This window comes from Mycoplasma sp. 4079 (genome assembly GCF_047785185.1).
In the GTDB taxonomy this organism is placed as follows: Bacteria; Bacillota_I; Bacilli_A; order Mycoplasmatales; family Metamycoplasmataceae; genus Mycoplasmopsis.
In genome coordinates, this window is sequence record NZ_JBLNNG010000001.1 from 1 (window position 1) to 57,671 (window position 57,671).

The 57,671-nt window shown below is 28.8% G+C and carries 46 protein-coding genes and 1 pseudogene (1 of these 47 running past the window's edge); 17 read left to right on the forward strand and 30 right to left on the reverse strand.

Features of this window, described 5'->3' with window-relative positions; translation table 4 throughout:
• Positions 1-237: pseudogene (locus ACMZI9_RS00005) on the forward strand (IS1634 family transposase); the annotation flags it as partial.
• A 156-nt stretch (positions 238-393) separates the two neighbouring features.
• Here ACMZI9_RS00005 and ACMZI9_RS00010 read toward each other — a convergent pair.
• The 8 genes from ACMZI9_RS00010 to ACMZI9_RS00045 all read right to left on the reverse strand — a co-directional run bounded on the left by ACMZI9_RS00010 (position 394) and on the right by ACMZI9_RS00045 (position 7,119).
• Positions 394-1,581 carry a phosphoglycerate kinase gene (locus tag ACMZI9_RS00010; RefSeq protein WP_323176392.1) on the reverse strand — a complete coding sequence of 396 codons (1,188 nt, stop codon included), beginning with the start codon at positions 1,579-1,581 and terminating at the stop codon, positions 394-396.
• A 98-nt stretch (positions 1,582-1,679) separates the two neighbouring features.
• A complete protein-coding gene (locus ACMZI9_RS00015; protein WP_323680215.1) occupies positions 1,680-2,789 on the reverse strand; it encodes a DUF3137 domain-containing protein in 1,110 nt (369 codons plus the stop codon).
• 5 nt (positions 2,790-2,794) lie between these two features.
• Positions 2,795-3,457 (reverse strand): LemA family protein, encoded by a 663-nt coding sequence (locus ACMZI9_RS00020; protein ID WP_257089742.1) that lies wholly within the window; start codon positions 3,455-3,457, stop codon positions 2,795-2,797.
• Between the two features lie 110 nt (positions 3,458-3,567).
• Positions 3,568-4,653: a DUF3137 domain-containing protein gene (locus tag ACMZI9_RS00025; protein WP_323680214.1), complete on the reverse strand. Its 1,086-nt coding sequence runs from the start codon at positions 4,651-4,653 to the stop codon at positions 3,568-3,570.
• A 1-nt stretch (position 4,654) separates the two neighbouring features.
• On the reverse strand, positions 4,655-5,317 hold the full coding sequence (locus ACMZI9_RS00030) for a LemA family protein (protein WP_323176396.1): 663 nt from the start codon (positions 5,315-5,317) through the stop codon (positions 4,655-4,657).
• 231 nt (positions 5,318-5,548) lie between these two features.
• A complete protein-coding gene (locus ACMZI9_RS00035) occupies positions 5,549-6,232 on the reverse strand; it encodes a hypothetical protein (RefSeq protein WP_323176397.1) in 684 nt (227 codons plus the stop codon).
• Between the two features lie 198 nt (positions 6,233-6,430).
• Positions 6,431-6,676, reverse strand: coding sequence for a DUF2188 domain-containing protein (locus tag ACMZI9_RS00040; RefSeq protein ID WP_257089736.1), 246 nt, complete (start codon positions 6,674-6,676; stop codon positions 6,431-6,433).
• 2 nt (positions 6,677-6,678) lie between these two features.
• Positions 6,679-7,119, reverse strand: coding sequence for an RpiB/LacA/LacB family sugar-phosphate isomerase (locus ACMZI9_RS00045; protein WP_257089734.1), 441 nt, complete (start codon positions 7,117-7,119; stop codon positions 6,679-6,681).
• Positions 7,120-7,268: 149 nt separating this feature from the next.
• On the opposite strand from ACMZI9_RS00045, the gene ACMZI9_RS00050 reads away from it, so the two are divergent.
• On the forward strand, positions 7,269-9,326 hold the full coding sequence (locus tag ACMZI9_RS00050; RefSeq protein ID WP_323176398.1) for an Mbov_0121 family peptidase domain-containing ABC transporter: 2,058 nt from the start codon (positions 7,269-7,271) through the stop codon (positions 9,324-9,326).
• The gene (locus ACMZI9_RS00055; protein ID WP_323176399.1) at positions 9,310-9,693 is read left to right on the forward strand and encodes an MAG1140 family protein; all 384 of its coding nucleotides are present in this window, start codon (positions 9,310-9,312) and stop codon (positions 9,691-9,693) included. The genes ACMZI9_RS00050 and ACMZI9_RS00055 overlap by 17 nt, the downstream gene beginning before the upstream one ends.
• A gap of 19 nt (positions 9,694-9,712) precedes the next feature.
• Here ACMZI9_RS00055 and ACMZI9_RS00060 read toward each other — a convergent pair whose 3' ends face one another.
• The 3 genes from ACMZI9_RS00060 to topA form a co-directional block, all read right to left on the reverse strand.
• Positions 9,713-10,147: a 23S rRNA (pseudouridine(1915)-N(3))-methyltransferase RlmH gene (locus ACMZI9_RS00060; protein ID WP_323176400.1), complete on the reverse strand. Its 435-nt coding sequence runs from the start codon at positions 10,145-10,147 to the stop codon at positions 9,713-9,715.
• Positions 10,147-11,997: a tRNA uridine-5-carboxymethylaminomethyl(34) synthesis enzyme MnmG gene (gene mnmG, locus ACMZI9_RS00065; RefSeq protein ID WP_323176401.1), complete on the reverse strand. Its 1,851-nt coding sequence runs from the start codon at positions 11,995-11,997 to the stop codon at positions 10,147-10,149. The genes ACMZI9_RS00060 and mnmG overlap by 1 nt, the downstream gene beginning before the upstream one ends.
• 163 nt (positions 11,998-12,160) lie before the next feature.
• Entirely contained in the window at positions 12,161-14,032 is a 1,872-nt protein-coding gene (topA, locus tag ACMZI9_RS00070; RefSeq protein WP_323176402.1) for a type I DNA topoisomerase, read from the reverse strand.
• Between the two features lie 179 nt (positions 14,033-14,211).
• On the opposite strand from topA, the gene prfA reads away from it, so the two are divergent.
• The 4 genes from prfA (at position 14,212) to ACMZI9_RS00090 (ending at position 23,007) form a co-directional block, all read left to right on the forward strand.
• Entirely contained in the window at positions 14,212-15,276 is a 1,065-nt protein-coding gene (prfA, locus tag ACMZI9_RS00075) for a peptide chain release factor 1 (protein ID WP_323176403.1), read from the forward strand.
• Entirely contained in the window at positions 15,276-15,986 is a 711-nt protein-coding gene (gene prmC, locus ACMZI9_RS00080; protein WP_323176404.1) for a peptide chain release factor N(5)-glutamine methyltransferase, read from the forward strand. Before prfA ends, prmC begins: the two co-directional genes overlap by 1 nt.
• Positions 15,987-15,997: 11 nt before the next feature.
• Positions 15,998-17,503, forward strand: a complete 1,506-nt coding sequence (gene gpmI / locus ACMZI9_RS00085) for a 2,3-bisphosphoglycerate-independent phosphoglycerate mutase (RefSeq protein WP_323176405.1) — start codon at positions 15,998-16,000, stop codon at positions 17,501-17,503.
• Positions 17,504-17,835: 332 nt separating this feature from the next.
• On the forward strand, positions 17,836-23,007 hold the full coding sequence (locus ACMZI9_RS00090) for a M60 family metallopeptidase (protein ID WP_323176406.1): 5,172 nt from the start codon (positions 17,836-17,838) through the stop codon (positions 23,005-23,007).
• Positions 23,008-23,126: 119 nt separating this feature from the next.
• On the opposite strand, the gene ACMZI9_RS00095 is transcribed toward ACMZI9_RS00090, so the two are convergent.
• The 10 genes from ACMZI9_RS00095 to ACMZI9_RS00140 form a co-directional block, all read right to left on the reverse strand.
• Positions 23,127-28,784 (reverse strand): phosphatidylinositol-specific phospholipase C domain-containing protein, encoded by a 5,658-nt coding sequence (locus tag ACMZI9_RS00095; RefSeq protein ID WP_323680213.1) that lies wholly within the window; start codon positions 28,782-28,784, stop codon positions 23,127-23,129.
• A gap of 219 nt (positions 28,785-29,003) precedes the next feature.
• The gene (gene glyA / locus ACMZI9_RS00100; protein WP_323176408.1) at positions 29,004-30,266 is read right to left on the reverse strand and encodes a serine hydroxymethyltransferase; all 1,263 of its coding nucleotides are present in this window, start codon (positions 30,264-30,266) and stop codon (positions 29,004-29,006) included.
• Positions 30,267-30,273: 7 nt separating this feature from the next.
• The gene (locus ACMZI9_RS00105; protein WP_323680212.1) at positions 30,274-32,472 is read right to left on the reverse strand and encodes a phenylalanine--tRNA ligase subunit beta; all 2,199 of its coding nucleotides are present in this window, start codon (positions 32,470-32,472) and stop codon (positions 30,274-30,276) included.
• A 3-nt stretch (positions 32,473-32,475) separates the two neighbouring features.
• On the reverse strand, positions 32,476-33,147 hold the full coding sequence (locus ACMZI9_RS00110) for a uracil-DNA glycosylase (protein WP_323176410.1): 672 nt from the start codon (positions 33,145-33,147) through the stop codon (positions 32,476-32,478).
• The gene (gene pheS / locus ACMZI9_RS00115; RefSeq protein WP_323680211.1) at positions 33,137-34,090 is read right to left on the reverse strand and encodes a phenylalanine--tRNA ligase subunit alpha; all 954 of its coding nucleotides are present in this window, start codon (positions 34,088-34,090) and stop codon (positions 33,137-33,139) included. Before pheS ends, ACMZI9_RS00110 begins: the two co-directional genes overlap by 11 nt.
• Positions 34,091-35,317, reverse strand: a complete 1,227-nt coding sequence (locus tag ACMZI9_RS00120; protein WP_416098993.1) for a replication-associated recombination protein A — start codon at positions 35,315-35,317, stop codon at positions 34,091-34,093. It abuts the gene before it with no gap.
• A 179-nt stretch (positions 35,318-35,496) separates the two neighbouring features.
• Entirely contained in the window at positions 35,497-36,288 is a 792-nt protein-coding gene (locus ACMZI9_RS00125) for a Nif3-like dinuclear metal center hexameric protein (RefSeq protein WP_416098994.1), read from the reverse strand.
• Between the two features lie 36 nt (positions 36,289-36,324).
• The gene (locus tag ACMZI9_RS00130) at positions 36,325-37,815 is read right to left on the reverse strand and encodes an RNA polymerase sigma factor (protein ID WP_416098995.1); all 1,491 of its coding nucleotides are present in this window, start codon (positions 37,813-37,815) and stop codon (positions 36,325-36,327) included.
• 3 nt (positions 37,816-37,818) lie between these two features.
• On the reverse strand, positions 37,819-39,690 hold the full coding sequence (gene dnaG, locus ACMZI9_RS00135; RefSeq protein ID WP_416098996.1) for a DNA primase: 1,872 nt from the start codon (positions 39,688-39,690) through the stop codon (positions 37,819-37,821).
• Positions 39,691-39,721: 31 nt separating this feature from the next.
• The gene (locus tag ACMZI9_RS00140) at positions 39,722-41,092 is read right to left on the reverse strand and encodes a glycine--tRNA ligase (RefSeq protein WP_416098997.1); all 1,371 of its coding nucleotides are present in this window, start codon (positions 41,090-41,092) and stop codon (positions 39,722-39,724) included.
• 360 nt (positions 41,093-41,452) lie between these two features.
• Here ACMZI9_RS00140 and ACMZI9_RS00145 point away from each other — a divergent pair, with 360 nt between their 5' ends.
• The 5 genes from ACMZI9_RS00145 to ACMZI9_RS00165 all read left to right on the forward strand — a co-directional run bounded on the left by ACMZI9_RS00145 (position 41,453) and on the right by ACMZI9_RS00165 (position 48,462).
• Complete coding sequence (locus tag ACMZI9_RS00145) at positions 41,453-42,691, forward strand: MAG3090 family protein (RefSeq protein WP_416098998.1); 1,239 nt, start codon at positions 41,453-41,455, stop codon at positions 42,689-42,691.
• A gap of 97 nt (positions 42,692-42,788) precedes the next feature.
• Positions 42,789-43,799: a glycosyltransferase gene (locus tag ACMZI9_RS00150; protein WP_348866161.1), complete on the forward strand. Its 1,011-nt coding sequence runs from the start codon at positions 42,789-42,791 to the stop codon at positions 43,797-43,799.
• Between the two features lie 165 nt (positions 43,800-43,964).
• Positions 43,965-44,600, forward strand: a complete 636-nt coding sequence (locus ACMZI9_RS00155) for an RDD family protein (protein ID WP_416099000.1) — start codon at positions 43,965-43,967, stop codon at positions 44,598-44,600.
• The gene (locus ACMZI9_RS00160) at positions 44,591-46,798 is read left to right on the forward strand and encodes an ATP-dependent helicase (RefSeq protein ID WP_416099001.1); all 2,208 of its coding nucleotides are present in this window, start codon (positions 44,591-44,593) and stop codon (positions 46,796-46,798) included. Before ACMZI9_RS00155 ends, ACMZI9_RS00160 begins: the two co-directional genes overlap by 10 nt.
• On the forward strand, positions 46,798-48,462 hold the full coding sequence (locus tag ACMZI9_RS00165; protein WP_323680206.1) for an MHO_4530 family protein: 1,665 nt from the start codon (positions 46,798-46,800) through the stop codon (positions 48,460-48,462). The genes ACMZI9_RS00160 and ACMZI9_RS00165 overlap by 1 nt, the downstream gene beginning before the upstream one ends.
• A 57-nt stretch (positions 48,463-48,519) precedes the next feature.
• Here ACMZI9_RS00165 and ACMZI9_RS00170 read toward each other — a convergent pair whose 3' ends face one another.
• From ACMZI9_RS00170 to efp, 5 genes are read right to left on the reverse strand one after another with little or no spacing between them, the layout of a single operon-like run.
• A complete protein-coding gene (locus tag ACMZI9_RS00170) occupies positions 48,520-49,539 on the reverse strand; it encodes a nicotinate phosphoribosyltransferase (protein WP_416099002.1) in 1,020 nt (339 codons plus the stop codon).
• Positions 49,540-49,591: 52 nt separating this feature from the next.
• Complete coding sequence (locus ACMZI9_RS00175; protein WP_416099004.1) at positions 49,592-50,569, reverse strand: MAGa3780 family membrane protein; 978 nt, start codon at positions 50,567-50,569, stop codon at positions 49,592-49,594.
• A 24-nt stretch (positions 50,570-50,593) separates the two neighbouring features.
• A complete protein-coding gene (locus ACMZI9_RS00180) occupies positions 50,594-50,938 on the reverse strand; it encodes a hypothetical protein (RefSeq protein WP_416099005.1) in 345 nt (114 codons plus the stop codon).
• A complete protein-coding gene (locus tag ACMZI9_RS00185; protein ID WP_257089681.1) occupies positions 50,938-51,246 on the reverse strand; it encodes an MMB_0454 family protein in 309 nt (102 codons plus the stop codon). Before ACMZI9_RS00185 ends, ACMZI9_RS00180 begins: the two co-directional genes overlap by 1 nt.
• Positions 51,246-51,809 carry an elongation factor P gene (gene efp / locus ACMZI9_RS00190; protein WP_257089679.1) on the reverse strand — a complete coding sequence of 188 codons (564 nt, stop codon included), beginning with the start codon at positions 51,807-51,809 and terminating at the stop codon, positions 51,246-51,248. The genes ACMZI9_RS00185 and efp overlap by 1 nt, the downstream gene beginning before the upstream one ends.
• 278 nt (positions 51,810-52,087) lie before the next feature.
• Here efp and rpsF point away from each other — a divergent pair, with 278 nt between their 5' ends.
• The 3 genes from rpsF to rpsR are packed head-to-tail and all read left to right on the forward strand — an operon-like array spanning position 52,088 to position 53,341.
• On the forward strand, positions 52,088-52,495 hold the full coding sequence (rpsF, locus tag ACMZI9_RS00195; RefSeq protein ID WP_416099006.1) for a 30S ribosomal protein S6: 408 nt from the start codon (positions 52,088-52,090) through the stop codon (positions 52,493-52,495).
• Positions 52,496-52,533: 38 nt separating this feature from the next.
• Positions 52,534-53,067, forward strand: a complete 534-nt coding sequence (locus ACMZI9_RS00200) for a single-stranded DNA-binding protein (RefSeq protein WP_416099007.1) — start codon at positions 52,534-52,536, stop codon at positions 53,065-53,067.
• Positions 53,068-53,077: 10 nt separating this feature from the next.
• Positions 53,078-53,341 carry a 30S ribosomal protein S18 gene (rpsR, locus tag ACMZI9_RS00205; RefSeq protein WP_257089673.1) on the forward strand — a complete coding sequence of 88 codons (264 nt, stop codon included), beginning with the start codon at positions 53,078-53,080 and terminating at the stop codon, positions 53,339-53,341.
• Between the two features lie 89 nt (positions 53,342-53,430).
• Here the strand turns inward: rpsR and ACMZI9_RS00210 are convergent, their stop codons facing one another.
• The 3 genes from ACMZI9_RS00210 to trmB form a co-directional block, all read right to left on the reverse strand.
• Positions 53,431-53,730 (reverse strand): hypothetical protein, encoded by a 300-nt coding sequence (locus ACMZI9_RS00210; RefSeq protein ID WP_416099008.1) that lies wholly within the window; start codon positions 53,728-53,730, stop codon positions 53,431-53,433.
• Positions 53,731-54,283: 553 nt separating this feature from the next.
• On the reverse strand, positions 54,284-54,508 hold the full coding sequence (locus ACMZI9_RS00215) for a hypothetical protein (RefSeq protein ID WP_416099009.1): 225 nt from the start codon (positions 54,506-54,508) through the stop codon (positions 54,284-54,286).
• 344 nt (positions 54,509-54,852) lie between these two features.
• Complete coding sequence (trmB, locus tag ACMZI9_RS00220; RefSeq protein ID WP_416099010.1) at positions 54,853-55,464, reverse strand: tRNA (guanosine(46)-N7)-methyltransferase TrmB; 612 nt, start codon at positions 55,462-55,464, stop codon at positions 54,853-54,855.
• A 71-nt stretch (positions 55,465-55,535) separates the two neighbouring features.
• Here trmB and rsmD point away from each other — a divergent pair, with 71 nt between their 5' ends.
• Complete coding sequence (gene rsmD / locus ACMZI9_RS00225; RefSeq protein ID WP_323176428.1) at positions 55,536-56,078, forward strand: 16S rRNA (guanine(966)-N(2))-methyltransferase RsmD; 543 nt, start codon at positions 55,536-55,538, stop codon at positions 56,076-56,078.
• Complete coding sequence (rlmD, locus tag ACMZI9_RS00230; protein ID WP_323176429.1) at positions 56,066-57,394, forward strand: 23S rRNA (uracil(1939)-C(5))-methyltransferase RlmD; 1,329 nt, start codon at positions 56,066-56,068, stop codon at positions 57,392-57,394. Before rsmD ends, rlmD begins: the two co-directional genes overlap by 13 nt.
• Positions 57,395-57,408: 14 nt before the next feature.
• Here the strand turns inward: rlmD and ACMZI9_RS00235 are convergent, their stop codons facing one another.
• A protein-coding gene (locus ACMZI9_RS00235; RefSeq protein ID WP_416099011.1) for a hypothetical protein crosses the window boundary here: on the reverse strand, positions 57,409-57,671 show its 3' end. It continues 478 nt past the right edge of the window; 263 of the gene's 741 nt are visible here — the last part of the coding sequence; the start codon falls outside the window, past its right edge — the gene reads right to left on this strand; the stop codon is at positions 57,409-57,411.

Below are 57,671 nucleotides of genomic sequence, written 5' to 3' on the forward strand. Positions count from 1 at the left end.
TGTTTTTTAGCATTAGTTACTATTAAATACTGTCTTTACAAGTTGAAAAAATATTACGAAAACAACGGCGAAATTCAGAGAATATCAATTGATTTATTAGTTGATTCATTAAGAATGATGACAATCACTAGAAAAGAAGTGAATGGTCAAATCGTTCAAGAAATAATTAATGATTTAGATCCACATCATCAGGAAAATATCAAAATTTATAGAGATTTTATAGCATGCATTGGTTAATTTTATGTGTGTAATTTTGAAACATAAAAAAACGAATATGTCTTATTTATAGGCATATTCGTTTTTTAGACCTTCAAACTTGGAAACTCGGGTAATTTTTCACAAAATGTGTAAAAAATAGCACTTTTTGTGCTATTTGTGAAAATATTCGGTTAATTATTCAGCGTCTTGAATTGAATCAACACCTGGTAAGTTTTGACCTTGTAATAATTCTAAGCTTGCTCCACCACCTGTTGAAACATGTGAGAATTTATCTTCCATTCCTAATTTTTCAACAGCAGCAACTGAATCTCCACCACCAACAACTGTGTAAGCGTTTGATAATTTAGCAACTGCTTCACATACTGCTAATGTACCATTTTTGTAGTGTTCAAATTCAGCAACTCCCATAGGTCCGTTTCATACAACTGTTTTAGCCCCTTCAAGAGCTTCTTTAACGTTTTGGATTGATTTTGGTCCAAAGTCAAGCCCCATAAATCCATCTGAAATTGAACCTTCTTGAATTGTAGGTTCAACGTCTGCAAACATTTCAGCTGTAGCGTGGTCAACTGGTAAGATGACTTTGTCTGAGTATTTTGCTAAGAAATCTTTAGCTAATTGAATGTAATCATTTTCAACTAATGAAGTTCCAACTTTTTGTCCTTGAGCAACCATAAATGTGTAAGCCATAGCTCCACCGATGATCAATTTGTCAGCAATTTCTGCTAATTTTTCTAACACTAAGATTTTGTCTGAAACTTTAGCTCCACCAACGATAGCTACATAAGGGTGTTCTGGGTTTTGTAAAACTTTAGATAATGATGAAACTTCTTTTTCCATTAAGAATCCTAAAGCTGATTCAGCAATGTTTGAAGCAATACCAACATTAGATGCATGTGCTCTGTGAGCTGTACCGAAGGCATCGTTTACAAATACATCACCTAATGAAGCTCAGTAAGCTCCTAAGTATGGATCGTTTTTAGATTCAGCTTTGTTATTTAAGTCTTCAAAACGTGTGTTTTCAACTAAAATAACATCACCGCTTTCCATTTGTTTGATTGCAGATTCTAAAATGTTTCCACGTGTTACAGGAACAAATGTAACTGGTTTTTTAAGTAATCTAGCTAATTCAACTGCAACTGGTCTTAATGATTTGTCTTTTAAATCTTCTTCTGTTTTTACTCTTCCTAAGTGTGAAAATAAAACAACTTTTCCACCTTTTCTGATGATGTACTGAATTGTAGGAAGTGCAGCAACAATTCTTTTAGCAGATGTAATAACACCATTTTTTAATGGTACGTTAAAGTCAACTCTAACTAAAACTGTTTTATTTTTCAAACTAAGTTCATTTAAAACTTTTTTCATTGTATCTCCTATGTAAATATAACAAATAAAATAAAGTGTATATATTATAAAGTATTAAATAAAAACACAACAATATTTATTGTTGTGAAATTTAAGGTTTAATAAAGATATACAGGTATATAACTTAAAGCTAAAATAAAGTATAAAGAGTATATATCTTTAATAACATCTTTGTAGATTGTATTGATTAATTTTTCTTTATTACCAATAAATGTAGATGAATTTATAGCCATAAATCCAGGTGAACATTGAAATGAAGCGTAAATTACATCATTATTAGCTCAATAACGCATACCTCTGGCAATAATGCTTGTATTTTTAATACCAAATTGGAAAAGTTTATTCATTTCTTCCATTGCTAATGGAGTAAATAATTGAAACATTTTAGTTGGATTATTAGATTTAACTTTGTAAATCTTGTTAAATTCAATGTTTTCAAGTTCTACTGGTTCTAAATTAGAAAACTTATCTCCAAAGAATGTAAAGTTGGCTTGGTCTTTTTGAGCAAGTGCTCTTGCATCAATTTTTATTAAAGCACTATAGTAATGCTCTTCGTGAACATTACCATCTTTATCTCTGTGGAAATCGACTCAATGTGCTTCTGATATATGTGCGTGATATTTATTATCAATAGTAACTGTTTGAATTTCAGTTACACCTCTTAGTTCTGAATCATTTGGTATTCATTTAGGTCTAGTACTTAAGTATTCATCTTTTATAAACTTATTTGTATTAGGATCAAAATTATGTTTTATAGATGTAGGTGTAAAGTTTGTGCCTTCATATTTTCATCTATCAATTAGAGCTTCAATTGCAACTCCATAAATATTTGATTTATGAAGCTGACTTATAATTTCTTTTTTAATTTTTCTATTAATATTTCATGCTTTAATTCAAAAAGCAATAGCAACAAGTATAGATATTACAAATACAAGTGCAAAAATAATTGCAAAGGTAGTAAATACCGAAAGTGTTCTAAAACCACCATATTCTTTTGTGGTTTCTAATCCAAGAAAAAAACCAGAAAACAAGAAAGCACCTATTGATGCTAAAAACACCCTAAGTGCATATCTATTGGTTCTTTTATAATCTGCATAGATTGGTAATTGAGTAATTTCATTTACACGATTTTTAATGATTGGTAATATAGTTTGATTTGCTTTTTCATAGAATTTATCTATGCTAATAAAATCTTCGGCTCTTTTCATATTTTTTATAATCCTAGAGCAACCATATCAACATCTTTTCTAGCTTGAGAAGATGCTTGGAATAATCTAACTGTTGATAATCCCATATTTGCAGCAACAAGGTTAGATGGAATTTCAAATAACATTCTGTTGAACATATTAGCTTGTGAATTGTAATTTCTTCTAGCAGCTGCAATTTCACGTTCAATGTATGTTGTTTCATCCATTAATTCAGCATATAAAGCACTTGATTTAAGTTCTGGATAATTTTCTGAAATAGCCATTAAACGACCGAACACTGATTGGTTTAATTTGTCTAATTCTTCAGAATTTTCAAGTGTTCTACCTGATGAAACAAGTGAACGCATTTTTGTAACGTTTTCAAAAACTTCAGCTTCGTGAATTTTGAATGATTTAACTTGTTGAACTAATTTAACAAGTGTGTCATTACGTTTCTGTAATTGAACATCAATGCTTGATGCACTGTTGTTAATGTTATTTTGCATTCTGTTTAATTCATTTTTCTTTGCAAAGTATCAAAGTCAACCTAAACCTAAAGGTAAACTCATTAAAATGTACATAAAAATCTTAAGTCCTGTAGATGCTTTAGCAGGAATTTCAGCACTTGATGCTGTAGGTTCAAAACCTTTTTGGTTTTGTTCTTCATTGTGTGAATATAAATTTGCCATATTTAATCTCCTTTTTTTACTTATCTATAATTTTATATAAAAATAAGTTAAATATATTGAGTAAAAAATAATAAAAAACACAACAATTTCTTGTTGTGTAATCGATTTGATTAATATAAGTAAACAGGAATGTAACTTAATGCTAATACAAAGTATAAAGTGTAAATATCAGTAACTACATCTTTGTAAATTTTTGCAACAAATTTGTCTTTTTTACCAACAAAAACCGGAATATCAATATCCATAAATCCGGATGGAGTTACAAATGAACAGTAAACAACATCATTGTTTGCTCAATATTCAAAATCTTTAGCTTTTTTAATGTTTGTGTGTTGTAAACCTTGATTGATTAATTTAACTAATTCTTCCATTGCAAGTGGTGTGAATAATTGGTACATTTTTGTTGAATTATCACTTGCAACTTTGAAAATTTTGTTAAATTCTTTGTTTTCCATTTCTACTGGCTGAAGACCATTTTTCTTATCAAAGTATGTAAAGTTCGCTCTATCTCTTTCTTTAAGTGCTCTAGCATCAATTTTAAGTAAAGTAGAATATCAAGTTTGTTTTGTTTCATGTCCTTTTTTGTCTCTTGTGACTAAAAGTCATTCAGCGACTGAAACGTGTGCGTGATATTTATCATCAATTGTAATTGTTTGAACTGGTGATGCACTTTCTAATCAAGCATTTCGTGGAACAAATGCAGGTTTGAATGATTCATATTCTTTGGTTGTGAATCTTTCTGTTGAAAAATCATAGTTATGTCTGATTGAACTAGGTTCAAAATCATCATTTCTATATTTTCATCTTGTATCAGCTGAATTAACTGCTTTTCCATAAATGTTATCTTCTCTTAATTTGTTTGCAATAAAGCTTCTAAAAATTAAGTTTCTCTTTTTAGCTAATTGCACAAACACAAGTGTTAATATGAAACAAATAAAAGCGGCAAGATCAAAAATACCAAATAAAACAACTTTAGCCATTGCATCTTTTACTGCAATAAAACATATTATCGCTATTAAAGCAGATAAAATCATACTTGCAATTGAACCTAAAGCTCCATATTTCATACTTTTATATTTTTTGTATAAAGGCGATTTGTAAGCATCATCTACTGTGTTTTGGATAATTGGAAGCACAACTTGATCAGTTTTTTCTTTGAACTGTTCTATAGTAACAAAATCTTCAACTCTTTTCATCTTATAAACCTAATTCTTGCATATCAACATCTTTTCTAGCTTTAGAAGATGCTTGGAATAGTCTAACTGTTGATAATCCCATATTTGCAGCAACAATTTTTGTTGGGATTGTAAATAATTCTTTATTGAATGTGTTAGCTTGAGCGTTGTAATTTCTTCTAGCAGCTGCAATTTCACGTTCAATATATGTTGTTTCATCCATTAATTCAGTGTATAAAGAACTTGCTTTAAGTTCTGGATAGCTTTCTGAAATAGCCATTAAACGACCAAATACTGATTGATTTAAGTTTTCAATTTCAGCTGAGTTTTCAATTCCTCTACCACCAGCTGCTAATGAACGCATTTTTGTAACGTTTTCAAAAACTTCAGCTTCGTGAATTTTGTATGACTTAACTTGTTGTACTAATTTAACAAGTGTATCATTACGTTTTTGCAATTGAACATCAATGCTTGATGCACTGTTGTTAATATCGTTTTGCATTCTATTTAAACTATTTTTTCTTTTGAAGTATCAAATTCAACCTAAAAATAGTGGAATAGACATAATAATGTATAAAAATATTTTTGCAGCTGTAGAAGCTTGAGCTGCAATTTCAACACTTGAAGCTGTTGGTTCAAAACCTTTTTGGTTTTGTTCTTCATTATGTGAATATAAATTTGCCATTTTTTCTCCTAATCCTAAAATGTTTGTTAATCTATTAAAATACAAGGATAATATTCATCAAAATATGTCAATATTTGTTGTATTTCAACTCTATTCTAAAAAAAAAAAAAAAAACAGAAGTAAAAAGTCAAAATTCCTGAAATTATGTGAAAAATGATTAAAAAATAGACAGAAACTAAAAAAACTGTCTACTTTTCTTATTCTAGTTTAAACCAATTATTCGTTTATATATTAAAAATTATTATCTTTAAATTCATTACCTTTGGTTACATTTTTTACAATCTCTTCAAAAAGCGCTGTTGTATGAGGTGGGTTATTAAATATTGATAAATTTTGTTTTCACTCAGGAACGTATGGTATATCTCATTTTTTACATTGTTTTTGAACAATTTCATCTCATTCTTTTAATTCCATCATCATTAACATCCCGTGATTAGGGTAAGTTTCATTATTTAAAACTATTAGATAGTGTAATAAAGCGTGTTGCTCATATGAAACTACAATACTTAAACCATTTCTGTAAGCTTCCTTATCAGTTTTCAATTCTGCTCCACTAATATGGATTTCGTCGATGTGATGTCTATGAAAAAATCATTGTTCATTTTCTTGATAGTTACTTAATTTGTATAGCTTTATGTTTTGATGTCTAAAAGGTAAAATTTTCGTATTGTACTCTTTAATAATTCTGTCGCATAAATCAAAGTACATTTTCTTATATTTTGATGCTTGTCGCGACTTTTTAGTTCTGCTCATTTCAATATTTGATTTTTGTTTAAGCAGATTATCTTTAACTTTTAAAATTATTTTTTTCTTTAAAGCTTTCTTTCTATAAATTCTTCTTCAAACAATAAGAGAAATAAAAATGATATAAAAAATAATTCCGACTGCTATTAAAACTCAAAAAATTGGATCCATAGTTAATTCTCCTTAATTTAGTTTTATTCAAGTGTTCAAAACTGCAGTTATATAAAATTAAATATATTTTTACCATTTCATATTCTAAAAAAAAAAAAAAAACAGAAGTAAAAAGTCAAAAATACTGAAATTATGTGAAAAATGATGAAAAAAATAAACAGATTTCACTCTGTCTATGTAAATTTAAAATAACTTAAATTATTTTTCTTGGTAGTTTGATCCACCTCTGATTTTACCTTTTGTGCTGTGGATTAACATTCTACCTTTGTTGTTTTTTGCTAATTCTTTAGCAAATTCGATTGCTTCTTTTTGTGTTTCAAAAGTTTTAATAGCTTTTACTCCACCTTGTCTGATAACTTTTCATCCATCGTTGTGTTGTGAAACGTGTCAAACAGCGTCTAATTCTTTAACTTCTTTTTCTTGAACTTCATTTACTTTTGCCATAATTATTCGTCAAGCTCATCAATTCTAGATTGATGTCTTCCTCCTTCAAATTGTGTAGTCATATATTCATTTAACATATCTTTAGCTTCTTCAAATGTTACTTGTCTTCCACCGAATACAAGAACATTTGCATTATTGTGCTGTTTTGCTAAGTGTGCATCTTCAACAGATGTAACTCTAGCTGCACGAATGTGTTTGTGTCTGTTAAGTGCATATGAAATACCTAAACCTGTACCACAAACTGCGATACCAAAATCAGGGTGTGCTTCATCTACATAGTTAGCTAATTCCTTACCTTTTGAAGCATATGACACTGAAACTGAATCTGTTTCAGGTCCTAAGTCTACAACATCAAACCCTTGTTCTTTTAAGTATGATGCTAATTCATCTTTTAATTTGTAACCTGCGTGATCACTTGCAAGTGCTACTACTTTTTTGCTCATTAGTCCTCCTTTTAAATTTTGAACATTAATTTATTGATAAATTAATTATACAAAGTTTTAAAAACTTTTGTATTTTCAATTTTGTGAAAACTTTAGTGGAAAAATTGTGCTTTAGTTCCTTTTTGACAAAAATTACTAAATATAATGAGATGAAGACACAAGTAGATCAAAGAGATTGCTCATTATATGTGCTAGATTATTTTCACGAGTTTTTCTACAAAGAAAATTTAGATATTAATAATCTAAAATTGCAAATTCAATATAGTGCAGCAGGTATAAGTTTAGAAAACATCAAGCTCCTTGCTTCAAAAGTAAATTTGGAGCTTAATGCTTATGAAATTAATTGTGAACAATTGTTTTTGTTAGAAAAGCAAGTTTTTCCTATTGCGACAGTTATCAAAAATAATACTTCGGACCATATGATTGTAATTAGGAAAATCAAGAACAATAAATTTTATATTTATGATCCGATTGATGGCGATGTTAAATTGAGTAAAAATGAATTTAAAACTAAATTCACTAACATTATTGTTGCATTTAGTAAAAACAAAAAACAAATTGATAATGAAGATGAAGAAAACAAGAAAAATATAAAACCAAATCCATTGATAAGTAACTCCTGAAGTTTAAAAATTTCATTATGGTCTAACTTCTCATTTTTATACTTATTTTGCTTACTCATAGAAATAAGCATCTATATTTCGTTTCCATTCTTGAATAAAGTTATCCTGAATAATATTGCTTTAAATAAAGATGATCAAATTCTTATGTTCTTAGGAATGATTTTTAGTGTGTTATTTTTAATAAATTTCACATTCAACTTACTAACCAGACAACTGATGTATAAAATAGCAACTAAATATAAAAGCGACTTAATTAATAATTTAATAAATGAATTGAAGTTTAAAAATAAGCAAGTGATTAATTTGCTAACTTTTTCAGATTTTAAAAACAGAATTATTGCACTTGATAATTTAAGTTTATTTAAATTATGTTTTCTTCCTGAATTAATCAGCACAGTTATTTCGATTGCTGTTTCATTTATTTTACTAATCAATATAAATTGAGTGTTGCTTTTAATAATTTTTTGTTATTCAGTAATTACATTGATTTTAAGTTTTATTAATAAAACTAATTTTGATAATAACTTCAATAAATTACTCAATAACTCGATTATGTTTGAAGATACCTTATTTAATATTTACAAATTAAATCAAACTTCACATAATGAAAATCTGCTTAATAATTTAAATCTTAAATCTACTTATGTTAATGAGAAATTGCATAGTGATTCAATTATTTTCAAGAATAAACAAAGCTTAATTAATTATTTAAGTTTATTTTTAGACTTTTTAGTTCCTTTATTAATTTTAATAATAGGAACTATTCAAATTTGAAATCAAAATTTAAGTGTTATCAATTTAATTTTCTTTTTAACCGGTGTTTCTTTATTCACTAAGCCAATTAAAAATATAATCCCATTAATAAATAGTTATAGTCAATATAAAAAGGATTTAGATTTGATTTCATTATTAAATTTTGAAGACTTAAAAATACCTAAAACTAGCTTACAGAACGAAAGAATAATTAAAATTCAACTTTCTAATATAAGTTATTCGTACAATTCATTAAAAGTTAATAAAGATTTAGAAATCAAGAAACTATTGATTGATTCGAGCATACATTTAGTCGGTAAAAATGGTTCAGGAAAAAGCACACTCTGTTCTATATTGAATGGCTCGTGTGAGAGCTTATCTGGAATTATTAAAGTTAATGATCAAAAGCTCAATCCATTCTTAGATGAAACATACAAACAAAGAGTGTTATACATTTCAAATCAGATGCTAAATTTAAAGATTAGAACACTAGAATACCTGTGTGTAACTGATATTAGTATTTTCAAGTCAATTTTAGAAAACAATAAATTAGATAAATTAATTGATGAATTAAACATTAATTTAAACTCATCACTGGATCAATTATCTAGTGGTCAGGTTCAATTTGTTAATTTGCTAAATATATTTTTAAATGACTATGATTTATTGATACTAGATGAAGCTTTTGCAAATATTGATAAATCAATGTTTGAAAAACTAAAACCTATTATTAAAAATAATTTGCAAAACAAATTAGTTGTAGAAATTTCACACAATAATAGATATATTTTCGATGATTCCAAGGAAGTAAATATTGAAAACTTATCTTAAAGAACATAAGTGAAATTTCTGCATATTACTTATATTATTTTTCATTTTCGCAGTGCTTATTTTAGTCTTATGTTCAACTAAAGTAAATGTATATAAACAAGTTTTAATAACTGCAGAAGGTGATGATTTATATTTATACAACTTCAACATTGATAATCAAAAACTAGATACCTGTTATGTTAGTTTTATTTATGATAATGAATTTTATAAATTCAATATCGATATTTCTAATCAAGATCACTCTGATGTTCTTATCAAAAGTGATGAACTGAAGTTATTTGTAAATGAAAATAACATTAGACAAATTCAAGTTAATCTACTAATTGATCAAACTTTATTTATCAAATATGTCTTGGGAAGTATATAAAAAAACTCCATTATAGAGTTTATTTATGATAAGTAATATTATTTCTAATTGTAAATGCTCTATAAATTTGCTCAACTAACATAACTCTAAATAATTGATGTGGAAAGGTCATTTTTGAGAAGTTAATTTTATTAGCAAACATTTCTTCATCAACTCCATTTGAACCACCAATTACAAAAGTTACATTATCAATATCTAAAAATGTTGATCCAAACTCTTCAGAGCTTAATTGTTTTCCTTGTAATGATAAGTAGATGACTTTTGAATTTTTAGGTATCTTTTCTAAAATCATTTCAGTTTCTTTTTTAATTTTTAACTGAATGTTATCTATCTTTTGTTCTTTAATTTCAATTAAATTAATCTTTGCGAAGAAGTTAATTTTCTTAACATAATCATCATATAAAACTTGAAAATATTTTGTTAATGAACCTACTGCAACTATATTTAGTTTCATTATTTGTTTTTTCTAGTTTCAATATGGAACATAAGCATCTGAATGTCAGCCGGGTTAATTCCACTAATTCTTGATGCTTGTCCGATTGTTAAAGGTCTAATTTTTTCAAGTTTTTGTTTAGCTTCTGTAGCTATGTTTTGAACTTTTGAATAATCTATATCTTTTGGTATTTTAAAGTCTTCTAATTTATTCATTTTTTGAGCATCAGATTTTTGTTTCTTAATGTAGCCCTCAAGTCTTACCATAATAGTTAATTCATTTTTGTAAGGGAAGTCGCCTAAAACATCAACCGGATCAACATCTGGTCTAGCTAAAACTCTTAACATTGAAACTCCATTTTCTACCCCAAGTTTTTTAGCTAATTCTGATTTAGATGATAAGTATGTGTTTTCTAATTCATTGATTTTTTCATCAATCATTTGGTATTTATTAATTATATTTTGGTAATCTGCATCAGAAACTAAACCAACTTCATTTCCATATTTCGCAAGTCTAATATCAGGGTTATCATTTCTTAATAATAAACGATATTCAGCTCTTGAAGTTAACATTCTGTAAGGTTCTTTAGTCCCTTTTGTAACTAAATCATCAACTAAAACACCAATGTAAGCATCGTGTCTTTTAAGAATCAATGGTTCTTTAGCTTCAAGTTTTCTTCCTACATTAATTCCAGCAATAAGACCTTGAGCTGCTGCTTCTTCATATCCACTTGTTCCATTAATTTGACCAGCTGTAAAAATGTTTTTGATAACTTTAGATTCTAATGTAGGTGTAATTTGCAATGGATTTAATGCATCATATTCAATTGCATATCCTCATTTTTGAACCTTCATATTTTCTAAGCCAGGAATTGTTCTTAACATTAAATCTTGAACTTCAACAGGCATTGATGTAGACATTCCGTTTACATAAATAATTGAACCATCAGCAGTTTCTGGTTCAAAGAAAACTTGATGTCTTTCTTTATCGGCAAATCTCATAACCTTATCTTCAACACTTGGACAGTATCTTGGACCGATCCCTTCGATAAGTCCTGAATACATAGCTGATTTATCAATGTTATTTCTAATAATTTCGTGCGTCTTCTCGTTTGTGTAAGTTAAATAACATGAAATTTGCTTATCAAGTTTAACATTTGAACGCGATGAGAAAGCTAAATAAGTATCATTAAGTTCTTCTTTTTCAACTTTTGAAAAATCGATTGAATCAGCATAAACTCTAGCAGGTGTTCCAGTTTTTAATCTTTGTAAATCAAAACCTAACTTAGCAAGCGATCGTGATAATTTTGGTGTTGTTTTTTGATTATCAGGTCCTGAAATTTTAATTTCATCACCTCTAAGAATTCTTGAGTTCATATACGTTCCTGTTGTGATAACTAAAACTTTAGCATCTAAGATTGAACCATCTTCCATTTTGATCGCTTTAAATTGGTTATTATCATCAACAAGAATATCCTCAGCAACTCCTTCAATTAAAGTTACATTTTTGTGATTTTGTAACGCTTCTAAAATAAGTGCTGAATATTTTTCTTTATCAATTTGAGCTCTCATAGCTCTAACTGCAGGACCTTTTGATTCATTAAGCATCTTAATTTGAATCATTGCTAAATCTGAAAAGTAACCTTGAACTCCACCAAGTGCATCAATTTCACGTGTAATAATTCCTTTAGCAGGTCCACCAATTGATGGGTTGCAAGGCATCATAGCAACTTTTGAAAGATCAAAAGTGATAAGAGCTACTTTGTGCCCCATATTCGCTAAAGCAAAAGTTGCTTCAACTCCAGCATGACCTCCACCTATAACTATTGCTTCAAATTCTTTTTTGTTCTCTAAAATACCTTTATTATTCATAGTTTCATAATTTTAATTTATTTTTTAATTTTTAAAAATCATAAAATTAGCTTATTTTATGGTCTAAATCCATGTTTTTCATTAAATATCTCAATTAAAATAACAAAATTAATTAAAAAATGAGCAGACTTTTAAATCTGCTCATCTAAATAATTTTAATTAATTAATCATCATACTCATCGACGATTTCTTCATCTGATTCACTTGGAAAATCATCTGGCTCGATGTTTCTTGTGAATTTACAGTTAGGGAAGTTTTTGCAAGCAATGAATGGTTGATTTTTCTTGTTATATCTTTTAACTAAGATACCATCATCTTCAGGACAAGTTGTATCCAATTGTTCTAACTTGAATGTGTAAGGTGTAATTTTACCTTGTGCATTATCAAATTCAACAAGGAAGTTATCTCAAAAATCTTGCATAACTTCATTTTTAGTGATTTCATCTTCAGCAATTTGGTCTAATTCTTCTTCAACGTGTGCTGTATAACTTTCATTAATAATATTAGGAAAAGCAGCGATTAAGTTTTGTAAGATAATTTCACCAAATTCAGTAGGATGTAATGCACCATTGTTCAATTCAACAAAACGTCTGTCTTTAACAATTTGCACTGTTGAAGCAAATGTTGATGGACGCCCAACTTTGATGTTATCAAGCGCTTCAATAAGTGTCCCATCATTATATCTTGGTGCTGGTTTTGTTTCATGATCACATAAGATAAACTCATCAACTTTAACTTCTTGATCAATTTCGTAATTTGGATCAACTTGTTCAGATTCTTTACCTGTTACAACATAGTAACCATTAAATTTAATTGTTGAATAAGAATTTTTAAATGTGTATTTATCATTTACATAAGTATATTGAACACTTGTTCTAATTGGTTGCTTAATTAAAGCTTGAAGTGTTGTATCATAGATTAATTTGTAAATTCTTACATCATTATCTTCCATTTTTGGATAGTGAATTTGAACTTGTTCAGGTGTTAATGAAACATCTGATGGTCTAATAGCCTCGTGGGCATCTTGATCTCCACTGAATCCTTTAATTTCATCAGCAATATAATCTTCACCTCACTTATTTTTGATAAATTTATGTGCATCATCAATAAACGATTGAGATAAACGTGTTGAATCTGTTCTCGGGTAAGTAATTAAACCGTTTTCGAAAAGTTTTTTAAGAATGTTCGTTGTTGAATTAGATGAAAATGGTGATTTTTTATATAAAACAGCTTGTTTGAATGGTTGAATTGCTCCAACTTTTCTATCAGAAACTTTTTTGTTAGTTACTTTTAAAACTTTAGGAGCTGACTCAAAGTATTCTTTGATTACATCAACTTCTGAACTGTAAATTCAGTTTTTTCTATCTGATTCATTAGCTTCATTGTGATATGCAGCTAAAACAGGATTCTTATTTAATTTAGCATCAAGAGTAAAGTATTTTTCAGGAATAAATGCTCTGATTTCTTTTTCTCTATCAACTATTAATTTAAGAGCAATTGATTGAACTCTTCCTGCTGTAGGTTGACCTGGTGTATTTTTGAATTTATATCTTAATAAATAAGATAATCTAAATCCAATAATTCTGTCAAGCATTCTACGACTCTTTTGAGCATTAACAAGAGCGTCATCAATAATTGTTGGATTATCTAAGGCTCTTAAAATAGCATCTTTAGTAATCTCATTATATTTAATACGTGAGTATTTTTCTGTGGGTATTTTTAAATAATCAACTAATTGGTACCCTATAGCTTCTCCTTCACGGTCAGGGTCAGTTGCTATATAAACGTGTTCTGCTTCATTTGTTGCTTTTTTAAGCTCGTTGATAATATTTTTCTTTGTATTATCAGCTGTATAAAGAGGTTCTCAAGTATCAAAATCGATACCTAACGAATAAAGACCAGAAATCTTCATTCTAAGGAAATGACCTACAGATGCAATAACACTGTATTCATCTCCAACATATTTTTGAATTGTCTTAACCTTTGTAGGTGACTCGACAATAATTAATTTTTTCTTCAAGGTTGTTGCACTCATATTGGAAAATATATACTTTTTTTAGAAAATCAAAAGCATTTAAATTATTCTGCTTATATTAATTATTAATATTTTAATAATTAGGAAATATAAAAATTTTTACATCACACAACAATAGAACAATCTTTTAAAACTTTAGATTTTTTATATGTTAAAATATACTAACTATGGAATTAACTATGTATAACTCTTTAATGCAAATTAAAAATAAGCATGATGAATTAGAAAAATCTTTACAAGATCAGGAAATAATTTCTGACATTAAAAAATACACAAAAATTAATAAAGAAATTAACTCAATTAAAGATATTGTTGAAGCATTTGATAAATACCTTGAAGCTGAAGCTAACTTAGCAAATGCAAAAGAAATGTTAGGTGAATCAGATGAAGAATTGGTCGCTCTTGCAAAAATGGAAATTAATGAAGCTGAAAAAACAATGGAAGCTTTATCTGAAGATCTTAAAATCTTAATTCTTCCAAAAGATGAAAACGATGAAAAAGACGTTATTGTTGAAATTCGTGGAGCAGCTGGTGGTGATGAAGCTAACATTTTTGCAGGTGACTTATATAGAATGTACACAAAATGAGCTTCACAAAATGATATGAAAACCACACTTTTAGATGCATCAGCATCTGAAGCTGGTGGATTTACTTTGGTTACATTTGCTGTAAAAGGTGACAGACCATATTCAAAACTTAAATTTGAATCAGGTGTTCACAGAGTTCAAAGAATTCCTGCAACCGAGACTAAAGGTAGAGTTCATACTTCAACAGCAACAGTTACAGTTATGCCTGAAATTGATGATGATATTCAAGTTGAAATTAAATCTGAAGATATCAGAATTGACGTTTACCGTTCATCAGGAAACGGTGGTCAATCAGTTAACACAACTGACTCAGCAGTTCGTATTACACACTTCCCGACTGGAATTGTTGTAACTTGTCAAGAAGGTAAAAACCAAATTCAAAACAGAGAAATCGCAATGAGAGTTCTTAAATCAAAACTTTACGACATTGAGTTGCAGAAAAAACAAGCAGAAGAATCAGGTTACAGAAAATTAGCTGGTTCTGGTGCTAGAAGTGAAAAAATCAGAACATATAACTATCCTCAAGATAGAGTTACAGACCATAGAATTTCATACTCTACAAGTTTACTTCCTGTTATGGAAGGAAAACTTAATCCTATTATTGATGCATTACTTACAGAAGAACAAAACGAAAAAATCAAAGAAGCTGGAATTTAATGCCTACAAGAGAAGATTTATTATTAGAAAAAAGAAGATATGGTTTAGAACAAACTGTATCTTCTTTTGAATTAGAACAACTTCAAAAAGGAATGCCAGTTCAAAAAATAATGGGTTATGTTGAATTAGCAGATGTAACTATTGATGTTTCTAAAAAGGTTTTAATCCCTAGATACGAAACAGAAGAACTAGTTATATTAGTTAATTCAGAAAATAAAAAACAAAATTTAGATGTTTTAGACTTATGTACTGGTTCAGGTTTTATTGCAATTGCTCTAAAAAAAGCAAATCCAACTTGAAATATAACTGCATCAGATATAGATTCTGAAGCGATTGAGCAAACTAAAATAAATGCACAAAAAAATGATGTTACAATTAACATCATTCAATCAGATATGTTTGAAAACATCAATCAAAAATTTGATTTAATTGTTTCGAATCCACCTTACATTCAGGAAACTGAAATATTAGATAAATCAGTCACTGATTGAGAACCACTTCACGCATTATATGCAAAAGATGATGGATTTTATTTTTATGATCTAATAATTAACAATGCAGAAAACTACTTAAAACCAGGTGGAAAAATCTATTTTGAAATCAATCCATTTCACATTAAATATTGAGAAAAATTACAAGAAAAATATAAAATTACTATACATAAAGATATGAGTTCTAAAAACAGGTTTGCTGTTATAGAATTTGACTAAAAGGAGAAAAAATGAAAAAAACAGTATTAATTGTTATTGATGGTTTAGGTTTAAGAGAACAAACACAAGGTAATGCATTTGCATTAGCTAACACACCAACATTTGATAACTTATTTACAAATTATCCAAATTCACTTATTCAAGCTTCAGGTCAATATGTAGGATTACCAGCAGGACAAATGGGAAACTCTGAAGTAGGACACTTAAACATTGGAGCTGGAACAGTTGTTTACACAGGGCTTTCATTAATTCAAAAAGCTCTTGATGATAATACATTTAAATCAAATGAAGCTTTTGTAACTGCATTTGATGATGTTAAGAAAAATAATTCAACATTACACTTAATGGGGCTTTTATCACCTGGTGGAGTTCACTCACTTGAAAACCACTTATTTGAATTAATTGAAGCAGCACACGAACACGGAGTTAAAAATGTTTCAGTTCACGTTTTTGGAGACGGTAGAGACGTTGCTCCTAAATCAATTATTCCTTCACTTGAAAAATTAGTTGCATTATGTGACAAATATGGATACCACATCGCATCTATTTCAGGAAGATTTTATGCAATGGATAGAGACTCAATGTTTGATAGAGTTGATAAAGCATACGATGCTATTTTAGGTTTATCAGATGTTAAATTTAACAATGTAATTGATTATGTAAACAAACAATATGCAGAAGGAATTACAGATGAATTCTTTGTACCTGCTATTAATCAAACACTTCCAAAAAGTGACTTTGTAAAAGATCACGATTCAATTATCTTCTTTAACTTCAGACCTGACAGAGCAAGACAATTAACACACTTATTTATTGGTTCACCATTATATCCAAACAAACCAGCTCATCCAGTTGTAATTAACAAATTTGTCTCAATGATGAAATATGAAGGAATTGACACAATTGTTGCATTCAAAGAAATGGAAATCAATATGCCAATTGGTAGAGTTTTAGAATTAGCTAACTTAAATCAATTAAGAATTGCTGAAACTCAAAAATATGCTCACGTTACATACTTTATGGATGGTGGAAACGATATTGAATTTAAAAATTCAAAACGTATTATGGTTGACTCACTTAAAGTTGAATCATATGCTGATGCACCAGAAATGTCTGCAGAAGGAATTACAGACGAATTATTAGCAAATGCATTAAATTATGATGTAACAATTATGAATTACGCAAACCCTGATATGGTTGGACACACAGGGAACTTAAAAGCAGCTATCAAAGCAGTTGAATTCTTAGATTCACAAATTAAAAGAGTTATTGAATGAGCTGAAGCGAATGATGTTACAGTATTCATCACAGCTGACCACGGAAACGCTGAAATCACAGAAGATGAAAATGGTAAACCAGCTACAAAACATACATCAAGTCCAGTTATGTTAATTTGTACAGATAAAAACGTTAAATTAAAAGATGGAAAATTAGCTAATGTTGCACCTACTGTTTTAGATTACATCAATATTTCTAAACCTAAAGAAATGGATGAAGAATCTTTATTAGTTAAATAATTAAATTAAAAAAGTTTAATTAACTACTCTATTGTTATGTCTATAATTAGATATACTCAGTAAGCTTAATAAAACTTTTACGCCTATATAACACACTTAAAAGTACATTTAGCACAAATCTTAAAGGTACTAAATGTACTTTTTATTTGATTAAATTAGTTAATTTTAGTGCTTAATCACAATAACAAAAACAGAAATAATTCATATAAAATTTACACACAAAAAATAGAATAACTATTTTGATAAATAAAAGCTAGACTAAAATAAAATAAAATACTTATAAAATAAAATTTTAATTTTATTTTAGTAATAAACAAAAAGAAAGGATGATTATGGCTGACAAAAATAGAAAAAGAAAATTCATTATTGGTCTAATACTTGGTGGTGTTGGTGCTGCAGCATTAATTGGTACTGGAGTTGGATTAGGATTAAGCAAAAAAGAAGCTCCCACTCCTGCTCAACCAGTTGACAAGCAACCTGCTAAAAATATTGTTGCTAATTTATCAAACTTAACTCAAGTAAAAAAAGATGCAATTTATAAACAAATTAATGATACTGCTGATAAAACTACAATTGATAATATTGTAAACAACTCAAGAGACTTAAATGAATTAGCTGCTAAATTAAATGAAGCTAACGAAAAGCAAAAATCTGAAGCATACACAAATGCATCAGCTGAGCAAAAACAAAAATTTAACGAAGCTAAAAAGGCTCTTGAAGATGCTATTGCTGCTAAAACTGATTTAACTACACCGGTTGAAAACAAACAAAGCTTAATTGATGCATTAAATGCTGCTAAAGAAAAATTAAGTTCATCTACTTCATCAGAACAACCTACTAACCCTGGAAATAGTGATGGTGGTGCAACAGGTGAAACAAACCATGGAGAAAATCCATCTAATCCAGATCAAGAAAATCCAAGTTCAGGTGAAAGTGGAGGAAGCAATGAAACCCCAAGTAACCCTAATGGAGATGAAGGTTCAACAGGTTATGAAGAACCAGCAACTGGAGAAGAAACCCCATCACAACCTACTACATCAGAAAGAATTCTAGAACCTGAATATCCACCAGTTGATATGTTAAGCGAAGAAGAAACAAACCGTTTAACTGAAAATGCTAAATTCACAATCACAAACCAAGGTTACTTCCCAGAAGAAGGTAAACCAGTTGTATTACAATTTGTCGCTGGAAATGAAGAATTAAAACCAGAACAATTCAAATGATATTCAAATGATAGTGAATTTAGTGTTACTGATAAAGGTACTTTAGAAGTATTTAATAACCAAATCGGTATTGATTCTAACTTCGAACTTGAAGTTATTGGAACATACAATGGTAAAAAATACGTTAAGAAACTTAATGTGGAAATGGTTCACAAAGTTAACCCATTACAAAATGTAAAATTAACTGCATCAAATGATGGATTATTAATAAATAACGCAGCTACAGTTACAGCAAGTAATGTTGATGGCGTAGATTGAGCTAACTCATCTTGATACAGATATACAACATTAATTGAAAATGAACATTCAACTACATTAAATGTAAACAGAGATGGAGACTATTCATTAGTAGTTAAAAATTCAGCTGGTGTAATGTGAAGATTAAAACCAGTTACTATTTCAGCATTACCACTTGCAAATAATACTCAACCATTCAGATCTTTACTTTCAAACAGATTAGACATTGTTTCATATACAGACAAAATCATTGATAGAAAAACCAGACCTTCAATCCAAAAACAAGTTTACGATACAAAATTAAACCAAATGTATTCAAGTTATGGATTCAGATACCCTGGATACGATTTTAACTACGAAAAAGATAACAGAAACTTTGCTGATCGTGCTTTCTTTGAAGTAAATGGTAAAAAACTTAGTATGGGTGAACTTGTTTACAACGAAAGAGTTGAAGGTGTTATTGGTGTAGATGGTTTCACAGGTGAAGGTGCACGTAAATATAGTGATGCAAACTTCATTAAAGAAGAAATCGCGAATAACCGTCTTAAAAAACACCCTGCTGCAGATAAATGATTCGAAAGAGTAGTTACAGATGAAACTCAAACAGTTACAAAAGAAATTTCAATCAACACATCGATGACAGGATACAACGTTATTGGTTTATATGCTCCAGCTGGAGAAGTTATTGAATTTGAAATTAGTGAAGACACATATAAAATTCTTAAAGAATTATATGGAACACCAAATGAAACTACAGGTATTTACAGTGAAGTTCCGTTTGATTTCTATGTAAACAAAAGCTACTGAGACAACTACCCAGCAGACAACACAGGGAAAATTTCTAACCGTTACCCATTTGTTCTATCAAGATTTAGATTTAGATTTAACGAAATTGACCCAGTCACAAGAAGAGTTAAACTTGGTTCACCATTTGGTGGAGCATTATCAATTAACGTTGGTGTAACTCTTAGAGATCAAAATGGTAACCCTGCTCCATTTGACGTTAAAGTTTATAATGCAGTTGAACAACTTCACTATGTTTATGGACAAACAACAAAAGCAGAATGAGATGCACAAATGGCCGCTGTTAAAGCAGGTACAATTAATGCACCTATTATGACAATTCAATCAAACTACACAGGTATAGCAATTCCTTATACATCATCAAGTGCTATTGCTCATGTTAAATTTGATGATATTATCTTCCCTGAAGAAAAAATGCACAAATGAGACAGTTTCTATGAAATGTCATACTTCTGATTCGACTACAACGCACCTAAGTTAGCACTTAACTACTGTGATGACGTTTGAGGAGGAGCTGGTGCTTGAGGTGGTGGATACAATCTTTGAGCTCCAATCGGATGAGCATCACCTTACTTAAAGGGAGCTTCTGACTTTGGATTTGATGATTGAGGAAACTACCACGAAATTAACCATAACTTTCAACCTCACCAAGATCCATTCAATGTAAGAGACCATGGATGAACAAACATTCCATCAGTAATTAACTTATCATTTATTAATGATAAAACAAGACTTCGTGGAATCACAAACCCATCAGGAGACTTTGATGTATACTGAGCTAGATTAGCTAACTCATATTCAATTAACCAAACAAAAGCTGACTGATACGCACTTTACTCAAATATGATTTACACATTAGGACCGGTTAACTTTATTGAATGAGTTAAATCATCAGGAAGAAATGGTTTATACGATAAGAAATTGAAGACAACTTGATACTTATCTAAATACTTCAAATTAAACTTCTACTACGCATTAAAACAATACGCAAGCACAATTGAATCATTACAACGATCAGTACCAACAGTTGATATTGCAAACGACCATAAACCAGAATTTGATGCAGCTATGGCTGAAGCTAATAAAGCTACAGCTGAATTTAAAAAAGTTCAAGCTGACTGAAAAGACTGAAGATTTGAGGGAAGTAAAGAAATTGATCCTAATGGTTACTATGGATATAATGATGCTGACAGACCTCGAAACTTAACAGAAATGGATAAACAATGAGCTCAAAAAGAAAGAGACGCCATTGCTAAATTAAAAGCAACTGGAGATAAAATCAATGAGCTTATGGCTAAATATCCAGATCAAGAAAACATCGAAAGAATGCTTGATATGTTCCAATGACCATCATTTGATTTTGTCGCTAACGTTTTTGCTTGTGGTCAATTCTTATACAACAGTGAGCTAGACAGATTTGAATATACTTCAGATACAGCTCCAGCTTACCAAATTCCAGCAGGACAAGACTTTACATTTGACTTTGCTAATGGAATTAACTCACTTAACTCTAACTTTAGAATTAAAGAACTTAAATTCCCAGCAAGAACAAAATTAGGTGGAAGTTTAGAATTTGATTCATCAGATCCTACAAGAATGAAAGTTATCTATAGAGCAAATCCAGATAAACTTGCAGAAATTGATGAATTTGATATGGAAGTTATTCCGGCTGACTTTGAAAACAAACCAAAAAGATATGTACCTGCTTACAGATACAAAATTAAACTTAGAAACGTAGTTAATCGTCCAATCTTAACAACTTACCAACTTACAGATGTTCAAGTTAACGGATTAAGAACAATTTCACAAATTATGAACTACGTTAAAACAAATAACATTCAACCAAAAGATACTTTTGTTGAAGACTTTGAACAAAGAAAACTTCAAAATCCATTCACAGGTAAAAAACAATTAGTTGAATCTAAGGCAAAATTCATCGCACCTGAAACAGGATCATATAATATTAAAGCTTACTTCTCTAACTGAGGATACATTAAGATTGGTGATGCATTCGAAGGTGAAATTAACTCATCAAATAATGCACTAAAAGAATTTGGTACAGTAACATTACAAAAAGGACAAGTTTACGACCTTACAATCGCTGCTTGAAATGATATTGCATACTCAAGAAGAACATTCTGATTGGAAAAAATCAATGATACAGGTTCAAATACAATCTACGAAATTAACAACTATGCATTAAGTCCAAATCTTCCAGAAGATTGATACGATACACCAAAAAAAATCCAAGAATTATTAACTGGTGAACAATGACAATACAAACCAAGATTTATGCCTACTGATACTAAGAGCGACCTTCAAATTACAAAATTCGCTGGTTCATCTCAAGTTACAAACCCTGTTGCATTAAGCATTAGAGGACCTTCAAATCGTTATATTAATGGTAATACAGACTATAAAGCAATTTACGATCAAATTTACAACACAAAAATTGAAACTTGACAAACAGATAAATTAGACTTTAATATCAAGTTCCAAAAACCTGCCACATTAAGCTTTATGGATATTATTGCTAAAGCTGACTTCCAAAAACAATACCGTCCAACTCATTACACAATCGAACTTAAGAGAACTGAAAAAGTTGAAGTATTCGAAGGTGAATTTATTGATATGCCGGTTGTGTTCAAAACATTAAACTTTGTAGTTGACCCTACAAAAGATACAGAAGGTCTTCCATTAACTAATAGATTAGACTTTGGTGCTATTTATGATGGAATTGAAGAAGTTCATATTACAACAATGAGAGAACCGATCAATGACGACGAAAAAACAAGAAAGCTTAAAGTTACAATCATTAGAGAAATTAAATTTGGTCTTGATACTCAAAACAAGAGAGTATTACCAATTAACAACTCTGAAATTCAATTCTATGGAACATCTTGAGAATTTTTAACAAACGAAAATGATCAAATCAACAACGCAATCAATGGTGTTTCAGCTAAAGTTTCAAAAGCTAACGAATACTTTGAATTTACATTCAACTCAGACGCTATTGACTTATTTGGAAAAACAGGGCCAAATATGTCATCATTTGACGTATACATCGATGATGAATTAGTTCTTGAAAATGTTTCAGCAGTTACAACTGAAGAAACATACAACCACTGTTTATTAACATTATTTACACCTGAAAAATATGACTTAACAAAAGATCACAAAATGAAGATTGTAAATAAAGAAAATAAACCATTATTCTTTAACTACATTTTAACCAAATAAGATGTAATCACATAATTTAGAAGATACCTTATGGTGTCTTCTTTTCATTTACTTTTTTTGACAAAAAATAAAAGAAAAAACCTTCACCACTAGAATGAAAGTTTAAATTTAAAAATTATTTATTTACGTTTTCTACGTTTTTTGTAGAAGACAAATCCAGAGATTGAACCAATTAATGCAAGTAGTCCTGATACACCACCTGCAATTGGACCAACTAAGTTTGAACCACTACTTGTGTTTTCTTTTTTATCTTCTTCTTTAGCAGATTCTTCAGGTTTAGTTTCTGGTTTAACTTTACCATTAAGGGCTTCTGTAGCTTTTTGAAGTACAACTAATTTTTCAGATAAATTAGGAATTTCTGTAGTAAAGTCTTCTTTTGCTTTAATTTCTTCAAAAGCAACTAATGCATTATCAAATGCATCTTTAAATTGTTTATCAGCTTGAATGTATTGCGTTGTTTCTTTCATCGCTTCAGCATTCTCAATAACATCAAATGCACTGTTAACTTCTTTTACATTATTTTTAATACCTTTAATTTTAGAAACTTGATTTAAGCTATTTACTGCTTTTTTAGCAACTTCTTTTTGAGTATCTGATAAGTTTGAAGCAGCTTCGATAGCAGTAAGCGCTTCTTCTTTAGCTGTTTTCAATCTATCAGCACCATTGAGAGCATCGTGAGTTAATTTTAATGTATCTAACTTGTTATCTAAGTTAGGATATAGTTCATCAAAGTCCAGTGTTGTTGTTAAGTCGTTTAAAGCAGTAACTGCATCATCAAATACATCTTGGTTTGAAGCTTGAGTGTATTTGATTTCTGATTCAATTCCTCTAGTAGATTCAACTTTAGCAATCGCTCCATCGATGCTTGAAGCATTTGAAACTACTTTATCAATTCCTGCTTTATCTGATTCAGCTTCTACTAATTTGATAGCTTTTTCTTTTTGAGTTTCTGATAATTTAGGTAATGAGTTAATTTTAGCTATAGCATCTTCTTTTTGAGTTTCAAGTAATTTTTCTTCAACATCAGCAATTGATGTTTTAGCTTCAACTTCATTTTTAGCAGCATCTTTTTGAACTGATGATAAGTTTTCAAGTCCCTCAATAGCTTTAATTACTTCACCTTTTGCAGCATCTAATCTATCTTTACCATTTAATGAACTCTTAGCTTCAGATACAGCTTGTAATTTAATATCTAATTGGTCAAACGGTGTTTCAAAGTCTGTGTAGCTTGATAATCTATCTAATGCAGTTATAGCATTATAAAAGTTTTCTTTAACATCATCTGATGCTTGTTTGTATTGAATTTCTTCTTTTATCACAATTTCATCATTAAGTGTTCCAATACCACTATTAACTTTTTCTACATTAGCAACAATTGCATCAATTTCATCTTTAGTTGCTTTTGAGTTAATTAAAGCTTTAACAGCTGGTTTTTGCACATCATCTGATAAGTTTGATAATGAGTCAATTTTATTTGATGCATCTTGTTTTTTAGCATTTAATAATTTATCAGCAACATTAGCAATAGTTGTTTGTTTTTCAACTTCAGTTTTTGCGTCTCTTTTCTCATCATCTGATAAGTTAGGTAATGCATCAATAGCAGATTTAGCAGCAGCTATTGCAGCATCTAAGTTTTGTTGACCATCAAGTGAGTTGATTGCATTTTTCAGTTCTTCTGATTTGTTTGTGATTTGGTCAATTAGATTTGTTCTAAAGTCCATAATTGACTCAACACCTGATAAGTTGTCAAACGCTGTTTGAGAAGCTTGTTTTTTATCTGCAGGTGTTGTTGATGCTTCTGTAAATTGTGGTTTTAATTTAACATCATTAAATCTTTGAACTTGTTCGATAGCAACATCAACATTTGTTGCATTTGTAACAATGTTTTTTGCTCTTTGAACTGTTGTAGCAGCATCGATTTGACTATTTGCTTCTCTAATTTGTTCTTCTAATAAGTGTGTTAATTTAGTCAATTCAGATTTTGCAGTTTGTCTTGCTGCTTTTAATTCGATTAAAGCATTATTAAGTTTTTCAGCATTGTTTTTAATATCTGCAACTTCTGAAATTGAGTTAGCTGAAGTTATGCTATTTGCAAAAGTATCTTTTTGTTCATTTGATAATTCACTTAAATTAGAAATGAAAATGTTAGCTTGTTCTTTTTCTTTTTTAAGTCTGTCTAATCCATTCAAGTCACCTTTTGAATTCTTAAGAGCTATAACATTTGCATCAAAGTTAGCAGGTAATGTTGAAAAATCAGTTTGCGATTTTAATGGTAATAAACTGTCCAATATAGTATCAAAGTTTGTTTTTCTAGAACCTTCAGCTTCAGTGTAGTTTATTTTTGATTTTTCATATTCAGCTTCTTTAATTTTTGGAAGTGCAGAATCAACTTTTGAATAGTTTCATTGAATTGCATCAATTTCAGTTTTTGTAGTTTTATTATTAATTAATTCAGCTGCTTTTTCTTTTTTGGTTTGTCCTAAGTTAGATAATGAATTAATTTTGTTGATTGCATTTTGTTTTTGAGCTTCAAGTAATTTTAAATTAACTAAATTAATTGTGTTAGCAGCATTGATTGCATCTTGTGCAACTTTTATTGGTTCTCCAGTTAAATTAGTTAATTTATTCAACTCATTTAATGCAGTTGTTCTTGCAGATGATAGTTCAGAATCACCATCAAGATCCTTGATAGCGTTTTTTAAGTTAACTGTTAATCTATCAATATTAGAAATTGTTCTTGTAAAGTCTGAATTTGATTTGATATTGTCTATTGCACTTTTAGCAGAATCAAATGTTTGTTTTTTATTCTTTGCAGCTTCTGTATATGCTGGTTGATTTAATTTCGAATCAGCAATTGAAAGTTGTTCTAATGCAGCATTTAATTTTGTAGCATTAGAAACAATTAAATTTACATCATTTACAGTTTGCGCATTACTAATAGAGGTTTTAGCAGCTGGTTTTTGAACATTGTCTGATAAGTAAGTTAACTTATCAATATTTTTATCAGCATCTGCTTTTGCAGTATCTAATCTTCTTTGACCATCTAAGTTGTTTTTTGCTATCTGCAAGTTCGGTATTGCAGTATCAATATTCTCAATTTCTCTATCAAATGTATTTGAATTTTTAACTGTATTAGCAACTATTTCTGCATTATCATAAGCTTTTTTAAGATCTGTCGATGCTTCTATATAGTTAATTGATGACTTTACAGAATCAAAATTCTTGAGTTGAGCATTAAAGTTGTTTAATTTAATTACATTTGAAACTATTGAATTCACCGCAACTCTATTTGCACATTGTTCAATTGAAGTTTTTGCACTTGATTCTTGTGTATCAGTTAAGTTAGATAAACTATCAATTGTTTGGTTAATAGCTTGATGTTCAAAATTATTTAATTGCTCAACTGCATTTTGCAATGCAGTTGCGTCTGCATAAGATCTTTTTTGGTTAAGTTCGGCAAATTTTTGATCAATAACGCTTTGCTCTAAATATTTAGATGACAAAATAGATTGTCTAATTGAATCTAAATTAGATTGTCCATTTAACATTGAAATAGCAGATTGCATACGTTGTTCAATATCATTAATTTTTATTTCTTGAATTTCTGAAAGTGTTAATTGCTCATTAATTTCAGTAATTAATTGATCAATTTTAGTTGCTCAACCACTATTATCAAGTAAGTAATTGATTTGTGTTTTTTGTTCTTCACATTTTTGTAATGCAGCTCTTAATCTTTCTCTATATAAGTTTTGGTGATATTGTTTTTTCAAGTCTTCAAGTGATTTAATAATTTTAGAGCATTTATCATAATGAGTTTGTAATCTGCTTTTTACATTCGCAAAATCAATAGTTGCATCATTATTAATTGTTTCTTTGATAATAACTTGAATAGATTGAATATTTTGGTTAAGTTCTGCTTTTTTATCTTGGTAGTTAATTTGTAAATTATCTAAATCTAAGTCAGTAACTTTTTGATTGAATAGTCCTAAATAATCCTGAAGATCATTCAAGATTGTTTTTAATCCAGCTAATTTATTTTTCTTCTTGATGTAAATGTTAAGAACATTTTGATATTCAGGTAATTTAGGAATTGTTGTAATTACATCTTGAAATGCTTGATAACTATCTTCTGATAATTTAGATTTGTCAGCAGTTGTTATAAAACTTAATTGAGAATTTCTAAATGGAACTGATGATTTAAATGTGTTTATATCCGTTTTAAGAGCTTCATAAGCATTTTTTAAGTTTGTGATTTTCTTTTGAACTTCAGTTTTATCTGAATCAAATAAGTCAGCTCATTCACCTCTTTGGTCAGTCATTGGTTGAATGATATATGAATTAGCTACACTTACAATTTCATTTTGAATATGAAATCTAATGAAATTTTGGTAAGTTGTATTAGCAAGAGTATCTGAATATGCCACATAACTTCTCCCTATGCTAAGAAGTTTATTTACATATTCTTGATTTCTAGAAACCGTAAGTGTTCCTTCAACATTTAAAATTCTTTTTGGAGTTGGATAGTAAATGTTTGTTGGAGTTTCTTTGTAGAAAACTAATTTGATTGAATCACCTAAAACAAATTTATTAGCTAACTGAATTCTTGTATTTGTATCAGTTATCTTTTTCTTTTCTAAAAGATTATTACCTTTGTAAACTTCAACAAAGTAATCTTTCATCGGTTGGTTTAATTCAATAATCGATGTATTGTCAACTAATTTAGTAACAGGAATCGCATTTAATTGTCTTCCTAAAATTCCACGTTTAATTACTCTTTGACTATACATATAGTTTTTACGCACTATAGCTAATGCAAGGGCATCTCCAGGGAAATCCATTGGCACAATTCCTAAATGTTCTCATTGATCTTCTTTTTGTTGAAGTTTTTTAACAAGTCATTTATTTAAAGCTTTGCTAGTTCATCAAGGTTGCTCACCATTAGATCTTGAAAGGAAGTTAGTCATTATGTCATTGTGAAAATCATTTAGATCTTGATACATGTTTGCCATAGACTCAAATGTTCTCATCTTTACATCTTCTGTTGAATCATATGTATCTTGTCAAATATTTCAGTTATTGCCGTGATCAATGAAAATTCCATAGTTATTATCTGAATAAACTTTGTGGTGAAAGTTATTTACAACAAAAACTTTACCTCTTAGTTCATTAAGTGTTGGGTTCAGATTATTATTACGAGAATCATTTTTGAAGAGAAAATCTTTGAATTTATAAAGATTATCGATTATTGAGTTTCTTCATTTTATACAATCTGTAGCAGATAAATTGCCAACATCTACATTTTCATCTTTTATACGTAAAATGATTGTTTCACTTGAGTGTGCAGTTAAGAATTTTTTACACTCATCTAACACATTTTGTAGATATAAGTTATTCGAATATGCTCCACCGTGATTAACTAAATTGTTTCTATCTAAACGAATATCAAAATAACGAATACCCATTTTCAATTGGGTAGGTAAATTTTTGTACTGTGTTCTAGCTCAAGCAGAACCGAAAAATCATTTAACACCTCTACCATCATACATACCACTATCGTGAGTTCCTGGTATAGAAAGCTCTGAAAGCAATTTATCCCCATCAACATCAGCCATTCAATCACTTAAATTCAATTGTGTTTGTGTATCATCTGAATAAGCTTTATTTTCATCTGTTCAAGAAACACTTTGTTGAACAATTCCTGAAATTGCAGTCAATGAAAGAATCGGAGCTGCTCCGAGAGTTAAACTTGTTATTAATTTCTTAATTCTTTTTTTCACAAATGTACCAACTAACTTAAAATTTGATTAATACTAATAAATTTATAAATAAATTTATTTTATTTTATCTGTCTATTTTAACAAATTCTAAACATTGTACACAATGTCTGATTGTTAAATTTCAAGATTTATTAGCTTATTTAAATTTGATTTACATTTTTTTACTTTTAAGTCTAGTAGACTATTATAAAAGTAAAAAAAATAAGATGCAATTGCATCTTATAAATATGATTTTTTGATTGGGAATTTTTTAGTTAATTCTAAAACTTCTTGTTTAAGTTCATTTAGTTTATCAATTCCATTTTCTGAACTTAACATTTCATAATTTCTAAGTGTGTAATCAATTATGTCGGCTAATTTATCTCATTCTGTGAAATCTCTACTTGTCATAGCAGCAGTTCCGATTCTGATACCACTTGCTACAAACGGTGAAAGTGTATCGAATGGAATTGTGTTTTTGTTTAATGTAATGTTGATTTTACCTAAGATTTCTTCAGCTTGTTTACCGCTAATGTTGTATGTTGATAAAACATCAATCATAAATAAGTGATTGTCTGTTCCACCTGAAATAATTTTTGCACCTTTGTTAATGAAGTTATTACAGAACTTAGTTGCATTTAATCTAATGTTTTTTGCATATTCTTTAAACATAGGTTGCATAGCTTCATAAAAGCTTACAGCTTTTCCAGCTATAGCGTGGAATAATGGCCCACCTTGGTATCCAGGGAATACTCATCTGTCGATTTTTTTAGCAATTTCTTCATCATTAGTCATAATTATTCCACCTCTACCTCCACGTAATGTTTTATGTGTTGTAGAAGTGATAATATCTGCATAACCAACTGGCGATGGGTGTTCTCCAGCAGCGACAAGTCCTGCAATGTGAGCTATATCAGCAAGTAATTTTGCACCACATTTATCAGCGATTTCTCTGAATTTAGCAAAGTCAATTGTTCTTGAGTAAGCTGAATAACCACAAATAATTAAGTGTGGTTTTTCTTTTAAAGCAAGTTCTAAAATTGCATCATAATCTAAAATTCCATCTTTACCTAAATCATATGAAACTGATTCATAGAAAATTCCACTAAAACTGATTTTGTACCCGTGTGTTAAGTGTCCACCTGAACTAAGTGAAAGCCCCATAATTTTTCCACCACTAGGTACAACTGATGCAATAGCAGCAGCATTTGCAACTGAACCTGAATAAGGTTGCACGTTAGCAAATTTAACACTAAAAATAGCTTTTAATCTATCAATAGCAGCTTGTTCAACTACGTCAACATTTTCACATCCACCATAATATCTTCTATTTGGGTAACCTTCACCATATTTGTTTGTTAAAACACTACCTTGAGCTTTAAGCACATCTTCTGAAACATAGTTTTCACTAGCGATTAATTCAATGTGATCTTCTTGTCTTTTTAGTTCATTGTTAATTGCATCTTGAACTAATTTATCTTTTAAACTAATATCTGAATACATAGGTCTCCTAGTTGTTAAAGTGTGAATCTATTTTCTCAATTTGCTCACTTGAACCTGTAATTCTAAGTGTTACATTGTGTGAATTTTCTTTTTTGTAATCATCAATTTGGTCAATGCCGAAACAATCTGAAACTGATTTAATTTGATTAATTTTATCTTGAATGTACTCACCATTTGCAAGTTCAAATGTAAGGTCAAGTGTTTTGTATGGTTCAGTATTAACTGATTGGAATTTTGTTGCTGCTTCGTTGTTTCTCATGTTTTTAATCAGATCTGTGAATAATTCTGCATAGAATGCATTTGTCTTATCAATTGATGGATGAATTTTACCTAATCAACCTAATTCAACTTGTGCACCTGTGTTTTCGTCAATATAAACAATTTTTGCAGATGCATTTGGATGAACTAAAGCATTGTCTTTTAAAGGGACAAATTCTAAATCTAATTTTACAAAATTAATAATATCTTGTTTCATTTCAAAGAATGATTTAGTTGTTGAAGCGAGACCTAAAACTTCATTAGAGTTCCCGATCATTCCTACTTCAAAAATGTTAATTGAGTTTAATTTACGTTTTTGATTGTAATCGACAACTTCTTGCAATGAAACAATAATTGAATTACGTACGTATTCTCTTTCTTTAGAAACGAATGTTAATAAAGGTCCAACAGTTTCTTTTAAGTCTAAAACTTTAAAGTCTGCTTTTTCTTTAGAAACAAGTGTAAATGTTCTAACTTCTGAATAACCCATTCCACTAATAATATTTTTTGTTCTATCTTTTGATTGTGTAATTAATGGAACGTTTTTAACAACTTCTTCTTTAAACTTGCTGTATGAATAGAATCTGAATAATTCTTCCATAACATCTTCAAATAAGTTAACATCATATCTATAGTTAGGAACTTTAACAGTGTCTACTTCAAAGATAAATCCTAATTTACTTAATTGATCTTTAGCTTTGTTAAATTCAACTAATTGATTGTCTAGTTTATTTGAGTAAACTTTTAATTTTTCATTATCAATTTTTATTTCTTTGTAGCTATCAAATTCAAATTCACCAATTGTATTTGAGACTTGTAAATCATTGCAGTATGATCTGATGAATTTAACTGCTAAACTTGCTAATTCGGGTGTAATTGTTCTTGCACCTTGTGCAGCTGAGTTTGAAATTAATTTAAGTTCTTTAGATGAATGTCTAACATCTGTAGACTTAAACACTCCAACTTCAAATAAATAATCATTTGTTTGCTCTGTAGCTTTCGTATCTTCTAGACCCATAGCACAAGCAACTGAAACAGGTTTATTGTTAGCAAAAATTGTTAAAACATTATTTAATTCAACTTCTTTATTTCCTAAAATAACTAATTTTCCTGAATAATAATCTGCACTTAAATTGTTTTCTAATTTTGCAGCATCATAAACGTGAGAAGGCACACCATAGTTAATTAATGTTAAGTTTGTTAAATTAACTGCTCAGTCAAATTTTGTATCGATACCGTGTTTTGCAAGTAACATTTTTTCATATAAAGTTGTTTCTTTTTTACCTTTAATTTCTGTAAATGATAAATGTTGTGCTTTGTTTTTATTAACTGTAAATTGTGTTGTAAATGAACTTGGTGTTTCTTTTAATACGCTTATAAAGTCAGTATCAAAATATGAAGCTAATTCTCTAGCTAAAACATAATATGAGTTCGCATCATTTCTGTTTGCTGTTACTGAAATTTCGATAAGTGTGTCATTAAGACCTAAAAGTTCCATTGCATCATCTTCAAGTGTAGCAAAATCGTTTGGTAAAACTAAAATTGAGTCAGTATATGATAAAAGTGAATTATCATATCCAATTTCAGATCATGCACCGAACATTCCTTGTGATAAAACTCCTTTAATTTCTTTGTCTGCGAAAACAAAATTTCCTTTTGATGCACCTGTTGGGAAGCAAATTGTAAGGTCACCTGGTTTTAAAATTCTATTATTTGTTTGAATTGTGTATTCACCTTGTTTTGTTAAAACTTTAACTACATCTAATTTGTCTGAATTAGGGTTAACTGAAACTTCTAAAACTTTTGCAAATACTAAACCTTTAACGTCAGAGAAAGGTGAAACTGATTCAACTTCTAAACCTAAGTTGTTCAATGCTTTTTCTACTTCTTTTGCATCTAACTTAATATTTGGTAAATATTTATTTAAATGTTTTAAAGATAAAATCATAAATTACTTTCCTCCTTTAGTTAAATCTCATTCGATTGGTTTTACATTATTTTGTTTAAGTTTTTTATTAATAGTTTTAAATAAGTGTGAATCTGCAAAACCTTTGTTGTAACTATATGGACTTGGGTGTGCAAGTTCAACTAAGTTTTTAGGATTAATTGCTATATCTTTAATGAATTGTTGTGCTTTTTTACCTAACGCAACTACAATAACATTAGGGTTTTGCACAACTACTTCCTCAACTACTTTGTGTGTGAAAGTTTCTCATCCTATTTTGAAGTGTGAAGCAGGCTTGCTTTGAGCAACTGTTAAAACTGTATTTAATAATAAAACACCTTGTTTAGCTCAAGAAACAAGTGAAGTTGTTTCTAATTTTGTTTTAGGATAATCTTTTTTAAGTTCCTTAAGAATATTATTTAGTGATGGAGCAAATTTGTCATCGTATGTTGAAAATGCTAATCCATCAGCTAAACCTAATGTGTGGTATGGATCTTGACCTAAGATAATAACTTTAGTTTCATTAACTTGGAAGAATTCAAATGGTTTAAATAAATCCATTTGGTGTGGAAAAACTTTAACTCCATTTGTTTCTTCTTCTTTTAATTTATCTAAAATTTTTGTAAAGTATGGTTTTTGACCTTCTGACTGTAATATTTTTAAAAAACTATCTTTCATTTTTAAATTGCTCCATTATTCTTAAATCATTTCTGTATAAATCTCTTATATCTGTAAAACCGTATTTAATCATTGTGATACGTTCAATTCCAATACCAGCTGCAAAACCGTTAAATGATGAATCAAAACCAGCCATTTCTAACACACTTGGATGAAGCATACCGGCACCTAAAATTTCAATTCATCTATTTTTGTAAAATACATCAACTTCAACACTTGGCTCAGTGAATGGGAAGTAACTTGGTCTTAATCTGATTTCAACGTTTTCTTCTAAAACATATGAAAGCAAATCTTTAAGAGTTCAAATTAAGTTAGAGAATGAAACTTTCCCAACTGTAACAAAGTCAATTTGAGTAAATTGGTGTGAGTGAGTTGCATCATCTTCATCATTTCTGTAAACTTTACCAATAGCAAAAGTTGAAAATTCCTTATTAGGATTTTCTTCAAGAACTTTTGCAGTAATACCTGTATTATGTGTTCTTAATAAAGTTTGTTCTGTAATGTAAAGTGAGTCATGCATTCCTCTAGCAGGGTGATCATCTGGAATATTTAAACGTTTAAAGTTATATTCATCAGATACAATTTCACCATCTTTACGTTCATAGTATCCGTGTTGGAAAAATCAATCTCTTAATCTTTCTTCAACAAGTGTGATTGGGTGTAATGCTCCAGGTTTTAAAACAGAAATTGTTACGTCAATAAATTCTGAATTAATTTTCTTTTCAATTTCAAGTTTTTGAATTCTTTCTTCAGCTAACTTAAAGAAATCTTCATATTCTTTTTTAAGAATTGTAATTTTTTGTCCGATTTCTTTCTTTTGTTCAACTGGGGCTGTTTTTAATTCTTGTTGAAGTTTGTAAATTTCTCCTTCGTTTGAAAATACACTTGCTTTTGCTAATTTAAGATCTTCTAATGAATTAATGTTTTCTAATTTTAAATTCATCTAATCCTCCTTAATTGCTTCCTTGATTTTTTGTCAATATTTTTTGTATTTTTGTTCGTTTTCATTTAATCCAGCAAAATAAAATTCTGCTTTAGATAATTCTTTTGGTAAATATTGCTGATTGACATAATTGTTTCAGTAGTTATGTGGATATTTGTAATCAACTCCATCACCTAATTTAACCGCTGATGCATAATGTGAATCTCTTAAATGTTTTGGTATTTGATAAATTTGTCCTGAATCTAAGATTTCCTCTGTGTTTTCGATTGCAATGTATGTTGAGTTACTTTTTGGTGCCAGTGCAATATCAATAATTGCAAAAGCAATTGGTAATTTTCCTTCAGGCATTCCAAGTCGCTCAAAAGCTTCAATTGCATTTAGCACTCTTAAACTTACATTCGGTGAAGCGTGACCAATATCTTCATATGATGCACAAATCATTCTCCTGAATAATCCATCAACATCTCCACTTTTTAAAATCAACATCCCATAATACAGTGCAGCATTTACATCTGAACCTCTAAGAGATTTATGAAATGCAGATAAATTGTTGTAATGTGCACTTGAATTTAAGTCACTGTAGAAGTTAATATTTGGAATAACTTGTTTCAGTTGCTCTTTAGTAATTTCTACACCTGGATCAGAACATAAAATGAGCATATGTAAATTGTTAATACTTAATCTTAAGTCTCCTGAAGAAAATCTAGCTAAGTTTTTTAGAACATCCATACTAATTAAATAGTTAGGAAAACTTTCCTTAACAATTTGATTAAGTTTCTCTGCGATTTCATCTTCTGAAATCTTAAAAAACTGCACAATTTGCATTCTACTTCTTAGAGCAGGTACAACTTTAAAGTAAGGGTTTTCTGTTGTAGTTGCATAAACAATAATCTTGTCAAATTCTAGATAAGATAACAAAATGTCTTGCTTATCTTTATTTAATCTATGTATTTCATCGATGATGATTACATCATTATTTTTCAAAATATTAATTAATTTATCTTTATTATCAACTGATGCGTTAAACAAATCATACTTAAGACCTAATTGGTTAGCCAAAATCATTGCACTTGTTGTCTTACCAGTTCCTGATTCACCAAAGAAAATAAAACTTGTTGTTATTTTGTTTGCAATAACTTTTTCAAGTAATTTAACAACGTGCTTTTGTCCAACAATGTCTTCCAATTTAGTTGGTCTAATTAAATTTGCTAGATTTTTATTGTTCATAACACCCTTTTAGTTAATTAATAAAATAAATTTTATTAATTATACATTTTTATTTTTTTAAAGATTGCACTTTGTTGTTTAGTTTATAGTAATAAAAGTTTAAAGTAGCAAAACTTTTAAAGCTTGCACACTATTATAAAAATAAAAATAACTGCTTTATAGCAGTTAAATTTAGTCAATTACATATTGTGATATGGTACATTAGTTTTAACAAAAATGAATTTATGATTTGGAAGCATTTCTTGAAGTTGTTCATACATATCAAGCGCAAATACTTCTTCATCTAAGTGTGGAACTTCTAAAATGTTTGCGTTTGTTTGGTCAAATACGATTCAGTCACTTCATCTAAAGTCACTTGAAATGATTAAGTCACATTTTGTAGCTAAATCATTAATTTGTCCAATGTATCCACTTCCACTTAAGATTGCAACTGTTTTGAATTTTTTATCGTAGTTTTCAGGTGCAACATTAGTTCTAAATGAGTGCAATCCTAATCTTTTTTCTAATAATTCTTTAATTTGGTTTAATGATAAATTAGCATCAACAACTGATGAGAATTTTTGTGTTAATTCTTCATTTTGTTTCGCTTCTATACCCATGTATCTTGCAATTTGGTATGAAGTACCTTTTGGATCACAGTCATAATTTGTGTGCATTGAGAATGCTGTAATTTGGTGTTTTCTAAGTAAATTTAAGATTTCTCTTTTGTATGGTGCTTTGTAATCTTCGTCAATTCATCTTCTTTCGAATTTGAATGGGTGGTGTGTTAAGATAACGTTGCAATCATTGTCAATTGCTTCTTGAAGCACTTCTTTTGTAAGGTCGATTGCTAAAACTGCACCTTTGAATTTTTTAGCTTGAACTGTTTTAACTGAGTACCCTGATGGATCTCAAATTTCTTTGTTTTTTAATGGGTACATTTTGTTTAATAATTCAATAAAATCTTTAATTTTTAAACTTTTTTCTCTCATAATATCAATTTTCCTAATTTTGTTTAATTGTTGTTTTTAGTTTCTAATAAAGTCTTTTAAGTTTTTACCGTGTTTTGGATCTGATTTAAGTTTACGTAAGATTTTATTTTCAATTTGTCTTACACGTTCTTTAGAAACTCCTCCACGGTCTAGTGCTAATTCTTCTAATGAGTGCACTCTGTATTTATTTCCATTTTCATCAACACCGATACCAAAACGTTTACAAATAAGTTTTTTATCTTCTGGATCAAGGTTGTTAACCATATCTAATAAGATTTCTTCTAATTCTTCTTGTGAAGCATAATCAACCGGTGAAACAATGTTGTCATCTTTAACAAAGTCACTGAATGATGAATCGTTTTCTTTACCGACTTGTTTATCTAATGAAATAGGGTCGATATTAATTTTTCTAATGTATCTAACTTTAGCAGCATCATATCCATTTTGGTATCTTTCTGCAATTTCCTCATCAGATGGTTCTCTTCCTAATTCTTGTTGTAATTCACGTTCAATTTTTGAAATTTTGTTAATTGTTTCTACCATATGAACAGGCACACGAATTGTTCTAGCTTGGTCAGCTACAGCTCTTGTGATAGCTTGTCTAATTCATCAAGTAGCATATGTTGAGAATTTAAACCCTTTGTTAACGTCATATTTTTGAACAGCTTTTAAGATACCTGAGTTACCTTCAGAAATTAAGTCAATAAATGTAAGTCCTCTGTTTTTGTATTTTTTAGCATTGTTAATAACTAAACGTAAGTTTCTTTGGATGAGTTTATCTCTTGCTCTTTTTCCTCTGAAACCACCTTTTTCCATTAATTTAGCTAAGTGTTTTTCTTCTTCTAAAGTTAATAATTCTCCATATTTACCGATTCAACGCATATATCATTTAACAATGTCATTTGTTTCAGTAAGTTTGTTTGATAAGTTGTATTTAATTTTTGTATCGTCAACTAATTCGATTGGTTCATCATAAGTTTCAAAAACTAAATCCATATCATCAAAACCTGAATCAATCCCTGCATCATCAAAGAATTCATCACTTAATCTTTCAACTTCATGTTCTTTTTCTTCATCTTCCTCTTCTTCTTCATCAGCTTCTATTTCTTCATCTGGAATTGTATAGTAATCTTCGTTTTCGTCTTCTTCATAATACTCATCATCATCCATATCATCAGAATCAAAGCCACCGTCAAAGTCAGGTTCCTGATCATCAAGGTCAGTTAATTTTTCAAAATCATAGTCATCTAAACTTTTTTCTTTTGCTTTCTTAGATTTTTTTGATTTTGCTGGCGCTACATCTTCAAAATCAGCTTCTGTATAGTCATCATTGTCACCAAAGTCAACATCATCAATAATAATATTGTTATCTTTCAATTCTGACATAAAATCATCAATAGTGTCTTCATCAATAGATAAACCTTTTGAGCTTAAAATATCAAAGACTTCTTCTTGAGTTAAGTAATCTTTGTGGTGCTTTTTAAGCTCTCTCTTCATATAATTAATAATCTCTTCAAATTTATACATAAATTATCTTCCTCTCTTCTTATCAGGTTTATTTAAGTTAAGTTTTTTCAAGTTATTTATTGTGTCAACAAGATATGGTGGCAATGGATCTCCCTTAGGTAAATCTGCAATTGTTTGTTGTATAAATGGTTCTTGTTCTACTATATACGAATTAAACGAAAGCATACTTGTCTCTGTAAAGAAAGTTGTTTCTTCATATAACTCGTGTAAATAATTTTCAATAATTTCTGAATTAACTTCAGCTTCAGTCATTCCACAATTTTTAAGTAAATATTGCTTGAATATGTCTAAATAATTTTCATTTAAATATTGTGCGGTGTTTTTCGTGACTTCTTTGTATAGTTTGCCAATTTGAGTTGGGTAGCTAAAAACAGCGGCAATATGTTGAGTTTGTTTTAAGATATCCAAAATATGAGGGTTCATCATAGCTTGAGTTAAGATTTTCAATCTATTTTGAATACCTAAAGTAGTGAGCTTGCTGTAAAAATCTTTTTCATCAAACCTAACATTGTTAAGTGCTTGAACAAACCCATCATATGGATCAATAGGTGCATAGGGGTCACTTGCAACAAATTCATCATACTTGACTTGTTCTTGAATTTGTCTTTTAGGAACAATTTTTAGTTCGTAGTTAAATTCTCTTTGTAATTGTGATTTTAAATATTGTTGTTCTTTTTCGCTAAATAAATCAAGGTATTTATTAAGTTCAACGATAAACAAGTTAAAGTGATTAAAATCATAATTATCACTGCTGATTTGATGTTTTATTTTTAAACGATCGTAAAGAAAGTCAATAGCAGATATTTGTAAATTGTTAATCAAGTCAACTAAAGTTTGTGCACCGTATTCATTTAAAATTTCGTCAGGGTCTTTTGAATAAGTGTTATTAATAATAGAAACATCAAAATTGTGTTCTAATAATCTACTTAAACTTCTAAATGTTGCCTCAATTCCTGCTTTATCATTATCAAGGAACATTAAAACTTTTGTGTTTTTAATAAGTCCTAAATGTTCTTTAGTAAGAGCAGTCCCCATAATTGCAACTACGTTTTCAATTCCTGCTTTATAACAAGCGATAACATCCATATAACCTTCAACAATTACAACTTGTTTTTTAGTTCTAATTGAATCTTTAGCATTATGGTAGTTATATAAAATTCTCGATTTGTTGAATGCGACAGTTTCTGGAGAGTTAATGTATTTAGGCGAATTAGGATCATTGTTATTTAGTTTTCTTCCACTAAATCCAACAATGTGTCCGTGTTCGTTGGCAATACCAAAAGTTACTCTATCCCAGAATAACTCGTGCATGTCTGCATTAACTAATCCTGCTTGTTGCATTTGATGTGTTGAATAATTTAAATTAGTTAAATAATTAACCAAAACATTTTTAGGTGCATAACCAATGTTGAATTTTTCTCTAATTTGATTGTCAATTTTACGTTTAGCTAAATATTCTTTAGCAGCTTGATTGGTTAAATATTGAACTTTGTAAAATGAGTTAACAATGTCTAAAACATCAGTTATTTCAATTGCTTCTTGAGAATAATTTATTGTTTCAGTTTGCTTATATTGTTCAAAATCAAGTTCAATATTTGCTCTTTTAGCCAAATATTCTAATGTGTCTACATAAGAAATGCTTTTGTATCTTTTCACAAACTCAATTACGTCACCAGCAGTTTCACAAACAAAGCATTTGAAAATTTGCTTAGCTTGAACAACACTTAAACTAGGTTTAGTGTCTTGGTGAAAAGGACATAGTCCAACATAACTATTTCCCTTTTTGTGTAATTGAATAAATTCAGAAATAACATCAACAATATCATTTGCATGTTTAATTTGATTTGTTATTTCAGAAGTTAATCTTGCTGACATTATTTCCTCCTTTGAATTAATTTAGTTAGTTTTATTTTTGAATAAATGAAATTACTTGGTCAATTGATACTCTGACTTGTTCCATAGTATCTCTGTTTCTTAAAGTAACCGCATTATCCTCTAATGTGTCATAGTCAATTGTTAAACATCAAGGTGTTCCAATTGCGTCTTGACGACGATATCTTTTTCCAATTGAACCAGCTTCATCATAAGTTACTGAAATTCCAGCAGCAACTAAATTGTTGAAAATTTCTTTTGATTTTTCATTTAACTTTTTAACAAGCGGCATAACAGCAACTTTGTAAGGTGCAATTTCGTAAGGGAAACGTAAAACAATTCTTGAATCATTATTTTCTAATTCTTCTACATCATAAGCACTTGTAATTACAGCTAACATTAAACGATCTAATCCGATGCTTGGTTCAATAACATAAGGAATAACTTTTGTATTAGTTTCAGGATCTAAGTAATCAAGTGATTCTCCTGTTGCATTCATATGAGACTTAAGATCGTAATCTGTTCTGTTAGCAACCCCAAGTAATTCACCTCAACCAAAAGCAAAATTAAATTCAATATCGCTTGTTCCTGTCGAATAGTGAGCTAACTCTTCTGGATCGTGAGCTCTAACTCTGATTAAGTCTTTTGAAATTCCTAATTGTTGTACAAAGTTATAAGCTTTGTTTACATAGTAGTCAAATCATTGTTGTGCTTCTTCAGGTTTTGTGAAGAATTCAAGTTCCATTTGTTCGAATTCCCTTGTTCTGAAAATGAAGTTCCCTGGCGTAACTTCATTTCTAAAGCTTTTTCCAACTTGTGCTACACCAAATGGTAATTTAGCTCTCATTGTTCTTTGAACGTTTTTGAAGTTAATAAAAATACCTTGTGCTGTTTCAGGTCTTAAGTAAACTTTTGATTTAGCACCCTCAACAACTCCTTGTGAAGTTTCGAACATTAAGTTAAATTTCTTAATGTCTGATCAATCTGTTTTATCTCCTTCATATTCTTTGATGTGCTCTTTTACAAAAACAACCATTTCATCAAAACTCATTTTTTCAGGAATTAAATCAGGATTTACTTCTTGAATTAATTTGTCTGCTCTATATCTTTTTCCATTAACTTTGTTTTCGATTAAAGGGTCAGAGAAGTTAGAAACGTGACCACTTGTTACTCAAACTTGTGGGTTCATTAAAATTTTTGAGTCAATTAAGTAATTGTTAGTTTCTTTGATAACAAATTCACGTTTTCAAGCTTGCTCAATGTTATCTTTTAAAAGTGAACCAAGCGGTCCATAATCTCAAGTATTTGACAATCCTCCATAAATTTCACTTCCTTGAAAAACAAATCCAGAGTTCTTCAAGTGATTAACAATATCATTCATTTTATTTTCTCTATTATTTAGCATAATTGTAATTTTATCACTAAACGCTTAATAAAAAATTTATTTTTTATTATCATAATTTGATGAAAACAAAAGAAAAAAGCAAAAATTTTTGAATTTTGTTACACATTTGATTTTTACACTTTGCTATTAATTTCAAAATATGTTTATCCCTTACACACTATGGAAAACATCAAAAAAATAGCTATTTTTTCTTAATTTTTGTGAAAAAAAAGCAAAAAAATACCGTTTTTTCCTAAATTATAGGGATAGAAGTAGACAAATATATCATCATTATTTATAAAAAGCATTTATAATTAAGAGGAACGAAAGTTTATTTTATATAACGTTATACAAAATTACTTATTTAAACAAAGGAGATATATGAAACGTTTACAATGTTTATATAGACCTAACAAGGATAAAAACTACCCTTGAGCTCTTAAACACCCAAAAGTTGAAAGTCCTTTAGCTCTATTCAAAACTCGTAAAGACGCTATGACCTGATTCTTATCATTAGGTTACGAGTGTGCAACTTGATTCCAAACAGATAAAAAAATCTGAGGAGGAATCGTTATCGAATTTAATGATAAAGATTCAAAAGGAAATATCATTCCTGAATTCGAACTTAACGTTGATAAATTCGACGGTGGTTTAGATTACGAAGAAACAGTAGAAGAATTAGCTATTGATCGAAAATCAATGAAACGTGATGACAAAGCAGCTAAAAGAAACTTCAAAGAAGTAGTTGATTTCAAAATCATTAAAGATCACGAAACATACTTCCCAGCTGATGATGATTACGTTTACGAAAGAAAAAAATCTGCTAAAGACTTAGAAATTGAAAAATTACAAAGTGAATTAAGCAGAAAAGAACAATTAGAAAAAGAAGTTAACGAACTTCAAGAAAAATTAGCTAACTCAGTTACAAAAGAAGTTTTAGTTGAAAAATTTGTAGAAAAAGAAGTTGAAGTTTTACCAGTGTGTGAAGATAAAATTACAGAATATGCATACATTAGAGACTTAATGATTTCTGAACAAATCAAAGTATTAGCAATCTACGCTAGAAAACTTCGTTTAACAGCTGCTTCATTACCAGAAACATTAACATCAATAGAAGACATCAAACGTATTGAAACAAACTTTGAAAATGTTTTAAAAGCTGCTAAAGCTCTTAAAAAAGATGTTAAAGGAAATGAAGAATACAAAGAATTATTAGCTGCTATTGTTGCTACTATTTCTAAAGCAATGAAAGAATTTGCTGACAAAGTTAAAGGAAGCGAAGAAATTGAATTCAATGCTGAAACAGAAGTTTACTCAGTATGTGAATTAGTCGGAAACATTACTTTAGCACAAAAAACTTCATACGTATTATTCAACAACTTACACGTTGGATTTGTTAAAAAAGACAACTACGACTACTCAATCTTCTTAGGTGAAGAAGCTCAAAGACAACACTTCTTAGTATTTGAATCTGTATTATCAGATGGTGTTGTTTCAGGTGAAGGTCAAGTTGTTACAACACGTTCAAGAGCTAGTCTTTTAGCAATTTTCTTAATTGTTTTAGGATACTCAATCTTAATCGTGTTAACAATCTTATTAGGATTAGGATACATCATTTAGTTTTAATCCAATGCGCAAGGCTTAAACGCCTTGTTTTTTTATTCTCTGAATGTGTTAAAATTTATATAAATATAAATTTAAGACAAGAAGGTGTAAGATGAGACTATCATTAATTTCATTAAAAAATAACTCAGTTGAAAAAGTAAGGGAATACTTAGAAAGATTAAAAGATCAAAGTGCACAGAACTTTGAAGTCATTCTTTGTTTAACAGAAAACTCAAAAGCAATTTTCAAAGTTGCTAAAGATTACTACCAATTTTTCGGTAACAGACTTATTATGATTTTCAACACAAAAAGCACTTCATATCAACACAATTTAATTAGTGCATTTAGAGTTGCAAAAGGTGAATTTATTACTGTTTTAAATTCAGATTCAACATTTAGAGATAGTTATGTTGAAAACATTTTAGAACAAGCACAACGTTGAAATGTTGATGTTTTAGAATTCAAACCAAAACTAATAGGTTCAGTTAGATTCAAACCAAAAGAAAGAGCTGAAATGAGCCAAATGTTTGATTTAACTAAAAATTCATTACCATTAGCGTATAGTTTCCCTTTCATCTTCAACAAAGTTTTCAAGAAATCATTAATTAAAAAATTCATTAAATATAGACCTCAAATTTCAAACGATTCAATTATGTGTATTGAAGTTACATACAGTCTTTTGATGAACGCTAAAAAATATAAATACCTTGACTATAAGGTTAAAAGAGATTTTATTTCATCAGATATTTGATTGAACACACAAAATTATGTTAAATCATTTGACATAATTAAACAAATAGCAAAGAATCAAAATTTAAAGATTAATGAAGAATTAGAATACGCAAAATACTACTTCTTAAAATTACTTCTTTCAGGTTTTTTAAAAGCAAACTACTTCTTCTATAAATTATTCAATGTTCAAGATGATGAAGTTAGCGAAAAACGTAGTTCATTCCTAAATGATAAGCACGCTGAAATAATTAAGAAAATCGAAGATACACCAGATTTTAAAACATTTTTAACAACCAACTATTATGTTCTACTTGATAATGATGAAACTAAATTACTAAAAACTAAATTTTCTAAATTAAAAGCAGATAAATTATTAAAAGGCCTTGAATAATTAACTTTCCATATGAGCTTTCTCATATGGTTTTTTAATGCAAAAAGTCAAAAATGCACCATAAAATTACTAAAAATTTTATTTATCAATAGATGTGCTAAAATTTATATATATTAAAAATATATATAAAGGAGAATTTACAATTCAAATTGTAATCAAGCACAAATGTATAAAAATGCATCTTTTTTCAAGAGGTTTTTTTCAAATGTCTTCGACAACTTTTTGTTTATAGCATTTTCTACAGTTATCTTCTTGATAATGCTAGATCACGCTAATCAGACATTGACTCACAGAATTGTTTCTGTTGTCTTAGTTTGCTTTTGAATGAATGTTTATTTCTTGATTTTACCTTTATCACTAAAAGGCAAAACACTTGGAATGAAACTATTTAAACTCAAACTCATAGATACAAATTCAAAGCAGTTTAGTTATAAACTCATTTTCAAAAGAAACATAATAGGAATATTTATGTTGCAAGTTATCTTCTTACTTACAATTATTCCAATGTGTCTTCAAAAAGAAATGACAATCAAGGAATTTGAAAAAACAAATGAATTTAAATCATCCAGTGCATTCATATCTGCACTAATGACTGCATGATTAGCAATTCAAACAATAGGTTACACAATGTTAATTTTTTACAAGAAAAAACTAACATTACTTGACTTAATGTTTAATACAAGAATTGTTGAAGATAAGCAAATACAACAAGTGCTTGAAGAAGAAATTGTGCTTTTACCTTTCTATAATAAAGGACGTAAATATCGTTACGTTAATAAGGAGGAGAATTTATGGGATTAATTAAACCTGATTTATTAAGTGATTTAAACGAACAGCAACGTGAAGCTGTTGAATATTTTGACTCACCTTTAAGAATTATCGCAGGTGCTGGTTCAGGTAAAACTAGAGTTCTTACAAGAAAAATAGCTTACTTAATTAATGACTTAGGTGTAAGCTACAAAAACATTTTAGCTTTAACATTTACAAATAAAGCTGCAAATGAAATGAAAGAACGTGTTTTACAATATTGTTCAAAATCAGTTGATAGCGATCAACTTAAAATCTCAACATTCCACTCATTTTGTGCAAAATTATTAAGAAGAAAAAGTAAATTAATTGGATTTAGAGAAAACTTTATTATCGTAGATGACCCTGACAAAATCCAAATACTTCAAGGTATTTATGAAAAAAGAGGAATCACGTCTCACGATATTAGTTATAAAACAATGATTGAGTACATTTCTTGAGCTAAAAACTTCCAAATTCAATCAGGGCCTGAATTAGCAAAAATGCTAAACAAGTCACCTCAACACATCCTTGCAGTTGTATATCAAGATTACTTAAACGAATTAACTTCAAAAGGTGCTGTTGACTTTGATGACTTAATCATCTTTACAAAACTTTTATTCGACACACATCCTGAAGTAGTTGAAGAACTTAAGAAATTATTTGAATATATGCTTGTTGATGAGTTTCAAGATACATCAAAACTTCAATATGAAGTTATTAAACAAATCATTGGTTCAAATACACACTTTACAATTGTTGGAGACCCTGACCAAACAATCTACAACTGACGTGGTGCTGATGTTAACTTAATCTTAGACTTTGATAAAGATTTCGAAAACGTTAAAACAATCGTGCTTGATACAAATTACAGATCAAGTAAGAAAATCTTAGATGCAGCTAACAATCTTATTATTCATAACTCAAACCGTGTTCATAAAAATTTAATTACAGAAAACGAAGAAGGTTTAGAAATTGAGTACTACCACGGATTCAATTCAGAAGCTGAAGCTAGATGAGTAGTTCAAAAAATTAATGAACTTAAAAAACAAAAACAACAATTAAAATCAATTGCAATCTTATATCGTGCAAACTACTTATCAAGACCAATTGAAGATGCACTTATTGCAGAAAACATTAACTACAAAATCTTTAATGGAATTAAATTCTTCCAACGTGCTGAAGTTAAAGATGCACTTGCATTCTTGAAAGTTTTAGCAAACCCTAATGATGATATTTCATTTGAACGTGTTATTAATGTTCCTAATAGAGGAATTGGTCCTGCTACTCTTAAAAAACTTAAAGACCACGCAGAAAACATTCACGATAGTTTATTCAACATAATGATTAAAGATATTAAAATTCTACCTATCTCAAAAGAATTAATTGTTAAATCAGTCTTCCCATTCTTATCAACTATTCGTAAATACCAAAAAGCTTTATTAACAAATAAAATAAGCTTAACTTTGAATAAATTCCTTGAAGAAATCAAATACTATGAACACATCGAAATGAATAAAAACCTTAGAGGGTCAGCTATTGATAACGTTAAGGAATTAATTAACTCAATTCAAAACTGAGAAAGCAACAATCCAGATAAGTCTGCTATTGACTACTTAAACGAAGTTGGCCTAACATCAATTGAAGATGAATATGATAACCTTTCTAACTACGTTTCACTTATGACAATTCACTCTGCTAAAGGATTAGAATTTGATAACGTTTTTGTTATCGGTATGTCTGAAGGAGTTTTCCCTAACAAGCGTGCTTTAGATAGAGAGAAAAATAAAAAACAATCATCATCTCCATTAATTGATAAATACAACGATACATTAGAAGATGAAAGACGTTTAGCTTATGTTGCAGTAACCAGAGCAAAACAACGTTTATTCCTAAGTGACTCACGTGGAAAACTTATTTCATCTGATATTGATAAGAAACCTTCAAGATTTATTGGAGAAATGGGAGTTGATATTTCAGACTTTATTATCAACTACCACGGAAGAAAATTTGATGATCCTACATTCTCACCTGATGATGAAACACCTACAAACAATAACGTTGTAGTTGGAGACATTATTTCTCACGTTATGTTCGGTGAAGGTGAAGTTGTTGAAGTTAAAGGAACAGAAATTGTTATCGACTTCATTAAAGATAGAAAAATAAGAACCCTTAATAAAAATCACCCTTCAATCAAAGTAATCACAAGATAATGAATTTAACAGCTATTATTGCAATTTCAATAATCTCATTAATATTACTCTTTGTATTATTAATGGGATTTTGATTAATTATTTACTTATATTACATAAGATCAACAGCTGGAATAATTTTGTTTGAAATTGATTCAGTTAATAAAAAAGTTCTTAGATTTTCAAAAAGAAATCAAGCATTATCAACTTTATTTGATGCTAAAAAATTAGGTTTCAGAACATTTAATTTCATCACATTACAAACCTTTTTTAGCTTCCTTGATGAAGGAAGTAGAAAAAAACTAAATGAATTCTTTGACTTAGTTAGTGATTCAGTTAAAACTTCTTTTGAAATTAAACTGAATCCAGAATTTAACACATCAAACCTTACTTTATTTGAAAAAATAGCTTACTTGCTTGATAAATCAAATAAAAGACTTAATTCATCATATATTCTTAAAATCAAACCTATTGAAAACAAAAAATTCATTTGTACTATTAAGTGAGAAAAAAATCAACTTAAATACAAATTTAATCATCATAATTCAGAGCAATCATTAAAAGAATTCGAACAAAAAAACTTCAAAAACAACAAACATTCTGTTTTAGCTTTTGCATTTAAACCTTACTTTATAAACAAAGAATTTGACAGCATCCAAATTAAATCAATTTTTGATAACTTAAACATTTCAATATCAAAAACACCTTTCTATATTATTGATGGAATTCTGTTTATTGTTAAGAATAAATTATCAAAATTTGGACACAAAAAGTATCTTAAAATGATTAATGAAATTAATGATAATAGGATGATTAATAAATTCTTCTTATGTGCTTCATTAATTAATGAAAATAAACTAAATAATAAAGCTGATAAACTTAAATTAATCAATAAAGTCAAATTCTCATTATTTAATTTAACGATTAATCCTAAAGCAAAATCAACATATTCAAATATTCCTGCAACAATTTCTCAAGATCCTAAATTCACAGAATTTGTTAAGAGATTAAATGAATATGTGCAATGAAACAATACTTTAAGTTCTAAAAATGCAACAATTAAGAGTACAAACATCTTTGTTTATGAAACTAAAAAAGCTTCAAACATTGTAATCAACTCATTGCAAAAAATAACTAAAGACGACCAAGATAAATATTGAACTGACTTCTTTCTAAAAATCCCACATTTAAATTACTTATATGAGAAAAAATGATACGACTTCATCACACAAAATACTGAAAAACTTGATGAAACTGGTAATGTTAAAAATATGCAGAGATTGATAAAAATATCTCAAGAGACATTTTTACAATCTAACTTCATTCTTGAAGAAAAGAAACCAATTTGTCTTATTTATGCATACAATAATACATTTGACACATATCATTTAAGACAAAAAATCAGTAACAACTACAAGAAAAAAATACCTACAGCTTTATACATTGACACCATTGATAAATCTCTTATCAATATCATCAACGATACAAAACTGCAAGCTATTGTAATTGGAGAAAAGATTTCAAAACAATTAAACAATACAAAGGTATTTTTAAACTGTTTTAATATTGTGAACTTAGCTACAAATAATAACATTAAGACCATTTATGAAGGTGCACCTGATTATTTAGACCCACTTACAATTAAAAAGGCTAATGTTAAAATTTCATATAAGAATGATAATTAAAATATCCTGATCAGGGATATTTTTTGTATAAAAAAATCAGCTTTAAAAGCTGATAAATTATTTATCTGACTTGTACACTATTAAATTAGGATTTTCTCTGTACCCTCTTCCTTCTTTAGCTTCGGGATTGCCATTTAAAATAGTTGCGTCAGCTGAGAAAGAATTGTTAAGTTTGAAAATGCTTTGACCAACTCCATAATAGTCTACAGGGACATTTAATGATTCAAATAATTCTATTTTTTCTGCATTAAATCCGGATGAAACAACTATTTTATAGTTAGTTGCTCCAGCTTTATCTAATGCTTCACGTAATCTTTTAATTTGTTCTGGATTAACTCCATATTGCTTTTCTTCATCATTATCAAACATATGGTCAATCATATTCTTTGAAGTGTCAATTCTAACGCCTCAAACAAGATTTCCGAGTTCATTTCAAACTTTAAGAGATTCACTAATAATATTATTATGATAGTCTACAAGAGCTATAAGTTTATTTTTAGGGAAAAGTTTATGATAAGCCTTAGTTGCAGCGACTGTGTCACCTGCAAAACCTTGAATTAATACGTGAGGCATACTTCCAAAAACATTTTCATCATTAACTTCGTTTTGATCTTTTTGAGCTAATGTAGAAACAGCTTTAATTCCACCAACTCTAACTGCATAACCATCCATTTCTTGATTAATGTAGTGGTCTGCTCTGTCCCCCATAAAGATGACTTGTTTATCTTTTGCAGCTTGCACACAGTGGTAAGCATTCGTAGCAATTGATGTATTTCTAGCTAAAATACCATCAATCATACCTTCTCAAATACCAAAATCTTGATAATGCCCTTCTAATTGTAAAACAATATCTAAATTATTAATTTTTGAACCTTCAGGTAAGTATTTAATTGTGTATTTTGATGTGTCTGTTTGTTCTTCTAAAAGAGCAAGAACTTCATTAATTCCACATAAAATTGAGTTGTCTTTTCTTTGAAAAAATTGCATAACAATCTTGTTGTCAGGTTTAAAAGTTTCTAAGATTTGTTTAGTTTTTTCGAAGTAAGATGCAATATATGCTTTTTTATCTTTGCGCATTTTTACCACCTGTATAATAAAACAAAACTACAACAAATAGTTTGTTGTTAAATTATTTTTGCTTATTAAGTTTTTGTTCTTTTCTTAGTTGTTTTACTTTTTGTTTTTTAGCTTTGTATTCTTCTCTTTGTTTGTTTAATTGTAATTTTTTAAGTCTAATTGCTTCACTTACTTTTGGAGAAATAAAGTAAATTTTAGGAAGCGCTTTTTGACCTGGTTTTAGGATTCTGAGTACTTTTCTTAAGAAGAATCCTAAGGCAGGTGCCGAAAACATAGCAAAGAGTAAAAGCATAATGTCTAAAACTACAATAACTAATGTTGAATTACCTTTGTAGTTAAATGGATGTAAATATGAAACAACTGAATAAATAGCAACACCACGTTCTAATTCAGTTCCTCCAAATTGCATAAATTTGTGCCCAAATGCATAAATTGCAAATGTGAAAAATAAGTAAGCAATTGGATAAATCATAAAACTTCAAATTGACGCATTTGAAATTCTGATACGTTTTCTTTCTCAACCAACAAGAGTTAAAAGTCCCAAGAATGGAGCAGCACCGTGCATAATTGATGTTTTAACTCATTCAAAAGTTTGTGAGTCACTCATTAGTGTTGGATCTGTTGCTACACCACCTCAATAAACTGCGACTACAATAATAATGTAGACCATTGAAGCAAAGTAAAATCTTTGTGCCTTTTTAGATGTTCTATAAAAAGGATATAAGAACATTGTTACACCCATAAGCACATTAGACATAAATGTAAATCAGTAAGTTGATCCACCTCAGAAAAGTAAGGTTGCATTAGGGTAAATTAATTTTTGAAGTTTAGCACTATCAACATTAGATTCATCAAATGTCCCTTTAACTTCTAAGAATGCTTTTTCAACTGCGATACTTCTGAAGTGTCATTCAAGTAAGGTTACAACTAAATAAGTAAGAATTAAAGTTAAACCTATTGAAAATGTAATTCAATCTTTTCAATCAAATAAATTAAATTTTGCTTTTAAAACTCTAAAAGACTTTTTCAATCCAATCACGACACCTCCTTAAAGTTAAATTATTTTAAATGCAGCTAGTAGAATAATACCTATAATAACTAGAACAAAACTAATTCCACCAAGAACAAATCATTTTGAATATTTATTCATTAAATATTTTTTCTTTAGTCTATTGAACACAAATCTATTTTCAGGTAAATATTGATCTGGAATTTTGTCTGTTTCTAATTCCTTCAGTAATTTGTTTAATTGTAAAAAATATTCAACAGTGTGTTTGTTTTTTTTCTCATATGACTTGACGTTTTGTTTTTTATTTAATTCAGCACGAACTTCGTTAATAAAAACTCTTCTGTATATTGCATAAGAGTTTTTATCCAAATCTTTATAAGTTCTTCTCATTAATAAAAATCTAATAACACTACTTGAACGTTTTTAGGTTTCTTATCAATTAAAGATTTCACACCATTTTCAATTTGTGTGATTAATTCTTTAATTGTTGAATATGGTTCTTTATTTTTTTGGTTTTTGATTTTAATATCTACATAAATTTCAACGTTTGAATGTTTATCGTCAAAACTTAATCTAATTGAGTTTGAAGCTTTAATATTTTTGTATGAACTAAGCGCAATGTTTACAACATCTAAAATTGCACTTTCTTGAACTATGTAATTTTGATTTGAATTGTAAGATACATTAATTCAATTCATTATTTATTTGCTTTTCCAACGTATTTTCCAGTTTCTGTTGAAACAGAAATAACGTCATTTTCTTTAATGAACATAGGTGTTTCTAATTCAAAACCAGTTTCCACAGTTACTTTTTTCTGAGGGTTTGTTGTTGTGTTACCTTTAACTGCATCAGGTGCTTCTGTAACTAATAAATCAACGTGAGCAGGTAATTCGATATCTAAAACTTCTGATTCAAATTTTCTAATTTGAACTTCTGAACCTTCTTTTAAGAAGTTTAATTCTCATTCAACTACTGTAACAGGAATTTCAACTTGTTCATATGTTTCATTATCCATTAAGATAATGTTTTCTCCATCTGAGTATAAGAAGTTCATTTTTCTTTTATCGATGTGAGCTGGTTTAACTTTATCACCACCTGTGTATGATTTTATAGTTGTTGAACCTGTTCTTAAGTTTTTAACTTTAGCTTTAACGTTTGCTTGTCCACGTCCTTGTTTTGAGTGTTGAGCATCTAAAACTACAAAAATTTCACCTTCATCTTGGAAAGTAATACCTGGTTTAAATTCATTAACATTAATCATAAAATTCTCCTTAGTAAATTATTTGTTTAATTATATTAAATAATTAAAAAATTGCATTTAAATAGTTTAAAAATTCAAATTTTGCTTAATTTAACACAGAAAAACTAAAATTTACTAAATTAGCCAGTGTGCTAGGTGTAAAAAATATTTTTAAAGGTATGTAATAGTCTTAAAAGTTTTTAGTTAGATTTTGACACTCTTGTATAATATACAAGAGTATATAAAGATACTCCTTGGCTATAAGATTTTTAGCCCAGAAACGACCATAAGGAGAAAAAATGCAAAAATACGAAATTATGTCAATCGTTAGTCCAAAAGCAGACGTTCAAGTTTTAATTGACTTATTAAACGAAGTTTTTGGAAAAGAAAACATTTCTAAAGTTGAAAAACTTGAAAGAAATGAATTAGCTTACGAAATCAACAAGTCAAAACACGGACAATACGTTTTAGCATTTGTTAATGCTAAAGGTTCAGACATCGCTGAATTTACACGTCGTTCAAATATTATTAAAGATATCTGAAGAGCTTTAGTAATTAATTTAGACACAGAAAAAGGTCTTAACGGAAAAGAATCTGTTAAAGAAACTAAAAAACCAGTACGTAGAACAAGAAAATCAGCTGCATCAGCAGAAGAAAAAGTTTCAAAACCTCGTACAAGAACAGTTAAAGCAAAAGCATCTGAATAATTAAATGCTTACAAGTTTAGTTATTCACAGGAGGTATTATGTTTAATAAAATTACAATAGTAGGACGTATAACATCAGATAATGCGATAGCGCATACATCACAAGGTGTTCCATACGTACGTTTCACAGTGGCAGTTAATAGAAGAAGTTTTTCAGCACAACAAAATGAAGTTACTGACTTTATCCCGGTTGTTGCTTGAAGATCAAATGCCGAGTTCATAGCGAGATATTTAAATAAAGGGTCTCTTGTTTTAGTTGAAGGGTCTTTACATTCAAATCAATATCACAGTAACCAAACAAACCAAATAGTAAGAACGTTAGATGTTACTGCAGATCAAATCGTCGCTTTAGAGTCAAAAAGTGTCAGAGAAGCTCGTGGTGGTTCTTTAAACGCAACTCCTTCTCCGGTGTCTGCGCCCCAAACGTATACTCCGACTTATAAAGCATCACAAAGTGTTGTGAATCATAATACACCTGCGAATGCTACATTTGAAAATACTAATCCAAAAACTGGTGCTACTAAATTACACGATTTAGAAGATCTTTTCGCAGCACCTGAGGATTTAAATTAAGGAGATAAGAATGGCTTTTTACAAAAACAAAAAAGGTTTTATTAACAGAAGAAGATCATGTGAATTCTGTGATAACAAAATGACATATGTAGATTACAAAAACGTTGATTTATTACACAAATATGTAACAGCAACAGGACAAATTAAAGCTAAAGCTGCAACTGGAACATGTGCTAAACACCAAAGAAAAGTTGCTAACGCAATTAAAAGAGCACGTTTCATCGCTTTAATGCCTTACCACGTTGTTCGTCCACGTATTCAAAAATCAAACTAATTTATATACTATTACACCACTTGTGAAAGCAAGTGGTTTTCTTTTGCCAAAAAACAAAAACACCACTTGTGTGGTGCTTAAAGTCAAATTTAATTAGATTTTCTCTTTGATTTTTTATTGCGCTTTTGTTCAATTTCATTAATGTAGTAATAGTAGATATATTTATAAATTTCTTTATTTTTATTTCCTACAAATTCTTCAATGTCATCAAAGTTATACAAGAAATAACCCATGTCTTCTGCTTTCTTATAAATGCGTCACGTATTATTTATGTAAAAATACTTTTTCTTGGTTTTCTTTTTATTTTCAAAATTACTATCACTTAGATCCACATCTCATGATGGAATTATTTTTAACTTCTCTAATTTGATATCAACTTTATCTTTCATTTTTAAATTGTTATCTTTTTTGAATAACTCACATTCATAAGTTCAATTTATATCTTTAAAATTATTGGTTATTTGTTTTAAAAAATCATTTCAATAACTAGAATATTTTATGAAAAAATAACGTTTTCTAGAGATACTGAAACAACTTCCGAATGGTATAGATGACACAACAAACCATACAAGAGGAAATGGAAAACCGATATCTGCTTCCTCTTTTTTAAGAAAATTACTAGGAGGATAGATTCATGCAAAAAAGAATGATAAAGAGATTAGAAAATAAATTAAGCTGAAAAACGAAAGAATTGACAATGATGTTTCACATCTTTTGTATAAGGTTTTTAATGCTATAAAACCATCTAAATACTTTTTATTAATTGTTGCATTATTGCGATTTCAATATTTTAATTGCTTTCACCTGCAGTTCTCAACTTTGCTAAAATTTCTACCTATTGGTAAATAGAAACAGTAAAATAAAATCAGTGAAGATAGAGTTAATAAAACCCCAATAACAATTCATAGAATAAAAATTGTTCAAATCCCTATTAAGTCCATTTTAACCTAAGTTATCAATTTTATTATTGTTAGGTAGTGTTTTAATATATCAACCATTTCTCTTGTCATACACTTTCATTAAACCTGATTTTTTAAGAACTTCATTATTTAACCTCTCAACAGCTTTCATATCTATTTGATTTAATGTTGTTGAATTTTCTCCAGAAATATTAACATTTGTTACTGAAGAAAATAACATTGTTGCATTAAGTAAATTATTTTTCACTTCTACCTCTTTTTTAATAGTAATTATCTATTTATTATTAAAATTATATTCCTAAAGCAATAACCCTTTTCTATTTTTGAAAAAAAATCTTTGACTATGTCACGATAAAGAAATTCCAAAAATAATTCAAAAAATAAGAATTATTGTCATCTCTGTAGAATTCATTGTCATTAACCTTGATTAAAAATGTAATTTTATTTTTTATTTGCTGTTCTTCTATTATTCTTCATCAATAACTCTAATTTAATTTAAATTACTTATGCATTTAAATTACAAAACTAAAAAGCTTACTTTAATAAAATAATAAAAAATGAATACTATTATAGTATTCATAATTTTAAACATTATTTATTTGGCTTAGCGATTAAGAAATTAATGTTTTTACCAAGTGAAGATCATTTTTGCTCATATCCTGTTTGAACATTAGTTCCATTATACTTTGATGAATGTAAATCAGTTGTCATATCAATGATATTTCAATTATTTTTATTCAATGATTCTATTGAAAATTCAAATAACTTATCATTATCGGTTTTAAAGTATAAGCAACCTTTTTCAGATAATAATTGTTTGTATTGGTCTAAAAATGTTTTGTATGTTAATCTTCTTTTTTCGTGAGCTTTTTTAGGTCACGGATCTGAAAAAGTTAATCAAATTGTGTCTATTTTACCTGTAAATAATTCGGTTAAATTACTTGCATCTTTAGTGATAATGAAAAGATTTTTTAAATTAAGTTCATTAATCTTCTTAAGAATTTTATTAGCTACTGTTGGATATTTTTCAAAAGCATAATATGTAATATTAGGATTTTGAAGAGCTAATTGAGCAATCATTTCACCTTTACCTGCTCCAATTTCTAAAACATTATTTTCTTTCAAGTTAACTGGAAATTCTTTAATTAAAAAGTCAGAATTTGCTAAATTTGCTTCAGCATTTTTATCATATCTCAATCTCATGGTTTTATTATAATGTATAATTTAAAAATCGCTATATGAATAGTTAAAAAGAATTTTTATAAGGAGCTAAAATGAGAATAATAGCAGGTAAATTACGTCACTTAATAATAGAACAACCGGATTCAAAATTCACTAGACCTACAGGAGATAAAGTCAGAGAAGCTGTCTTTTCATCAATTCAATTTGAAATTGAAGACACAACTTGTTTAGACTTGTTTTCAGGTTCAGGAGCTTGAGCTATTGAAGCTATCAGCAGAGGTGCAAAACACGTTGATGCAGTTGAAAAACAAAGACAAGTTTTTACTGTAACTAAAGCAAATGTTGCTAAAACTAAAACAGATAATCAAATAAGTTTATTTAATGATGATGCTTTACATTTTTTAAGTAAGACAAGTAAAACTTATGATTTTATCTTTATCGATGCTCCATTTGCTGAATATGAATTAGTTAATAATTCACTTTTAACAATTTCGCAAAGAAGTTTACTAAATGAAAATGGCGAAATTATTTTAGAAACTGATAAACCTAATTTAATTGTCTTACCTGACAATTTACAAGTTTATAAAGAAAAACAATATGGAAAGGTTTATATCTTAAAAATATGTCTAAAATAAACAAATATACCTTACGACAAGAGTTAAAAGTTAAATGCAGTGAAATTAGTTACGAAGGTTATGGTGTTTATAGAGATGAAAATAACTTTCCTATTTTCATAAGTGATTTATTACCTAATGAAGAAGCAATTATCAAGATAACAAACTTATATAAAAATTATGCATTTGGATGCATTGTTAAACATTTAACTTTTTCTGATGATAGAAACTCTGAATTTCAATGAACTCCATCAGCACCATTAGTCACTTTAAAATATCCTGCTCAAATTAAATTTAAAAATAACTATTTCTATAATTTACTTAAAAGAAACTTGCAAAACATAAATTTAAATGAAGTTTATTCTCAATTTACTCAATCTCTAATTCAATTTGAATATAGAAATAAAGTTTCTTATAAATTAAGCGTTCAAAATAATAAGTTGACTATCAATGAAATCAATCAAAAGTCTAATGAAATAACAGACGCTAATAATTTATTCTTAGTTAAACCAATCATAAAAGAAACAATCAGTCATATTTTAGATACAATTCAAACATTTCTGGAAAACACTAGCAAATTAAAAAACTTGAAAATGTTTGAAAAAATCACATTAAGAGCAAATTCAAAAAATCAAATTGATGTTTGTTTATCAATTCACACTGATTATGATTTACCTAATAAATTAGTTAAATTGCTTAATGAAATTACACAAGTTATTTCACTAAGTATCAAGAAAAAGCATAGTGTACAAGTCTTATTTGAAAAAGAGCAATTCAAAATGCAGTTGAATGATAAAGAGTTCATTTGTAGCATTCAATCTTTCTTTCAAGTAAACGATATTGTTGCATCAATGATGTTCACTAAGATAAAAGAGTATGTAAATAGCAAAAACAATATTAAAACTATTTTAGATGCATATTGTGGAGTTGGTACAATTGGTCAAATTGTTGCTAACAAAAATAATTATGTATATGGTTCTGATATTGTCTCAAGTGCAATTAAAAACGCAAATAATAACAAACTTTTAAACTCTGTTAGTGGTGAATATAAAACAATATCTTCTGATGTTTATTTCACTAAGAATGTTTCTAATCTAAAGGACAGCATTTTAATTTTAGACCCACCACGTAGTGGAATAAGTAAAGAATTCATTGATTGAATAATTGAAAAACAAATCAAAAATATTGTTTATATGTCTTGTGATGTTAAGACATTAACAAGAGATTTACAATTAATTTTAGAAGCTAATTCTTATAAAATAACTTACATTCAAGGTTTTGATATGTTTCCTAATACGCCGCATATTGAGGCACTTGTTTTCATCGAAAAAAAATAGTCTTGCGACTATTTTTATTTTGCGATTGCATATATTCCTGAAAGTATCATTGAAATAAGAATATATGTTGAAGCGACTATTCCTGTATACAATAAGTTTTTATGCCAAATCTTTTTGTTTGTGTGCAATGAAGCAAAGAATGAACCGGCACAAACATAGATGTTTGTTGGGAATGAAAATTCCTTAAAAACTAGTGCACAAGCTAAAAGTGCTACATATGTTGTTAATCCACCTATTGTATCAGCCATAACATATGAGTTTAAGTTTTCTGTTATTG